The sequence below is a fragment of the Ignavibacteria bacterium genome (genome assembly GCA_016707005.1).
GTDB lineage: Bacteria > Bacteroidota > Ignavibacteria > Kapaibacteriales > Kapaibacteriaceae > UBA10438.
Map to the genome: position 1 here is coordinate 115343 of JADJIQ010000005.1, position 57671 is coordinate 173013.

The following is a 57671-nucleotide window of genomic DNA, read 5'->3' on the forward strand; positions in this document are numbered from 1 at the left end:
GCTGAGAGACTCCCAACCAGCTGTGGTTACTGTAACGCCGATGGCGAGGCCTTGACGCGCATCATCGGGAACTTCAAAGCCCCCTGCTGAATCTGCTACGGCATCACATCCAACCTTGGCTTGTGCAACAGTGATCTTCCCCTTGATCGATATTCCCTTCGCATCGGCACGATTGATGATCTTGAATTCTTCGAGTGTGAGTTCAACACCACCCGGCATTTTCTTATTGAGTTTTTTTGCGGCAAGTCCGGCAGCGAACTTGATGATGCCATCACAGTCCGGAAGAGGAAGTATGCCGCCATCTACGATGTTCGTTAGCAGAAGGTCTGATGTCTCTGATGCCGAGAATCGCACATTCGGAATGACGATTCGAGTACCATTCTCAATAAAGACTCTGTTCTGACCAGCAGTGGTGTTGATACTGACAGCGCCATCAACCTTTATCACGCCGCCGATGGTCACAGGTCCATTGGACTTCAGCGTAGATGATCCTTCAGTCTCGGGCTTCCATTCGCGTCCTTCACCAGCGTCGAATTCCAAGACGTTTATTCCAGCGCACTTATAGTTCCAGATACGATTGCCCCAATACACCGTCACCTTTGTGGTATCACTCTTGCGCAGATCTGTTTTTTCTGCGACAACAGAGATTACATAGTTGCCAGGGGGCGTGTTCTTGCGGAATGGAAAGTCATAGACAAAAACACCCGCAGCGTTGGTGGTGCCTTTTTCCGTGTAGGTAGGGCCGACTTCTTCTACTTTGTTATTGACAAAGATCCGAGCTCCCTCGAGGGGAGTTGTTCCATTCTTTGCGTTTACTGTTACTCGCAGTGTGGTGTCATTGGCAAGGCTTGCAACAACAATGGAGTCCTTGGGTGTGAGTTCCAATGCGATCTTCGCAGCACCTACATCAAACGATCCGTTACGTATACGGTAGTTGATCTCCGTCCCACTCACGTTTGATACACACTTCCAGTTGAACGTACCGGCGATCTCCTTGCGTACCGAATCATACCGTGTGATGTTCACATCGTTGATAGCATGATCGAAACACGCACACTTCTCCGTAGTAGAGAAGTTCTCCCAATACGTTGTAGTGCCTGTAGTTGGGTCGTAGTTCTTGATCCCGGTAAAATTCGGGATCGTGATCTGCAAACGACGGGTTGGACGTGATCGAAACGCCTCTCGGAGTTCAAATCGGAGCGTAAGCACTCCGCCCTCAAGCGTGTAGGTAACTGAGTCTGTTGCATGGGTGCTCAGTCTAAAGAGATCGGCGTCTCGCCATACTTCCCACGTGGCAGTATTCTGCGCGTTTACCGTTACAATCGCAAGGAACGAAGCGATCAAGACGTTTACAAGGACCTTCATGGTGACCTCCGTAGTAGGAAGTGCACAAAATAGGTCTTTTCTATAACGAACAACCCGGATTCAGGAGTGGCTGCGGACCCCTCCGTCCGCAACTACTGAACTCCTGAATCCGGGTGTTCTATATCGCCCTACAATGTGCAACCGTATTGGGATGGGATTCATCACGGAAAACCGTGATTTAGCTTCCTACCTGATTTCAGGTATATTCAGGGCTATGTTCCGCAGGGTCACCATCGGTTTGGTCATGTGCCTCGTATTGGGCGCTGGGATCACCTCCACACTGCAGGCGCAGGACCCTCGGTTCAGTGTTGAGCGGATCATGGCGGAGGATGGTCAGCCCCTTAGCGCCATCTATAGCGTGATGCAGGATAGCCATGGCTATATCTGGTTTGGGACGGTGAGCGGCCTGGAACGGTATGATGGCTATGGGTTTCGGTCGTACCTCTATGATGCCTTCAATCCTACCGGGCTCTCGGGATATAAGGTGACGACGATCGTTGAGGATAGCTCGGGCTATATCTGGGCAGGGACGCTGACCGATGGATTGAACAGGCTCGACCGAAGAACGGACAAGTTCACGCACTTCATCCATAACCCGCTTGATCCGCAAAGTTTGAGCGGAGCAAAGATCAATGCGCTGATCACGGACAGATATGGAAACGTATGGATCGCAACGGATAAGGGGCTTGACCGGTTCAATAAACGCACGGGGAAGATCGAACGGTATGCAGCCTCGCGTGTGAATGGAAGGTCGTTCGCACAACCAACCTCGTTGTTCGTTGACCGAGTAGGACAACTCTGGGTATGCACGCGCGGTGGGTACTCCGATGATTCATCGGAGGAGACCGGTACGTCCATGAGCGTCTATGATGAGCCAACGGATTCGTTTCGGACGTGGACGCTTTCTACAACGGAACGACGTGACTCTCGGATCCTTGGCAATGGTCCGGACGGAACGCTTGAACTCGGATTTCTGTCGCACGGCAATCGCAACAACGCCGATCCGGACTTCATCCGACGCTTCGACCCGAAGTCGGGCACGGTCCACATCCTTCGCGTAGCCACAAGTATCGAGGGCAGCAGCCGAGCCAAATACGCACTCACGGTGGATCGTGAAGGAAACTGTTGGTATGCATCCATTGCCGGATCGAAGAGTTCGCAAGGGTATCATCCGCACTATTCGGTGTATAGCGAACCGCCGGACAGATTACAGGCAGGGAGTGCCCCTCAGCCCCCTATCACGACCGGACCGATCATCACCGGACTTCCCATCACGTCGTTCCAAGACCGCACGGGTACGATGTGGATCGGCATGGAGGATGGGCTGGTGCGGATAAGTCGCATCGGTTCGGGCATCACCACATGGCGACACGATCCCAACAATCCCACAACCCTGAGCGAACTGCGCATTCGATCGGTGTTACGAAGCAGGGAAGGGGCTCTATGGGTCTCCACAGACTATGGTCTCAATAGATACGATGAAGCAACACGAGGATGGAAACGCTTCTTTGCCGGCGACACAACACGCGGTGCATTGCCGAACAGCACCGTCAACGTGATCTATCAGGATACCGATGGAACGATGTTCTTTGGGACCAATGGCGGACTAGTTGCCTATGATGAACGTCGCGGACGGTTCTATGATCCGCTCCCCCGACTTCGTCAGCTCGATGGTGCACGTCCAATCGTGTGGTCCATCCTCAGAGATCGTAAGGGGCTTCTGTGGATCGGCACGCGGTATGAAGGTCTTGCCCAATGTGGTGCGGATGGAAATCTGATCCAGTGGTTTCGCAACGACCCCAACGATCATAAAAGTCTACTTGCAAGCGGTGTATGGTCGATGCTCGAAGACCGTCGCGGGAATATCTGGGCTAGCACCGATGAAGGACTCTGTCGGTTCATCCCGGAAGAAAAAGCCTTCCGTCGATACGTCCACCAAAAAGGAAACATCCGTTCGCTTTGTGGAACGCGCGTTTGGTCGATCTACGAAGACCACGCCGGAGACATCTGGGCAACATCCTTTGGCGGCGGTATCAGCAGATACAACAGGCAATCCGATGACTTCACCAACATCACATCAAAGGACGGGCTTGTAACGAACAGTGTTGTTGGGTTGCTTGAGGACAATGCCGGTGCGTTGTGGATCGCAACAACGCAGGGGCTTGTTCGGTGGCAGCCGCAGAACAATCGGTTCAAACTCTACGACCGTGGAGACGGACTGCAGGGCAATGAATTCACGTTTAAGGCCTTTTGCAAGGATGCGAGTGGGAGGTTGTACTTTGGTGGCATCAACGGACTGAGTACGTTCCATCCCCTGGACCTACGAGACAACACACGTGTTCCGCCGATCGTGATCACCGGGTTCCGGATCTTTGACCGGCTTACCACCGAAGAACTCTATGACCGCGACACCGTGCGGTTGGACCATTCCGAGAACTTCTTCTCCTTTGAGTTCTCGGCGTTGAACTTTATCAATCCCGGGAAGAATCAATACGCGTACAGACTCGACGGAGTGGATCCATCGTGGGTGACAACAACGAGTAACAGACGAATTGCGAGTTATACAGGGTTGGCGCCGGGAGTCTACACGTTTCAGGTGCGCGGGTCGAACAATGACGGCGTGTGGAATGAGAGCGGCATCGTGATCACCGTGATCATTGAGTCGCCCTGGTGGGGCACCTGGACCTTTCGCGGCATTGTAGGACTCCTTGCCATCATCCTCACCGTTGTCGGCATTCGAATCAGAACCCACGTCGTACGCAAGCACGAGCAGGAGAAGACCAACAGTGCCGTGCAGGCAACGTTGGAGTCGCAGGAGGCTGAGAGACAGCGTATCGCCCGCGACCTTCACGACGGAATAGGTCAGCTCCTTGCCGCAGCCGGCATTAATCTCACACGTTTGCGAGACACCATCATCCGTCGGGCAGCTACAGACAAAGATGCTGCGGAACTCTTGGAGCCCCTTGACAAGACCGAGTGGATCTTGCATCGGACAACGAAGGACGTGCGGACGTTGAGTCACGCCCTTGGTATCAGTACGTTGCAGGAGCTCGGACTTACGGCCGCATTGGGCGAACTCATCTCCAACATCTCCGGCAAAGAAGAGACGCGGTTCGATCTTGTGGCCGTGGGACTTGAGGCAAGACTTGCCGAGCCGACCGAGATCGGTTTGTTCCGCATTGCGCAGGAGCTGATAGCCAACGTGTTACGTCACGCAGACGCCACCGAGGCCAGCGTGCAGGTCATGCAGGAGGGCGACGAGCTCCGCCTCACCGTTGAAGACAACGGCATCGGCTTCGACATGTCAACCGCCCAGGCCGGCATGGGTCTGCGCAACATCGCCGCCCGCGCCGCCGCCATCGGCGGCGAGCTGCATTATGATTCGAACGTGGGGCAGGGCACCACGGTTACCGTGGTGGTCCGGCACTTGGTGCCCGGCACCTAGGGTGCCGGGTGCGTGCCGGGAACCTAGGGTGCCGGGTGCGGCTCCGGGAACATTCTGTAGATTTACGTCCCAAGCCCCATGCTCAACATCCTCATCGCTGACGATCACGACATCTTTATCGAAGCGCTCGTTTCGCTGCTGCAAGACTCGTCCGAGATCAATGTTCTTGCGACCGCTTCCACGGGTCAAGACGCTGTGCGTCTGGTAGAAGAGTATCCAGAAGCAGACGTCCTCGTACTCGACATTTCGATGCCAATGATGGACGGTATTGAGGCGCTCACAGAGATCCGAAAGTCGAAGAGCATGATCCCGGTGTTGATGCTCACGCAGGAGTATGCCGGCGGCACGATCTCGCGTGCGATGAAGGCCGGCGCTTCGGGATATGTTCTCAAGACCGCGGGCCGGGATGAGTTCATGCTCGCAATAGCAACCGTTGCCCGCGGCGAAGAGTACATCAGTGATGCCGCAAAGGCATCGCTCATTCAGCGCGTAACGGGAAAGAAAGAGGCCGGCGAGAACATTCCGCTCACCCGCGCCGAGCTTGAAGTGTTACGTCTTGTGGCCAACGGCAAGACAACAAAGGAGATCGCTGAGCAACTCTTCGTCAGCCCCTTCACTGTTGAGACCCATCGCAGGAACCTCCTGCAGAAGCTCAGCCTTAGGAATGCGGCGGCGCTCGTACGATATGCCATCGAGAACGGACTTGCGGATGAGTAGCTTCTTTAAGCGCCTTCTTCAAGCACCTTCTTCAAGCGCCTTCTTTAAGTGCCTCCGTAAGAGTATGGTTTCGTGACATGAGATCATCCGGCAAAAAGCCCCCTATTCAGTCCAATGGCACACTGAAGATGTTCGACGTCGTGATGCTCGTGATCAGTCTCGTGATCGGGATGGGCATTTTTCGGGCGCCGGCCGTTGTTGCATCACGTTCCGGGAATGAAACGATATTCTACCTGGCGTGGATCACGGGTGGCGTGATCGCGATCTGTGGGGCCTTGGCATTTGCGGACATCGGAAGGAGGATGCCGGTAACCGGTGCGTATTACCGGATCTACGCAAAGGCATATCATCCCGTTGTTGCTTTTGCGGTGAATGTGATCATCCTTGTTTCGAACGCGGCGTCTGCAGCCGGAGTTGCGATCATCGGTGCAGAATACGTCGCATCGTGGTTGCCCGGCGTGCACACGAGCATCACAGCCACTGCGATGATCGTTCTTCTGTACGGACTTAACCTTCTCGGACTTCGTACGAGTGCAACGGTTCAGAACGTTCTGATCGGGATCAAGGTCCTGATGTTGTTGTGCATCATCGCCGCGCTTGTTCTCGTTGATGCCGCGCCGACCACAACGGTCTCTTCCGTTCTTCCCGGTAAGGGGCTTTGGGAGTCGTTTGGACTTGCCTTGATCGCGGTGTCCTTTACGTACGGAGGATATCAATCCACGATCAATTTTGGCGGGGAGATCTCTGATAGCACGAGAAAGATGCCCCTTGCCATCGTTCTTGGAGTGTTGATCATCACCACGATCTATCTGTTGGCGAATCTTGCCTACGTTCACGTGTTAGGGTTCGATCAATTAGCCCACTCCACGTCGATCGCGGCGATGGTTGTGGACAGACTCTTCGGTCCTGCCGGGTCCACTCTCCTCTCCATCGTCCTCGTGATCAGCGTCTTTGGCTACGTGAACGTAGCCATGCTCTCAAACCCACGAGTGATCAATGCGATGAGTGAGGATGGTGTGTTGCCGGCTCGACTCTCCTCCACGTCAGGGGGCTTCCGTCACGGATCTCTGATCGCCTTCACACTTCTGAGTGTGCTCTGCGTTTACGTTGGTGAGTCGTTCGAACGGATCTTGAACTACACGATCTTCATCGACGCTATTGGACTTGCCTGCGGCGCCGCCTCGATTTATTGGCTCGCCGGACCCCGGGTACGCCCGCACATCCACATCGCCGTAGGCGTCTTCGTGATGTCATGCGTCTTCACGGCAGTGAACATCATCATGTTTGACACCACGGCGGCGGTGTATGGCCTAGCCTTGTTCGCGGTGGTCATCCTTACGGGGATCGCGATGTTCATCCGCCGCACCCGGCTTCGCACCCGGCACTAAGCGGCACCGTGCCCGGCACCAAGGGTGCCAGCGGCACCAAGGGTGCCAGCGGCACCAAGGGTGCCAGCGGCACCGTGCCCGGCACCAAGGGTGCCGGGCACGGCTTCCCATCGGGCCTTCGTCAACGACCGAGTCGGAAGCTCACTGGCACGAAGACGTGGCACGCCACATTCTGACCGTTGTTGTTGGCCGGTGTAAACTGAATCGAACGTATTCCATCAAGCGCAGCCTGCTCAAGGATCGGATTGTCGCTCTCAACAACGATGGCAGTAACAATGGAACCATCAACACCGATCAACGCCTTCACGAGCACCGTTCCTTCTATTCCGTTCCGTCGCGCAACGTCGGGATACCTCATCGCCATCTTCAGTGCTTGCTCATCGTAGCTCGGCTCCTTCGTCACGACAACGAACTCATCGTCAACGGTATCCTCTTCGATAGGGGGCTCCATCGTAACTGTGGTTCCTGAACCATTCGGATCTCCAACGGGACCACTACCAAGGTCGCCGTTATCTCCGTCCTGCGGAACAACAACGTTCAGCGTTATGATCTCTGGTTCGGCTACCTTTTCAACGCTCTTGTAGGTCTGGCCGGACGGTTTCCGCGCTGAAACGACCTTTGCCTTTGCATCCGTAGAGCCCCCTACCAGATCATTGATGATCTTCAGCTTCCGGTTATCAATAATGCAAATGCTGACATACTCTGTGATCCCCTTCACAATCGGATAGGTTCTCAGCGTAGACGAGTAAGCGGCTATGAGCACGGCCATAACAATAAGTGCTAGGCCATATCCGGAATACGCATCCCGTTTCATATGAACGGCACGGGGCTGATGACGGTATGAGGCATTCATCGCGGGCTCCCTTCGGTGTATGACCTAAGGACGCAATGATGAAACGGATGGTTACACTGCACAACACCCACAACCCGCGCCCGGCACCTAGGGTGCCGGGCGCGACGCTAGGGCGGATTGTGACACTGCCCGGCACCCTTGGTGCCGGGCGCGACGCTAGGAGTGTGACGCTAGACGAGACGCATGTCTGCAAGGTCTTTCGCCAATTCGAGGTCATCGATCTTGGTAGAGTGGATATTCTCCAAGAGGTACGACTCATACTTTTCGGCAGAACCAAATACTTCAATGATAAAGCTGTGCGCTGCCTGGATCAGCGAACGCAGACCAAGAGTTTCTCGAAGATTCGAATACACCCATTCTGCCGGATGCCGAACGAGAGTACCCTTGATCGGATTGTTGTGTATGTATCTGCAAAGACACTTGAAGTATGAATCCGTGGTCACATGCTTCATTTGGTAGCGTCCTTCATAAATCGTCCCAGTTCTCTTTAGCTGCGCATTCACTCGTCGAGAATACTCCCCGCAAAGCATATGCATGAACAGATCGACTCTCCCCTCTGCTTCAACCCGAACCAACAAGTGAAAGTGATTCGGCATGAGACAGACCGCTATGATCACCACATTGCACTTTTCAGCATACACCTGCATCAAAGTCAGAAAGAGATAGTACATCGTTGGCGAGAAGAAAAGAAGCATACGCAAGGCTCCTCGATTGTAGATGTGGTAGCACTCTCCTACTGCGGCGACGGTTTTTCTCTTCGGCATGTCAGTACTCCTGTTTGTGAATTGGATTCCTGACATAGTGCCTGCACGCCATCCGAACGTGACATCCGAATGGTTTACCCGCGCCCGGCACCCTTGGTGCCGGGAACGTTTCACGGAACTGTTTACCCGTACCCGGCACCCTTGGTGCCGGGTACGTTTCACGGAACGGTTTACCCGCGCCCGGCACCCTTGGTGCCGGGCGCGGTACGGTATTGGTATTTTGCGCGATGCTCCGCGCACTCCTCCTCCTCGCCCTCGGGATCTCCATCCCGTCGCTTTGCGTTCTCGCCGGAGATACAACGGAACATCGCCTCATCGGCAATGCGGCCTTCATTGATGCGCTTACGACGAACGAGCAGGTCCGCACGCTCCTCTCCGACAACGACATCACGGAGATCGTTGGGATCGTTGACGGAGCAGGCGGCCCGGATATCCTCCTCACCTATGGCGATGTCTCGCAGATCCTCTCAACTCCCAACACCGATGCACTGACGCTTCTCAAGTCCCTACAATCGGCCGTCCTCAGTCAACAACGAGGCGCAAGGATCTACCTCAACAGCAAAACACTCAACCTTCTTCGATCCCCTGCCGCGCTCTCACACGCAACGGAACTTCATCACCGCGTTACACCAGGTGCCTCGTATGCATCGCAACTGCATGCTATCACGCCTGCTCTTGCTCGACAGTTCCTACCCACGCTCAGGGATCGGTCGGAACAACAGTTCACGTTCACAGCGAATTCCGATACGCTCGATTGGACTCTCCCCGACTCTCTGGATAGGGGGCTCACGGCTCCTGCTATGTATGCACTCTTCCATGCACGTGCTCGCGCACTCCTCCTACATGGCATGAGCCTCGGCAAACGATCCCAACGGTCGCAGTTCGTCAAACTTGCCATGATCACTTCGGCCATCGCCGATCACTTCCTTATTGATCTCTTTGCCAGCGATCACCATATTGCTGACTGTCACCACGCACCGGAAAGCTCTCTTCATTCACCTGTAACGAACTCTTCTCTTGAACAACAAGGATGCGAAGAGTTCTATCGTACTATTGGAATTGCGTTCCGCTTTGCCCACGACCCGACCATGGAGTTCCTCTACGGCGATGGTTGGTTCGATCCGGCTCAGATCTCACGCGCCCAAACAGCGATCGCTACATCTGTAGACGATGTTGCTGCAACGGTGGTCCCGTATCACGACTATGTAGATGACGTGCTTCGCGTGTTCACAGACAAACCGCCATTCCCCGATCCATACGGTCGCGCATTTCTCTACACCCCGGAACCACTCATTGACGAACGGTACGAGAATGCCCGTGTTCTTGCCCGGTCCGTACGCGGTCCGTTCTTTGAGCTGAGCGCACATGCTCTCACAGTTGGACGCACGGTTGGCTATACGATCGATGCCTCGGCAGGCATCATCTACAATCTCTCATCATTCGGACTTCCTCGCTCCCGTTCAGCAGGCTATGAGACAGTAACGGCCTTTGTACCAAGCGTGATGGCAACGTATGGTTTTGCACGCGATAAGTGGTTTGCACTTCTTCGCGCAGGGTTTGGCGTGCAGCTGTTCGACGCGTTGAAGATCGGACTCTCTGCTGGCCCGTCCGTCAGCGCCGTAACAGTATCGGGCGGCGGTCTTCCAATACCCGTCTTCATTGATGCCAATTTCCTCTCCAAACCGCTATCATATCACGTTGGCTTGGAGTTCTTACTCTCTGTTGCCGTAACACAGAACGCCCCGTATGACCTGCGACTCGGCGCAGCATTCGTGTTCTATTAAAAGGGGCTTTCATATGTTCACACCATGATCACTAACCTTCGTATCAAGAATATGGTGTGTTCTCGCTGCAAACGCGTGATCACTGAAGACCTCACGTCGCTCGGCATTCGTGTGGTGGATGTTCGCATCGGTGAAGCCGTTGTTGAGCACGATAGTTCTCTTCCGCTCGATCGCATCAGAGAGATGCTCATCAAGGATGGATTCGATCTTGTTGAGGACCGTACTACCGCCTTGGTGGAACGCGTGAAGGAGCTCATCATCGATCTTGTGCAAGGTGACAGACTGTCCGCCATGCATCTCAAACTCAGTGAATACATCGAACAGGCCACACAACGAGACTATCGATACATCAGCACGGTGTTCTCACAAACAGCTGGATGTACGATCGAGAAGTATCTCATTGCACAGAAGATCGAGCGCATTAAGGAACTCCTCGTCTACGATGAGATGTCACTCACGGATATCGCCTTCACACTTGGCTATAGCAGTGTTGCCTATCTCTCCAATCAATTCAAACAAGAGACCGGCCTGCCCCCTACCACCTTCAAGAAAGAGGCAGTGCAGGCACGAAAAGGTATAGAGACCATTGGTTCGTGATCGAACCTGAAAATCTTACAAGTGCGGTGTGGTGTACCGTAACATAGAGGGTATTGCAAGGGGCTAGGTTGCATCCGTAATCAACGGAGCAATTTTATGCCTACATCATCATCGCCAACCGGGCAACAAAAAGTCAGCATGACGATCACAGGAATGACCTGTGCCTCATGCGCTGTGAACGTCGAAGAAGCACTGCGCAGACTCGACGGAGTGACAGACGTTTCCGTCAACCCGGTCTCTGATAAAGCCCACGTCACCACACAGGGCCCAATAGCGCCCGAACTCCTCACACAGGCCGTGAAGAAGGCCGGATATCGTGCGCAGATCGATGGATCAGGTGGGTCGAACGGATCCACAGATTTCAAACTTCTGGCTCACCAAGATCTCGTTAAGAGATTCTGGATCGTACTGCCATTCAGCGTGGTAACGATGATCCTGGGAATGACGATGTTCTTCCCAACGGTTCAGGAAACAGTGTCCGAACAAACCCTGAATTGGGTCCAACTCCTTCTGACAATCCCGGTTCTTTGGATAGCCGGACGTGAATACGCAGTGGCTGCGTGGAATGCGGGACTGCATCGCACTGCAACGATGGACACGCTAGTGACGATCGGCACGGGCACAGCATTTGTCTACAGCGCTGTAGCCACCATTGCGCCACAGCTGTTTCATGACGCAGGACAACATCCGCACGTCTATTTCGACACAACGGCCACGATCCTTACGCTGATAACACTCGGCAAGGTTCTCGAAGGACGTGCGAAACTTCAGACCTCAGAGGCCATGGCCAGACTCATGGTCCTTCAACCGTCAACAGCTCGCGTTGTACGAACCGGCCTGGAGATAGATCTTCCTATCGACGATGTTGAAGTCGGAGACACGATCATCATCCGCCCGGGCGAACGTATCCCGATAGATGCGCGTGTTCTGTCCGGCTCCACGTCTGTGGATGAATCAATGGTCACTGGTGAAAGCATTCCCGTGACAAAAACCGCCGGAGCTGTGCTCATTGGAGGTACGATCAATAGAACAGGGATCGTCCGGGCTACTGTGATGCGTGTTGGAGCTGATACAACGCTGCGACAGATCATGCAGCTTGTGGAACAGGCACAAAGCAGCAAGGCACCGATCCAGAGGCTTGCCGATCTGATCAGCTCGTGGTTCGTGCCGGCCGTACTCATCATCGCCGTTGCAACGTTTGTAGCGTGGTTCAATGTGTTGCCGATCGACACGCGCCTAGCTGGCGCTCTGATCAATCTCGTTTCCGTTCTCATCATTGCTTGTCCATGCGCTCTTGGCCTTGCAACACCTACAGCCATCATGGTTGGGACAGGAAAGGGAACGGAATCCGGCCTCGTGATTCGCAATGCCGAGGCACTTGAAACAGCTCATCGCGTGACAATGGTGGTTCTTGACAAGACTGGTACGATCACCATTGGCAGACCGACTGTTACCGACTCGTTGATCCATGAGGAACTCGATGCCCTACATCTCATGTCGGCCATCCATTCCATCGAATCAAAAAGCGAGCACCCCCTTGCTGATGCACTTGCCTCCCACACCAGATCACGTGGTGCTACCCTGACTGACGTCTCAGACATCACCGTGGAGCCTGGTTTCGGGATCCGTGCAGTTGTACATGATCATACAATGTTGATCGGGAATGAAGATCTCCTCAACGCTCACAATATCGTTCGGCAACCGTCTTTTTCCGCTACAGAGGGATCGTGGCAACGGTCAGCTCAGACCGTGTTGTTTGTTGCTCAGGACGGCGAACATGTTGCCTCATTTGCAGTATCCGATACTGTTCGACCCACATCTGCTGTAGCCATCGCCTCACTGCAGAACATGGGGCTCCGTGTTGCATTGCTTACCGGCGATGCACGCTCTACAGCTGCTGCTATTGCTGAATCCGTGGGGATCGACGAGGTCTATGCTGAAGTAAAACCTAGTGACAAGATCGACCTGGTCAAACGGTTCCAGTCTGAAGGTGAGTCTGTTGCAATGGTGGGAGATGGCATCAATGATGCTCCTGCGTTGGCTCAGGCAGACGTCGGGATCGCTATCGGCACCGGAACGGACGTAGCGAAAGAAGCGGCGGACATCACGCTGATGAACAGTGATCTGCGAAATGTGCCACATGCCCTTCAGCTTTCACGCGCCACGATGCGGAACATCAAGCAGAATCTCTTCTTTGCCTTCATCTACAATGTTGTTGGGATACCATTGGCGGCCGGACTCTTCGTTCCAAGCCTTGGCATCGCCCTAGATCCGGCCATTGCTGCTGCGGCTATGGGCCTCAGCTCAGTGAGCGTACTTACAAATGCACTTCGTCTTCGTTCATTTTCATTCAAAGGGTAGACTCATGGACACAACACAATGGATCGTCTCCGGTGCGGGACTCGCACTCATTCTGGGGATCGCATTCTTCTTTTTCACTTCATCGAAAGGAGTCGCTATGTCGGCTACTACAGCAAACGGTATCCAAACTCAACACATTGTTGTAAAGGGTGGATACAGTCCGTCAAAGATCAACGTTCATTCGGGAGAACCCGTACGCCTCGTCTTCGAGCGCCACGAGACCTCTCCATGCAGTGAAGAACTTCTCATCCCGGCGTTCGGTATCAAGCGTGATCTCGCGCCGCATGCAAAGACAACCGTGGAATTCACTCCAACAAAGCCCGGAACATATGAGTTTACGTGCGGTATGAACATGCTACGCGGATCCATCACTGTTGAAGCTGCACACCAATGAAAACGTTCATCATCATCACAATCGCGCTCCTCCTTGCCACTAGGCTAGGGTATGGACAGGAGCATGCACATCACGATCATCAACAGCACGATTCTACAGCTCCAACTTCAGCCATCGATCCATCAACAATGATGACCGCCTCAACGTCACTCTCGTTACCGATGACGCGGAATGGTTCGGGAACCGGTTGGCAGCCGGATGATTCTCCGATGTATGCCATTATGAACCATGATCTTGGTGGTTGGCAATTGATGTTGCATGGATCACTCTTCCTTCGTCAGACATGGGTGAACATCAACAACAGCGATAAGCGCTCCGACTCGAAATTCGATGCACCAAACTACGTGATGGCCATGGCTCAACGTCGTATCGGAGAGAATGGACTTCTTAGTCTTCAAGCAATGATCTCGCTGGACCCTCTCACGGTAGGGGGCGCAGGGTATCCATTGCTATTCCAGACCGGAGAATCGTGGGAAGGCAAGCCCCTTGTGGATCACCAACACCCGCACGATCTGTTTGCTTCTCTGGCGGTGGCCTACACCCAGCGTTTGAACGATGATGTTGACGTTACTGCCTACCTCGGCTATCCGGGCGAACCGGCTCTGGGACCAACGGCTTTTATGCACCGTGCTTCAAGCATCTCCAATCCCGACGCTCCTCTAGGACATCACTGGCTGGATGCAACACACATTGTATTCGGTGTTGGAACGATGGGAGTACGCGTTGGACAGTTCAAGGCCGAAGGTTCGATCTTCACGGGTAAGGAGCCTGATGAGAACCGATACAACTTCGATGCACCGTTGTTCGATTCGTATTCATGGCGACTCTCGTGGGCGCCAAGCAGGTATATCACAGCACAGATCTCGCAGGGATATCTGAACGAACCCGAGTTTGGATCCACGACCGATGTGGTTCGAACAACCGCATCGATGCAATTTTCAGCCGGAGATACAGATGCTTGGTGGTCAGGAATGGTAGCCGGTGGCCACAATGATGCCGGGCATGGTCACGAGGAATTCGCAGTACTTGCAGAAGCCGCAGTTGACCTCTCCGGAACAGTACCCTACGTCCGTGCTGAATGGGTCCAGAAGTCTCGCGAGGAACTAGGATTCGACGAGGAAGGGGCTCACGGAGCGATCGAGGACATCACCTCGGTGACACTTGGGATCTCCCGCAGACTCACCACTATCGCGTTGATCGACGTAAGTATTGGCGCCCAAGCAACGGCGAACTTCTTTGCCGCGTCACTGCAAGGTGCCTATGGGACCACACCGATCTCTGCCCAGATCTATCTGCGGCTCACACCAACATTGTTCGGTATGATGTGATACGACATTGAAGCGCGACGGGACGCCGTCGCGCTCTCGTGTCAATACGGGCCGAACTTCATCGTTGCCACACCAAACAACCCCGATACGGTCGAATTGTCATAGGTCTTGTTTCCTACCACGTTAGAATGTTCACTTCAACATTCACAGCGGGCTCAAACACAAAACAGCTCGTGCTGTAGAGGGTGATGCGATCAGAGACTCCAGCTCTAGTCCGCCATATCCGAATGAGATGCCGGTATCGGCCGGACTGCTCTGGTTATGATGCATCATGTCCGTGTATCCGTATCCGCCGCCACCGATCACGAACGTGCGGTTGATCACCCAGCCGCCTCTGCCGCCAAAGAGCACTGCGGTCTCACCATCCATAGCACCGACCTTTACGACAAGAGCACCGAATCCACCATTATGGATCTCACCGGCGGGGATCAGTGTCTGAACGGGATCTACAGGCTTGGTAGTGTCCTGCGCTGCCAAACTGGCATTGCTCTGTAGAGCAAACAATGCCATTACGATAAATGTGAGGATTGATATGGTCCGTGTCATGATGTACCTCGCAGTTGTTCAATCATTATCTGTGTGCAATCTAGGGGGAAAGCGGTAGGTTGTTGAAATGAAGGCCTACGTACTCCTCCTCCTCTTCATGGCTATCGGCATTCTCCCGTGTCGGACCTTGGCACAGCTCGTTGTGCCCGTCTTTTCAGAACCATCTGCCCAGGGGAGATACCATCCCAAACTCACAACGGCACCGGATGGCAGGATCGTACTTACGTTCTCAGAGAAAGAAGGAACAAAGGCACGTTACTATGTTGCCGTTTCTGATAATGCCGGACGCACCTTTACTACACCGCGTTCGATCGGACTAGCGGAGTTCGGTGCAGCTATTCTGCAACGTCAACCATATGTTGTGCTCGACAAGGACAACATCATGCATGTTGTAGTTGAACAGTCGATCGGCAACAACGAACGCGCCCTGCATCACCGGTCATCATCAGACATGGGTGCTACGTGGAGCATGCCCGTGCGGATCTCTGCAGAGCCCCCTGCCCGACCTCAAGACTTTGCAACGATAGCTGTGGACGATGAAGGGGCTATCTACATCAGCTACATTTCGGTGTTGGCCGATGCGTCGGACGAATACACACACATCTTTCTCGTCCGTTCCACCGATGGCGGAAAGACGTGGTCGCGAGAGAGGCGAGTTGACGCCTTCCCTGTGGGAGGTTGTTGCGAGTGTTGTATTCAGAACATCATCGTGGATGCGAAGGGCGATGTTGTGATCGCGTTTCGATCGAACATCATGAACCGACGGGACATCCACATCGTTCGTTCGTCCGACGGCGGGCAGACCTTTTCTGCTGCGCAGCTGATCCAATCAGAACCATGGTTCATCGAAGGTTGTCCGGGCACAGGTCCATCCATTAGATCCGATTCAACCGGAACTCTTCACATCACCTGGCGCGATACGCGTGATGTGGCGTTCGCCGGCAGCTGTTACTACGCAGCTGTTCCTCCGAATTCCACTTCAACACCGATCAACGTTCTTCTCAATCCGCCCCTTGGCACCGATGGCGAATATCCGATCGTAGCAACCGATCCATCCGGCACCTCAGTTGCAATGGTCTACCATTCATTCGACGGGATCTACTACACTGAACGTGAGATGTTGCCCACGCGGCGCACTCTCTCCACGCAGGGACTCAGTAATCCATGCGTTAGCGTTGTATGGCACGGCAACGGGTTCTTATCGATATGGCAAGAACAACGTGAGTCCGGTGCCGATATCGTCTCCTACCGCACGGATGTTGTCTCTTCAGCTGTTGACTCACCGGAATTCGAATCAGTGCAATGTGGTACGATCATCTTTTACGATGTGCAAGGCCGCATTGTTACAGAGAATCACCCCAACCACGTGGTGTTCGGCGTCTGCACCTCCACACCACGTCACCTACACAGGTCACCTAAATAGGTCACCTAAGCCGGCCACCTACACAGGCTACTGGTTCCCCAGTATCAACGGCATCCCATCCTTGTTCCCCACCACAACGATCTTGGCATTCGGCGAACGTGCGAGTTCGAGTGTTGCTTCGATGCCCTTTTCGCGCAAGATCATATCCGTGAGCGATGCACTGAGGATGCGGTTAGCGCGAGCCTTGCCTTCGGCATCGATGAGCTGACGTTCGGCTTCTTTCTGCGCCTTGGAGAGTTTGAATTCGTATTCAAGCGATTCTTGCTCTTGCTTGAGTTTGTTTTCGATAGCTGTCTTCAATGTGCCCGGCAAGGTAATATCACGCACGAGTACTTCATTGAGCTGAACGAATTGCTTATCCAGGATCTTCTTTGTTTCCGTGTAGATCTCGTCCTGGATCACATCTCGTTTCGAAGAGTAGATCTCTTCCGGTGTGTATCTGCCGATCACACTACGGGTGGCCGAGCGAAGGGCCGGACGCACCACACGGTCGAGATACTCCTGCCCCTTTTCTTGATGCAACTGTGGGAGTTTGTTGTAAAGGGGCTGGAACCAACCCGATACATCAAGCGAGATCTCAAGTCCATTTGAAGAAAGCACGGCCATGGTCTCCTTTGCTTCCTGCTGACGCACCTCATAGACGATCATATCATTCCACGGAGCAACGATATGGAAGCCCTCACCATAGGTGTTCTCTCGATCGATACCGCCGCTGAACGTACGGAATAGAACGCCCGCCTCGCCACCACTGATCGTGACGGACATGTTCAGGACAACGATGAAGAGAAAGAGTCCAACAAACCCAACAAGGATCCACGTAAGGATCTTCTTTGGATTTGACGGTGGGTTGATGTTCATTTTGAAGTCGCGGATGTCGGCCATTATATCCCCTTGAAGAAATGACGTTATGACTCTATGACGTTATGACCAAACTACGAATTCGCTATTCGCTATTCGCTATTCGCTATTCGCTGTTCGCTGTTCGCTGTTCGCTGTTCAAACAGCGCGCCTACCGCTGATCACGCGAAGGATCACAGAGATCAAGGCGATCACAAGGAGAATGTGAACGAGTCCACCAAGGTGGAAGCCGGCATATCCGATGGCCCAGACAATGATCAGGATGACAGCAACATAGTAAAGAAGATTACTCATAGGATTGGCTTTAAGACGGTGAATAGTACATGTCGGTACCTAGGACGCATGTTTGTGTATGATGGTTCCATAATCGTGAAACCTAATTCCACAATTGGTGTTAATAGGTGCATGTTCCTCCACACAATGTTTGCCCTGTGCTTGGTTGCATCTGCGACCAATATTGGTACCGCACAGGACGGTGCGCTTACCTTGGAGGCAGATGAACCAGTGATATCGAGGCTCTTGAGCAGCGAATCGGATCCCAACGTCATCGTAGCGTGCCGGAGTGATGCCCAGCCCCCTCTCATTTCCTTGGATGGCGGATGCACCTGGAATGCATGGATGGCCGATAATGACTCCATCGGAGCAAACGTACTCCAGACGGCGGTTCACGTTCCGCAGTCGAGCTCATCGTTCATGATCGAACAAGATCGTACGATCCGCATCACTGATGATCTAGGAGCTTCGTGGCGCAACCACATCACATTTGCAACCGGCGCCTTCCACTCGTATCGCTTCCACCCGATGGACTCCACCATTATCTATGGATTCTCATCCGATAACACTCCGGTAGGCAGATACCATTCCAAACAGGGTGTATGGAGATCTTCAATTGTCGATACGTCGGCAGGACCCTTCGGCTCTGTGGTTGACGCGTTCTTTACGAAGACCAAGCCTGATGCCTCGTTCCTTGTATCATCGAATGGCGACATCTATCAGAGCCGCGATACAGGTTCCACGTTTCTTCGGACCGGATCTGTGAACGAGAATGGCAGGCAAGTGTGCATTATCCTCGCATGTGACGACGAGGACCAAGACCGTTTGTATGCACGTCACGTCCGCGGCATAGCCACTAGTTCCGATGCCGGCAGAACATGGAAGGTTCAGGATCTTGGTTCAGATTCTTGGATATCCGGGATCGAGCAAGACAAGGCAGACCCTTCGTTGTTGTGGGCCTACGGAGATGCTATCTATAGAAGCACAGATGGCGGTAGTACGTGGTTGGAAGTGAACGACAGCGCCGGCAATCACACCATCGGACTTCTCGTTGGCAAGCGGCTCGTTACATGGAGCACGCTCAATGGTCTCATCCGCTTTTCCAAGGATGGCAGCACGTGGGAAAAGCTTGACGCTCGAGCCGGCAACTGATGCCGTTCAGTTCGAGACGTGCACCGGTACAGTAGCTACACTCTTGAACACCTTCCCGTCTGCTCGCAGATATTGCGCCTCTACTTCAAACAATACGTCACCGCTCACCAACTTCGGTGTGAGAGGAAGCAATCCATGTGTCAGACGAGCATAGATCGTGTATGCAGCTGAGTAGGTAGGGGGCGGATCACCGTCCGGTACATCACCACTCTTGACGATCATTGGTTTTGAGATCGAATCGATCGTTACACGATAGCCCGAAACCTGTACAACATCGCGGACGTTGGCTTGCAACACTCGTACATCAAGCTTCGTTCGAACAAGAGAATCCGTGCTCTGTGCCTCCGGCACGTTCACAAAGATGCCCACCACCTGAAATTCAGGACGTGAGTTGTTGGTGATACTACTTGCGCGCGCCTTGATCGACTTGATCTGTATCTCGCCACCTCCACAGATCAACATCGCCAAAAGCAATACTGAGATCGGCATATTCGACTAAACCCCTTTGCATCGAATATAGTCCTTTTGTTCATCTCACATGCAAGATTACTCCAGCATTGTGACGATCACCATCGACCAGTTTCAGCAAAAGAACGCCTGCCGGGAGACCATCAAGATCGTACGTGTACCCTAGCCGAAGTTGGGCTGCGTCAACCGTGCTCGTGCGGAGAGTAATGCCTTGCAGATCACTGACCTCAATACGGACATTGGCAACGATGGTAGGGTTATACGTAATCTGTACATAGTCATTGGCCGGGTTTGGGGCCATTGTCAGCACTTGGTTGCTCGCCATATCCTCGTCAACAGATACAGGAGTTGGGTCGAACCAGATCAACCCACTTTGTGATCCGGCGATGATCGTATTGCCCGCCACCATGATGGACGTGATGTTGAATGACTCGTCCTCCCAGTCCGGCTGGTAGATGGTATCAACTACACCTGTAGAACGAACGAGGCGAATGATCTGCCCCCTACCGTTCGTTGGTGCAGCGATGAACACATCGCTATTGCGTGGATCTTGAACAAAGGCTCGTATGCCATAGGCATATTCCCACGGACTATGCCAAGTAGTGCCGTTATCCGTTGTCCTACGAATCCCCGTATAGTTGGAAGCATAGAAGGTAGATCCATCATTTGCATCGCCAATGATCTGTTCTGTAGAATTCAGCCAGCCTTCATTCTTCGTCCACGAGTTTCCACCGTCTAGTGTGCTGTACACAACATTCGCATCGGCTGCTACAATATGGGAAGGGGCTTTGGGGCTCCTGCCGATCGCTACGATCGAGCGAGCATTATTCACCAGATCGTTCTTCCACGTAACGCCACCATCTGTTGAGTGTTTGAGGTTGTAGAGCCCACCACAGACGATCTCGAGCGGATTGGCTTGATGAATAGAGATGGCATCGATCGGTTCATTCTGCATCGGGGAAGCCCCTTGCCATGTGAGGCCGCCGTCATTGGAGCGGTAGATGTCCGAGTTTGTGCCACCGAGCATCTTTGACGGATCGGAACGCGCAACGTCGAACGAGTAGACGCGACCTCCCGATGGTTGTTCGTATTTAACCGGTGTGAGATATGTCCACGAGACACCAGCATTGGTTGTGAACGCAACATCATTCACACCCTGCATATACCAACGGGTATCGGAGTAGCGGATGAGATTTCGGACCTCAAGTCTGTTGATGTTGTTATCGAGACGTGTCCATCCCTGCCCCATACCGGCTGTGCGGAAGATGCCGGATTGGTAGCAGCCAACATAGAGCTGGCCGTCGACTAACGTGGCTGACAATCTCGCGGTATGCGTGGTGTCGATTGTTTTCCACGACATGCCTTGATCTGTGCTTTGGTGAAGATCTGTGCCCCAGGCGAATAGCACCGATGAATTGCTTGGTGCTTGAAGTATCCCGGATACAGTCATCACATTCTTGAGTGTTCTATCTGACCAGGTACGCCCCCTATCCGTAGAGATGGCGATCCTCCCTTGGAAGTATGCGTAGAGGCGGTCCGCTGTTGTTGCGTCTGCCGCAAGAAGCGCTATGCTATATCCCATCACACCTGTATATGAAAATCTCTGCCATGTTCGACCCGTATCTGCACTCTCGTATAGCGTGTCTCGGTCTTCGAGATACATGCGAGATGGAGTGGCCGGAGACATCAGGAGTCCACTAGCGCCATATTGATTGGCTGCATACACTGTGTCCCACTTCTGCCCTGCGTTGGAGGAACGCAACAGTGTTTTAGCTACACCCATTGCGAACCACAGATTCGTACGGGTTGGGTGAACGAGGAGCTTTGAAAAATTGGAGCTCGGCAACGTTGAGACGGTAGACCAGCTTTCACCAAAATTCGACGTTTCAACGATGTATCTGTCAAACAGCATACGAACCGTCTGCTTCGTCCCCGAAACGATCGACAGCCAACTTACCGTTGAACCATACACGTCGGGCAACTCACGGAACTGTTGCCAGGTTGTTCCACCATTCGTTGTATAGTAGGGATAGGCCGTCCCTTGTACCCTCGTCACAATGATCTGGGGATCCACTATGCTTACGGCAAGATCCTGAAACGAAGCTCCGGAGATCGTTGAATACCGCATCCACTTCTGAGCTGAAATGCTTGTTCCTGAGAGCACAAGCCCAAGAACAAGGATGATCGAGGTAACGAGCGTTTTCATGATGGTACTCCGGTTGTTTCCCTGCCATCAACCTATCTACCCCTCCTCTTCCCTCCTATGACTTATGTCACTATTCGCTATTCGCTATTCGCTATTCGCTATTCGCTATTCACTATTCGCTATTCACCCCCATGACTTCGTCATGGGCTAGCGTACTTTCGCCCCTACGGGGCTATAAATTGTTCGCTGTTCGCGATTCGCTCCATTTCGGATACCACCCGTTCCAATTCCTCCGACAGTTCATTCTTCTCAAGTTCTGTGAAGATATTGGCAAGAGTTCTGTAGTACCACAGAGTGCCTTCCTTCCCACCGGCAAAGCGTTTCCAGACATCGTCACCCATTGTGCGGAGGTCTCTCAGAATAGCTCGGCAGTTATGAAGCTTGTCGCTGGCCGACACCAGTCGCACCGACGCGGAAGCCGACGGCAGGTGGGCTACGTAATCTTCCTTTCGCTTCCGCCATGCCGGCTTTGGGACCTCCACGGTGTCCGTGCATCCCTGCACGATATCGGCTACGGCATCGCCGAATCGGAATCGGATATCATCGATCCGTCCGTCGCCGCCGGCGTCTTCAGCCGCATCGTGAAGCAGGGCACCGATCGCCTCATCCTCATCAGCCCCATATTCAAGGGCTATACTGGTTACGCCCAAGAGGTGGGCAACGTACGGGACGCGTGTCCCCTTTCGCATTTGTCCGGCATGGATCACCGAAGCGTAGCGAAGAGCGTGTTCAAAGCGGGAGGAGAGAAGCATGGGCAGTTGCTCAGTTACGTAGTTACTCAGTTACGAGGTTACGGGGTTACGGGGTTACGGTGTAACTTTTTAGAGCGTGGCTCTATCCCACGCTACTGTCTGACCAGATCGAAATGTTCCTTCACTTGTCACCGCACACAAACTACATGTGCTGCGGCCCAACCACTATGATCAAACTCATCGTCATGTTCGGAGTTGCGGCACTACTATCCGCCAGTGTGTCGGCTCAGATCAATGTACCTGTGGCCGTTTCCCAGCGAGGCCTGACGTCCCAGCGGATCGGCGTAACAGACATCAGCATCGACTATGGCAGGCCGGCAGTGAACAAGAGAGTAATATGGGGCGATCTGGTTCCCTACAACACACTCTGGCGCGCGGGCGCCAATGAGAACACGGTGTTCACGGCATCCACGCCTGTGAAGATCGAGGGCAAGGATCTACCTGCCGGACGCTACGGACTGCACATGATCCCAAGCAAGACAGAGTGCATTATCATCTTCAGCAAGGATTCTCATGCATGGGGCAGCTATTTCTACAACAAGGAGAACGATGCGCTCCGAGTAACAGTAAAGCCGACCTCAGGGCCTCGTAGCGAACTGCTAACATTCGATGTTCCGTCGATGACGGAATCATCAGCCACCTTCCAACTGCGATGGGATTCTGTGGCAATCCCGTTTGTTGTCTCCGTTGATCTTGGTACTACGGTAGCGAACGATCTCAAGGCACAATTGACCGGCATACCGGGCTTCACCGCGCAGAACTATGCAACGGCTGCAGCATGGCTTGTGGAGCATGACACCCAGATGCCCCTTGCTGAAGAGTGGCTCCAGAGAACTCTGAAAAACACGTCCAACCTTTACAGCGTTAATGCTGGCTGCTAGGCTTGATGAGAAGAAAGGCGATAGAACTACGGCCTCTGAACGTCGGAAGAAGGCAATGGAGATCGGGACGAATACCGAACTCAATTCCTATGGGTACGAGCTCCTACAAAGCGGACAGCACCAGGATGCCGTGATGGTCTTTGAAGTGAATGCTAAGCGCTTCCCATCGGACCCGAATGTATGGGACAGTCTGGGCGAAGCCTATGCCATGAATAAAGAGTCAAAGAAGGCTATCGAGTGCTTCAACAAATCACTCTCGATGAACCCATCAGCCGACGTACGGAAGAACTCGGAGATGTGGCTGGAGAAGCTGCGTTAGATTGCTAGAGTGGTAGATTGCTAGAGTGGTAGATTGCTAGAGTGGTAGATTGCTAGAGTGGTAGTTTGCTAGAGTGTGACGTTGTAACGATTCTGTCATACCTATGTTAGGTGAATATGCGCTCAACCTTCACCTTGCTCGTTTTTGTACTGTCCGTCGTTCTCGGATATGGACAGGGGTGGCAGAGTGGAAGGGGGCCTCTTGGTATTCCTACGGGTACGATCGTTGCTCATGACTTCAACCCGGACCTTCTCATTGTAGGGGTAGCTTATGGGAGGCCACCATACTATACACTAAATGGTGGTGAAACGTGGTCCCGCATGGAGTCCATGCCACGCAAACCAACGTCAGCCGAGGCCACAGGTTCTCCTCCAATTGAGGTTCTTTTTGAGCCTGGCACCTCTCATACCGTACTTGTTGTGATGGGCAACCTATTGTTTCGCACAACAGACTTCGGTCATACCTGGACGCAGCACAAGACCAATCCGCCAGCAGGGTTCAAGACACTTTGGATCCACCCAGTCTATCATGATCTTTGGTATGTGAATGGTGAGGACAATGCCCCTCTCACATATTCAACGAATAAGGGGCGCACGTGGTCACTGAGCCGAACTACTACCGATTCATCCTACGTTACATTCGCATCAGAGGTGTTCTTTGCTGCTTCGGATCCACTACGGTTGTACGTGCATATGTACGACGAACTTTGGGTGAGCTATTCCGGTGGGCGGTGGTTCAGCAAGGTTGCTTCGGATCGTGCTATCGATAAATTACTCGCAGTGGATCATGCAGACCCGAAGAGACTCTACGCGGGAACCTTCGATGCGATTTCGACGTCGAGTAACAGCGGCTTAACATGGAGCTCTGCACGTTTTCAGCAACCAACAACGATATCAAAGATCGTCCAAGCACGAAATGAGCAAGGTACGCTCTGGGCTATGGGTTCCAGTCTATACAGAAGTGACGATCGAGGCTTGACATGGTCGGCTGTTGAAATCCCCAGAGGAAGGACTCATAGCCTGCGCATTTCAAACGATCTACCCGTTCTGCACCTTTGGAACCGTGGATTATACATCGGCACTATGGATGGTTCGCATTGGAAGCCAATTCCGAACAACTTCAGATTTCGTTCCGTGTCCTCGCTGGTTGCCGTTAGCCCCGTTCATTGGTTAGCGGAGTCTGATACGGAGATACTACAAACAACAGACGCCGGGGAATCATGGCAGGCCATATGCGACGTTGAACTTGAGGAAGAATTACCCGTTTGGAATCTTACGTTTGATGTGTCGAGAACTGATCCACGGATCGTGATCAGAAGTACAAAAAACGGGATATCTCGGACAACTGATGCCGGCGCCACGTGGCAGAGAATGGCGGTTCCGCCTCCATACCATTTCACTTCGATCAGTATCAATCAGATGAATCATTGCGACGTTCTCGCCCTTCGAACGGGAGAACTCTTCCGTACAAAGGATTGTGGTGAGCTCTGGGAAGCGAACAATAGTATAACCGGATCAAGGATCGGGTTTCATTCGCGCAACACAAGCAATGGGAATCAGATATTATGCAGGAGCAACAACACGTTTCTCTACTCTGACGATGGAGGTACGAATTGGGTCGACCAAGGATCCTCTTCAGAAGGCCTGTATTGCCTACTAAGCGCTATGGATGTCCCGAAGTCTTACTTCATGGTTAACTACCGCGGATTTCACGTAACGACCGATGCAGGCTCTTCGTGGAGCTTGAAACAAGCCAGCCTATCAACGGCTAGGGCCTTGGCACACTCCCGTCGAGAAGCACATGAACTGTATGCAGTTAGCTCATTGGGATCACTCTATCGTGTTTCAACAGATACGTACAAGATTGACACATTGCTCGATTATGAGCGGAAACAAGAAGGTTTCCACGCACAAGGTCAACTCGTAGTGGCTGGCAGTCGGATATTGATGACAACAAGTGATGGACTCATGGAGTTCGTGTCAAACACCACGTCTCTACCTGAACAAGTAGATTACACCAACTCTCTTGAGATCGAACCACAACCGGCATCGGAAACGATCTCCATTCGCTATCCAACCATCACAAACGCAACCGTCACGTTGTATTCCGTCACCGGCAACAACGTCCTCGAACTCCATGTGGAGCCATCAGAACTTTCGAATGGCATCATATTGTCAACTTCCCATCTGACTTCGGGCACCTATGTCATGTGTATCAAGGATGGCAAGTCGTTTGCGAGCCGTCTTGTGATGATCACGAAGTAGTGCTAATGTGCTAATGTGCTAATGTGCTAATGTGCTAATGTGCTAATTGGGTCACTACGTCACTTTGTCACTACGTCATTTCACTATAGTCCAGTCGTTGAAACAAACAATCCTTGATCTCCTGTGAGGAGATAGAGTTTGTTCTGTGAATCGAAGGCGGCCTTGACGATGGCTGTGGCGTAGGGAGTGAATCCATTGAGTTTGAGGTCGGCCTTGGTGGTTCCGGTTGCATCGCCGACGGAGTAGCCCCCTACTCCAGTGATATCGAATGTCTTACTTGTCGATGTAAAGGCAATGCCGGGAGCGCGTTTCGTTGTCTCTAGGAAGGAGTTGCCGTTGTCGATCGATTCGCGGTTCGATACAAAGTTGTCCGTGCGGGAATAGATGCGACCCGACGGGTCCTGCAGCATCCAAACATAGTTGCTGCCATTTGCGACCTGCGTGATCTGGCCATTCGATCGAATGCGCGAGAGAATACCGTTCGTGTGCTTGTAGAGGTCTGTACGGAAATACGTGAGGGATACGAGGGCTTCACCGTTGGAAAGTCCACAGAGGACAGGTGTTTGGAGATAGCCGGTGCCGACTACAGGGACGTCCGGCATCGTAACAGAGGTCCATGTTGTTCCGTTGTCGGACGACGCATACGATGTCTTCAAACCGGAGGCATACATGGCACCGGTTGGTGGAAGCAAAGTTGGTGAAGGTGGACATTGCTCCGAGTGCACGCCATCCCGCTGAGCCACGAACATAGAGCCCCTTATCGGCCATGAGGACAAGTTCGTTTGTCGAGGTGAAGCCCATCGACTGCATGGCACGTGGTTGACCTGCACCACCTGCACTGAAGGTTGCGGCCATGTTGCGGGAAACAGCGATGCCACCCGATGATGTCTCACCAAAACCTACAGCAACCACATTGCCACGAACATCCATGCTTTGTCCGGATGCGAAAAGCACATGGCTCCACGTCGATCCTCCATCCGTAGATCTCATCAGTCGGGCCGCAGCATCACCTGTTACTCCTCCACGTTCCTGAATGAGTGAGTAGAGATGTCCATCTGCCCCCTCCATGATCTTAACATGGAACGGAGAGGCATTGAAAGGATTCACGTTGGTAAAGGACGCCCCACTGTTGCTACTGGTCCACAACCCACCACCGGTTGGGATATAGTACACGATATCGCCGTTACTGCGCACCAGCAACTCACCGCCATAGTTTGCAACAACAGCCGGATGTTTCTGCCATGTGTTGCCGCCATCGTTTGAGATCTGGAAACTCGAAGGGCTGCTCACACACACAACATTGTTTGGTCCAAACGCAAGTCCACCACGTCCGGCAGGGAGGTTCACCGTTGTCCACGTTGTCCCTCTATCGGTGGATGTAGTTGTGATCATCGATGATGGGTATTGAAGCACGCGCAGGTATGGTTGTCCATTCGGTGCCACGGTCAGAAACACACCCTCGGTCAACCCCGTACGTGAGTACACATCCGATCTTTTCGTCATCACTGCGCCGCCTGCATCGATCACCCACAGATCGTCATTGGTCAACGCATAGATCTCACCGGTATTCCCTGCCACAGCCGTGATCACACCCGCCGGCGATGTGATATAGGAAGGGGCTCCTCCCGACGTAGAGAACGTGGCAACACGTCCGTCGATCACGGCAAGGATCTTGGAATCATCCATCACAAACACACTCGTCACGTTGCCCCCACTGTACGGCAGATCCGTGATCTTCTCCATCGTCAACGCCGAGTTCTGCGGCGCATCCGGTGTGGTGGAGGTGTCAGACGAACATGAAAGAAGCAAAGAGCAGAGAAGAAGCAGGAGGTAGATCATGGCAATGTGCTAATGTGCTAGTGTGCTAATGTGCTAATTCAGATTGCTAGAGTGCTAGAACGTTAGATTGTTAGAGTGCTAGAACGTTAGATTGTTAGAGTGCTAGATTGTTAGAGACGTCATAACGTCATACCTGTCATAACGTCATAAATGTCATAACGTCATACCTGTCATTTTGTCATTTCTTCATTGAGTTTTTTCTGCGCGGCGGACCGATTATACGCATCTCGGAAGAAGGTGCCGCCGTACCATGCGCGTTGTTCTGTGTGTTTTGCATGATGTGGGTCTGCCATAGCATCACAGAATTTTTCGAATCCTTTTGCGCCACCCACATCTTCCGGAGGGCAAGCCCCTTCTCCGTCAATGATGCGATAGGGTTGCAGATACTCAGAAGGTGGACCCGTGGCAATGACCTCTATCGTGTGGTCCCACTTTCCTTTTGGGTCGTAACGGTAGTTGATGATATCTCCCAGGCTGGACGCACTTTTCCGAAGTGTGCCACCAACTTCTTCGTCCTCCCATTCATAGGGATGGATGTTCTTCCATCCCATCACGAGCTGAACTACGTGGTGGAGCCCGGTGAGATCGATCTTTGCCGGCACAGTGAATACTCTCCAGATCTCTGGCTGGGTGTTGTTAAGAGAGATGCGAAGGATGGCGATATGGGAGGCAGTTAGCATTTGGGAAGTTACGGAGGTACGGAGTTAGCCCAACCAGAAGGTTTTCATTGGTCCCTTTCCCTTGATCTCTATCATGCCGCGTTCGTGAATGACGATAGGCGCGCCGAGGGCTGACGCGAGCCCAGCAGAGGCATGAATGCGTCCAGGTTCACACGTTGATTCCATGCGAGAAGCCACGTTGACTGTATCGCCCCATACATCGTATTGCATCCGCTCGGTTCCTAACACGCCGGCAACGATTGGTCCGCAGTGCAATCCGATGCGAAACACAATGCGCTCACCAGTGTGTGGCCATTGATAGGAGCACTTCATCATCGCCCTGGCAACATTCGCTATTCGCTGCTCGCTATTCGCTATTCGCTGCTCGCTATCCTCCGGTCCAAAGGCGACTGCCAAATACGAATCTCCGATCGTTTTGATCTTCACGACGTTATGTTCTGCGCATATCGCATCAAAGGCTGTAAACATGTTGTGTAGTAGGGCCACAACGGTGCTGGCATCAAGCTCACTTGTGTTTGACGTGAATCCAACTACATCGAGAAACAGCACGGAAGCGTGATCAAACGAGTCATTGACAGTTTCGCCTCTTGCAACCCTATCTGCGATGTGTTTTGGGAGCGTTGAATGAAGAACAGCCATATGCTTTTGGTGTTCCCTTTCGCGGGCATCGATCTCGCGCTGTTTTGCCTGGATCGCAAGTTTCGAAGCCGTTTCTCTGCCGTTGACCTCTTCCGTTATTCGAATGTGGGCACTATTGTGTTCTAGATAGGCTGCAAAGTCATTGCGTTGCTGTGCCCTGTCTCGTATCGCACCATGGATCTCTGCCTCCCACGCACGTAGTCCATGATCACGTGCCTTTGCAAGAGCGGATTGCAACGTAGCATCGGCGGATTCATACTCTTGGTGAGACTCCTGGATCCTTGCTCGATTGAGCTCGCGCTCGATACCTACATTGGGGTCGTCTATCTGCAGTTCGTCGAGCTTAGCAAGAAGCTCGATTGCCGTTTTAGTGTTACCCATATCAACATTGACAGATAGGATATTCCCGGAGATGAGCGCTATACCCCGTTTGTTCTCGAGCTCCATGTGAATTTGAAGTGCTTGCCCCATAAAGTGGAGTGCCCCATCATAATCCTTCGACTTCCAACGCGCACTTCCGATGTTGCCAAGGGCATGTGCCACCGAATGACGGGCGCCACGCAGTTCATGCAAAGAATGCGCTTTTTCGAATTGTTCAAGGGCAGCATCGTAATCACCTGTTGCTAACAAGACAAGGCCGATGTTCCCTATCACGATCGCACTATTGGCAACGTCATCATTCTTCTCGTGTTCGGAGAGTGACCGGTAGAAGTACTCTAGGGTGGTCACATAATTTGCATTGAACCAATGCACGATGCCGATACCAGCAGCAGCAACAGCCATCCCAGCACTATCTCCGAGTTTCTCGAACATCCCAAGTGCTCTGTGATAGTGCTCAAGTGCACTTGTGTAGTCACCCACGGACTTCAACACGTTGCCGATGCTTCCCGTTAATCTGGCTTCATCAACTCGGTCGCCGATCTTGATCGATTCGTCCAATGCAATACGAAAGTGCTCCAGGGCATTGGCATGTTCTCCATGTAATGCAAATGCCTGGCCAAGAGCGCTATGTCTCAATGCACGTGCTTGGACTGAATTCACATCATGAAGTTCACCAGCAAGTTGTTTCAGCCTTCCAGCATCCCTGATGGTGATGGCGTGTTCTATGTCTGCCTTTATGGTATCCATCGTTCTCATTCGGAGAAGGTCTCTAATCTATCGGTGTTCATGACTTCCTCTCCAGTCTTGCATGTAGGGGGCCGAGTGGAGACAGCTAGGTGCACCATCCTAAACACTGCGCAACACCTGATAGATATCTTCCGAGGCGTCTAGACCCATCTTCTTGCGGAGGTTGTGCCTATGCACTTCTACTGTTCGCTTGGACAAGAACAACACGTCGGCAATGTTTGCTGACGTCATTTGACGATGCAGCAACGTTGCAACCTTTAGCTCCATGTCAGTTATCGCCGGTACACGGAGGCGGATGCGTCGAACGAAATTGTCGTAAACATCCAGCATCAATTGATCGATCACGTTACCTGTGCTATCCGTCCGGAGACTTCTGTCGATAAGATCTATCACCTGACCAAGTTTCTCCTCGCCTTGGGGTCGAGTATGCTGAGTTGCCTCACCAATTCGCTGCGAGATCTGCCGAAGGAGGTCGTTCTTCTCGACGAGTCTGTCGATCAGTTTCTGAAGCTCCGTGTCCTTTGCCAGATATTCCAGACGGCGTTGTTCGTGTCCACGTTGGATGTCATCGATCTGTCGTTGATAATAGGCCCTCTGTGTACTCAGCTTGGTCTCTTCGTTGATCAGTGCTACTTGAAGGTCGGCTGCCGACTGTACATGCTTCGCTACTTCTTCCCAACGTGATCTCTCACGGAAGAGCTCACCCAAAGCTTGATGAGCTTCTACTGCGTTACGCTTCGCATCGATCTCCAGGAATACCTTCAATGCCCTCTCGATCCATTCGATGGCCGTCTCAACATTGCGGTTGGGATTGCGAATGTCCGAAAGGATATTCCCCCTGTAGTGCCAGGCTACGCCTATCTGATGTCTGCTGTCTTGGGCCTCGAGCAATGGGAGGGATTCGTTCAAATAGTCCTCTGCATCTTCGAAGTTCCCACAAAGTGTATGAGCGTGACCAAGATTCGAGGCATAGATGGCAACCTCCGTCTCGATGTTGTGATGTCGAGCCTTCGCCAGCGCTTGTTCTAAGAGTTCAATTGCGTCTTTATATTCACCCCGCTGAAGATGGACACCACCCATGCGAGCTGAGGAGCGAGCTTCTGCCATCTCGGCGCCGAGATCATGAAAGATCGACCGCGACATCTCATAATGCTGCATCGCACCTTCGATGTCTCCTAACGTCTGATAGAGCACACCTAGATTACTCAGCCATGTGGCCTCATTGTGTCGTTGCCCCGTCTGGCGATGGACTACCAGTGCCTCTTCGTAAAGAGTGACTGCGCGTTGCAGATCACCGATCTCTTGATAGACATTTCCCAGGTTGCCAAGATGTCTCGCCCGTCCGGCTACGTTCTCATTTCGCGTGTCGATCTCAAGCGCTTCTTCTAACGATAGAAGTGCCTGTTGCGGATCGCCGAGGTGACGAAAGACAAGACCAAGATTCCCGAGCGAATGGGCAAGGAGATAGTCATCACCAATATCTTGAGCGCGATCTGCAGCCTCCCGGTAGACGTCTCGTGCCGCTGCATATTCACCGCGATTCAAATAGACGTTGCCGATGTTGCAGATCACCTGTGCCAATCTCCGCTGGTCTCCTGCAGACTCGATCAGGGCTCGAGCCTCAAGCAGTCTATCCAAAGCTTCCTGATTTTCTCCAAGGTCTAGGTGAACTAGCCCCTTCACAATCATCGCTCCGCCTGCTGCTGCGTTGTCTCCCATCTCCCAATAGAGCCCTTGAGCGGTGTCTGCATGCTGGCGTGCTTCTGAAAAACAGCCATGTAGTCTACACGCCACGGCCAACATCCGATGAGCATCCGCGATCTGTCTCGATGTTGTGAGGGGGCTGTCTGTATTCTCGATGGAAACTGCCGACAAGACAGACCTACAGATACTCTCGGCCTCTGCAGAGTTGCCGTGCTTGAGACAATCTGATGCTCTATTGAGAAGATCCGAAAGTTCCATACCCGAATGATACGAAGAATACGTAGGGCTAAGTAAGGATCACGTCTGGACGGGAACGCATTCTTGCATCGTTCTCGTTCAACAACCGTTCTAAGGAGGGTCGCGTGGGACCTGTCAAAAGATGTACGATCAACTGGTTGACCATGTTTGCGGCATTCGTACTCGTGGTATGCAGTATGCATGCCCTGCCGAATACCCGCTCGCTTGGTCGATCGACGTTTCTTTTAACTGATACAACATTACACGTATGGGGAAACAATTCCAGCAATCAACTCGGTCTTGACCGTACGGTATTTGGCACTCTTGTCAGCACTCCAACGATCGTACAGAGTCCATCCGGCTCACTCGGCTGGATCCAGATCTCTGCAGGGTTAGACCATACCCTTGGGCTAACAAACTCCGGTAAACTCTATGGCTTTGGCAATCCAGCAACCGGGAGGTTGGCGAATGCTTCGGGAACTGTGCCCCAGGAGATACCCGTGCCCGGTGGCACCTCTACCTGGACGAAGATCGCCTGTGGCTACGATCACTCATTGGCACTAACCGAAGACGGAAAACTCTGGGCCTTTGGCTCGAATGCTTGGGGACAGTTGGGTGTGGGCGACAACGCCAACAGAACCACTCCAACCGAGGTTCCAAAACCGGCTGGTGTTTCCTCCTGGACTGCTGTGTGGGCAGGGGCATATCATTCGATCGCCCTTGGCAATGATGGCAAACTCTATGCATGGGGATGGAACTTCTATGGTCAGCTCGGTACCGCCAATACAACTCAACAGGTAAGCCCCGTTGCTGTTCTCAGCAGTGCTCAAATGGGTGCCGTGAACAGAGTTTCTGCCGGATATGGCACCACCTACGCTATCACAACAGATGGGAAACTCTTTGCTTGGGGACGGAACGATCTCGGACAGCTTGGGATACCCGGAGTTACCGTCTACAAACCAACACAGGTTCCTCTTCCGGCAGGGGCAACAGCGTTCACACATGTCTCAAGCGGCGCGCAGCATGTGATCGTAACAACTGCCGAAAACGTTGTGTATGTGACGGGCTCAAATGGAGATGGGCAACTCGGAGATGGAACCACCACAACGCGCACCGTTCTCACAAAGATCTTGCGTGCGGACGGTACAGCCTTGACGGGTGAGGGATGGGCGGCAGATAACGCTACCTATCAGCATGAGATATCTGGTGGAGTATGGGCATGGGGCTCCAACGCCTTCAAACAGATCGGCGACACAATAGCCGCTACAGTATATCATCCACGACTGCTGTTCAGCGTGGGAGGTGGCGGTGGCCCGACTGTTCCGGCAGATACAACGTGTATCTACTCTGATGATCAGATCCTCCTTGATGATCCAAATGGAACGCAGATCTTCAACGCCGGTGCAGACGATACAACATCGAGCGTGCTGCCTATCGGTTTTACGTTCCGCTTCAAAGGAACAGACTACACAACCTTCACTGTCAGCTCCAACGGACTCATCGGTCTGGGATCAACTCCCATACCTCCGAGTGCCACGAATGCACTTACTTCTCTGACAACGCCAGCACTAGCCCCATTCTGGGATGACCTACTGCTTGGTCAATTCCCGGTGATGATTCAAAACACAGGTCAGGCCAACGCTCGCTCGCTCCACATCACATGGAGGGGTCGGGTCAAGAACATTGACACCAACGCGCAACCGACTATCACCATTCATGCGATACTTGATGAAGCAACGCAGTCGGTGAACTACGTGTATTCCTACGGAGGCAACTCCTTGCCAACATCTGCTTCCATCGGTTGGTCTGTGGGTGGAAGGTATGTGAGCTTCAGCCCGGGACGTCCGTGGACGCAAAGCAACAGCATCCCGAACGACAATGTCAATCTGGGCTCGGGTGTGCAATTCACAAACACCGTGATCATTGATGATTCGTGCACGCCCCCTCCCCCACCTCCTCCTACGGGCGTAACCTATACACGACTCCAGTTGGGAGTGATCATTGATCTTTCTCATGTCTGGTTCATCACTGACCTTGAAGGCTTTGTGGTTGGGACGGGGGGACGGCTCTTCCGAACGATCGATGGTGGTGTCACCTGGACGTTGGTGGTAACAGGTACATCTGTAGATCTCACGGGCTTCCGCATCATCGACGGCCGGTGGTACATCTATGGAGCAAATGGCGTTGTTCGGTATTCACTTGACCACGGCGTGACGTGGATCTCGATGAACATTGGTGTGAACGTCTCGCTCACAGACCTCCGATTCATCCATGAGCAGTATGGAATCGCTGTTGGCAGTGGCGGAATGATCTTTATCTGGAATGGCAGCAGCTGGGTGCGCCAGTCCATCGATGTCCATGTGAACGTGATGTTCACATCCATCTACATCCATGGATCATACATCTTCGTAACGGGCACCGGAGGTCAACTCTGGCGATATGATGGCACTACATGGATCTCGATCTCTCTCAACCTTAGCATCGATATCACAAACATTACGATGCTCGATGGCACGTTTGGCTATCTGATCGGTGCTGATGGTACGATCTGCAGAACATTCGACGGTGGTCTAACGTGGTCCATCCTGATCAGTGGAGTACAGAGTACGTTGCGTGGAGTTTACATTGTCTCTCGGAACATCGCCTACGTTGTTGGTGACGGTGGGATCTGCCTTCAAACACTCGATGGGGGTCGGACGTGGGTTCGAATTCACCTCAATACCTCGGTCCACCTTCGTTCGATCACCGTTGTCAACGGCTGGGGCTACATCGTTGGAACAGGTGGGGCAATATTCCGCTTCAGCAGTGACTACGTACTCACCATTCATGGAACCACGTATTCGCGTGTTTTCACGAATGTCAATGTAGCCCTTGGCGGCACGTTCTGCATTGATGGAATGCGTGGGTTCATGATCGGCGACGGCGGTGTGCTCCTACGCACGATCGATGGTGGCATCTCCTGGACGACCATCAACATTGGTATCAGCATACGATTCACAAGCATCTACACGATCAACGGCATCGTCTACATCTGTGGTCAGAACGGATACCTTGCCTACAGCAACGATGGTGGTCTCACATGGATCCGCATCGATCTCAATGTGAATGTCACATTCACGAGTCTTGTCTTCGTAAATGCTTCCTATGGATTCGTGATCGGTGAAGGGGGCGTGATCTTCCGATTCAACGGCACCACGTGGATCCGGGAGACCATCAATACAACGGCCAACTTCCGTCGCATCATCGTCAATGGATCCTTTGTGTGGGCTATCGGCGATGGCGGCATCGTTTGGAGATACAACGGCAGAGGCTGGGTGCGGATCGATCTGAATATCAATGTTGACCTTGTAGACATCACCTTCATTGATGCTCGTATCGGTTGGATCATCGGGAAAGGGGGCTTGGCATGGCGCACGATCGATGGCGGACGAACATGGACGATCGTCAATATCAATGTTGGGCTGGATGTTGAGATCCGTTGCCTTCGTTTCGCCTCACGTTGGGTTGGATGGGCTTCGTGTGCCAACGGTTTGGTCTTGCAAACGGTTGATGGCGGTAGAACGTGGATCAAGATCGATCTCAACGTCAACGTCGACCTACTGTTTGTGTTCTACTCACGTGGCATGGGATACATTGGAGGAGCCGGTGGACTCTGCTGGTCCTTCCGAACGGACCATCTTCAGTTCGTAAACGGTGTGCACATTTCTCGCGTAAATGTCGACGTTACCGTCGACCTCAGACATTGCCGTTTCTACGACGCCTACCTTGGTGTTGTTGTAGGAGTAGACGGTGTTCTTCGTGTGACACTAGATGGAGGACTCACCTGGCTCCGAAGAGACATCGGTACAACGCTCCGGTGGAACAATGTGTGCATCGTTGATTCCGTACTCTTCGTGGTGGGCGATAACGGTTGTATTTATCGATCGATCGACCTTGGTGTTACCTGGCATCGCTTTCCTGTGCAGTCGTCAGTGCATTTTCTCTCGATCGCCTTCATTCATCGCAATGATGGCTTTGCAGTAGGACGAGACGGTTCGATGTGGCGATTCAATGGTACTCGTTGGATCAAGATCGTATTGCAGACAAACGTTGCTATCACTCGCGTGTTTGTGAGTGGCCACATCTACTTTGCCGTTGGTGAGCGTGGCATGATGTTCGGATGGAATGGTTCAGCCTGGATTCAGATCTCGAGCAACACCACTGTTGACCTTTCAGATGTTTCGTTCTACGACGCTTCCTTCGGACTCGTTGTGGGTCGGAATGGCTGTGTCCTTCGGACGGTAGATGGAGGTCTGACGTGGACTCGGATCAATATCAACATTGGACTTCACATCAATGCACTGCACATCATCTCTCGCGAGCTCATCTTTGCCGTGTGCGATCGTGGTGTTGTGTTGCGCTCAACAAACGGCGGCACAACGTGGATAGCCATCCACATTACGTCGGAAGATCTGACCGGTATCTCCTTTAACAGCGGATATGGGTGGGTTGTTGGGAGAAGTGGCGCTGTTTACGCATTCACAGACGACCTCTTTGATTCATCGGGATATTGGTTCTCTTCTCTCAGACGGGGTATCCGCTTTAATGGCGAGAACACCATTGTGGATCTTGGTCAGAAGAGTTCGTATGGACTCACAGCCAATCTCACACTCATGGCTTGGGTGTACCCCACGGCATATGGGAGGCTGTCCGGAATCATCGGCAATCATCGATATGTAGGAGCTGGAAGTCGAGGCTACGCGCTCGTTCTCGACGAATATGGTCACGTGGGCATGGTCATCACCAAGGCCAACGGAACAGCACAATGGATCTGGTCGAGCGGGATCGTGAAGATCAATACGTGGTCGCACGTAAGCGGAGTGTTTGACGGCACATCATTGCAGGTCTTCATCAATGGTGTGTTGAGTGCTCGGCTTTCCATCCCGTTCACGGCGATGATGCCAACGGATGATCGCATGATGATCGGCTACTATCAAGGCTATCATCGAAGCTACTTCAACGGGTCGATCGACAATGTGAGTATCTGGGGAGCCCCTTGCCCACCATCACACATCCGACGAACGATGCATGACCGTACAGTTGGTATCGAACCGTGGTTGATGGGTGGATGGCATTCCAGTGAGGGGGCTGGTGAGTCTGTGACTGACGTTACGACCGGCACAGAAACGCTGGTTCGTGGTGGCACTGCATATGATCGCACCTCGATCGTTGGAGTTGGCAGGTCATGGAGTGGCACTATTACCACGAAGGGGAACATCTATCTCGGCGGTACGGATACCCGCCTCGACGTGACCTCGCTGACCAAGAGTGTTGATCTTGTTGTTCATAGCATCGTAGATGTTCGTGGGATCATAGCACCTGCAGGTATTGGGCGGTTGTTCCCAAGAACCTGGGTGATACGCACGTATGGTCAGGGTACGATCGGAGGATTCTGGAAGATCATTCTTGGACCTCGAGGGCTATCGCAGTTCGATATCAATGAGCCATCGCGCTGGGTGTTGTTCCGTAGACCATCAGATGGGTCCGGCAATTGGGTCAACGCGGGAACGTGCATTCGCGTGGACGGGCGAACGGGCGAACTTACCTTCCCAATGCAGAATTGGGACGGGCAATACATCCTTGGATGTTTGGGAGACAGTCCACTTGGAATAGCCCTTGATGCACAACTCGTTGTGCATCCGGTTGACGTGAGCGTGTGCGAGGACGACGAAACTACGTTTACAGTGATCGCCGAGGGAACGAACCTACACTATCAATGGCGGAAGAATGGGAAGAACATTGATGGGGCAAACGACAATACATATCACATCATGCAAACGAAGGATGAAGACAGAGCAGGCTACGATGTGGTCGTTGATGCGCAGACAACTTCAGGAGCAACGAGCTTCACGAAGACGATAACGCTCAACATCGCCCCCTTCATTCAGTCACAACCAAGCGGAACAACAGTATGTGAAGGTGAGCTCATTGACATTGGTATTGCTGCCACGGGTACAGACATTACCTATCAATGGCTCTACAATGGCAAGGACGTTGTTGACGCAACCTCCTACCGATTGATCATCCCGCGCATTACAGTTTCTCAGGGCGGGTGGTATCAGGTTAGGGTTGGTGGCATTTGTCAACCCTGGGTCTTTTCCGATTCCGTGTACGTCAGTGTGAAGAAGGCGCCGATGATCATCACGACACTGCAGGACACAACGGCTTGGGTAGGTGACAGCATTGAACTCAGCGTTGTATCGGACAGTGCCAATGTATCCTATCAATGGCGTAAAGATGGCAACGCTATCAACGGGGCCACATCATCTCGGCTAAGGATCGACTCCATCATTGAGGCGGATTCCGGAACATACGATGTGATCATTACCGGGGAGTGTGGAGCAGACACCAGCGTTGCAGCGCAGATCAAGGTCCGGCGAGTGATCACTCATGTAGATGAAGTTGACCGCAGCACCATCGTATCGGCCACGATCTATCCCCAGCCAGCGGATAATGTTGTGACGATCGAGATACGCGACGTCGAACTTGAATTTGGAGACCAGACCGAGTGTAGGTTCTTGAACACTACCGGTGAGGAAGCTCTTCGCGTCGCCATTCCGCTTTCAACAACACCCGGCGCGATGACGGACCAAACATCGAATCCCGGTATCCGGATCAGTGTTGATACAAGCGGGTTACCAAGCGGGGTTTACACCTGCATTTTGAGCTCTGGAAGTCGAGATCTCTATGTGGGTTCCGTGGCCGTTCTCCGGTAACGAGCCCACAGAGCGCGGTTTGGACGCAGCAGGTGCCGACTCCCCACGACGGAGTTGCCCTGCTGCTCAACCGCGTCTCGCACCTTTCCCGGAGTTGAAGCTTTCTGGCAACACTCGTGGGGTAACAATTCCTATATTCCATTCCTCACCAACCTGGAGTATGATCCATGTCCATTCGCATCAATCAAATCGCACCGAACTTCACAGCAGAGACCACGCAGGGACAGATCAACTTTCATGATTGGATCGGAGACGGATATGCCGTTCTTTTCTCCCATCCAAAGGATTTTACACCGGTGTGCACAACCGAGCTGGGCACTGTTGCCAAGATGATCCCCGATTTCGCAAAGCGGAATACAAAGGTCATCGGACTAAGTGTTGATCCTGTTGCTAAGCATATTGAATGGGAGAAGGACATTGAAGAGACTCAAGGGGCTCCTGTGACATTCCCAATGATCGCAGACACAGACCTTTCCGTCTCCAAACTCTATGATATGCTCCCAGAAGAAGAAGGTGATTCGTGCGAAGGCAGAACGGCCGTAAACAATGAAACAGTACGAACTGTATTCATCGTGGGTCCGGACAAAAAGGTCAAACTCACGCTTGCGTATCCGATGACATCCGGCAGAAACTTCGACGAGATCTTACGCGTTCTCGATTCGATACAGCTCACAGCCAAGCACAAGGTGGCCACCCCGGCAAACTGGAAGAATGGGGACGACGTGATCATCGTTACGTCCGTATCGGATGATGATGCACGCGCAAAATATCCGGAGGGCTTCACGACAATTAAGCCATATCTGCGTGTTGTAAAGCAGCCATTCTGAGTAGAACCGAAGTGGCGTGGAGTCAATGGGATACCTTAAGTATACATTGCAGATAGTATGATCGAGGACGGGGGCACCATAACGACCACTCTCCTGGGGTGTCATTATTCACGTATTACAATACATAGCGTTCCTAATTCTCTTCCTATCTGGGCAAGCGCTGGTTGGTCAGATCGTTGTTGGCTCCGTTAACATTTACGGTTCAGAAGTAAAACAGATCAAGTTTTCTGGCTGCCTCTCCGAAGTACTGGTTGATGACGCACGTCCGTTTGCTGTAGGCGATCGAGTATTGATCTATCAAGCAAAAGGAATGTCCCTGGGTGATTCAGCGGCTGATTCAGGTACTCCGATTTCGCAAGGCACCTGCGGCAACTTCGAATTCGCATCCGTGGCTGATGTTGTCGGAAATCTTGTGTTCCTATCGACTCAACTGCGTCGCATCTACGATGTGAATGCGGCCGTGCAATTGGTCCCAGCGATCAGTTCAAGCAGAGTCACATTAAACGGACCCATCACGGCTACTCCATGGAACGGTGTGGCTGGTGGCATTATCGCCATCGAGGCCACAGACAGCGTCATCATTAACTGCTCGATCTCCGTCAACGGCCTTGGTTTCGTAGGAGGTCTACAATCAAGCGTCTACAATAACTGCCGAACGAGCTCGGACATGAATGCCCCCTACCCATCAATCTTCTATGGGCAAAAAGGAGAAGGTGCTGCCAAGATCGATGTTCAACGTCAGGCAGGTCGTGGCCGGACAGCAAATGGAGGTGGTGGAGGAGCAAACCACAATGCCGGGGGTGCGGGCGGAGGAAATGGAGGATCAGGTGGTGATGGAGGTGCCGTGTACCAAGTGTGTGGAGTTGAGGTAAATGGCGGGTTAGGGGGCTCAGCATGTGTTGTCGACCCGGCTGCTCCCGGAACGTTCTTTGGAGGAGGCGGGGGTGGCGGGCACCAGAATGAAGGCTTGAGCGGTCAGGGTGGCCGCGGTGGTGGGATCATCATCATTATTGCACCTACCATCATAAGTACCGGAGGTTCGAACATTCTCTCAAGTAGAGGGACCGATGCGAGGATCGCTCAGCACGATGGAGCCAGTGGGGGTGGAGCGGGAGGAACGATCTTCATTGGATGTTCTTCTCTTCGTGGTGCGATCACTCTTGATGTATCGGGAGGGAAAGGGGGCGATATGGGCGTCGTCTTTCAAGGACCACACGGTCCTGGCGGCGGTGGCGGTGGTGGGCAGATACTGCTCTCCTTGCCTGCAATACCGGGATCTGTATCAACCGTCACATCTCGTGGTATGAATGGCATCAATACCGAGTATGCCAGTGGAGTAGAGCATGACTGGTATGCAAAGCCGGGAAGTTCCGGCAAGGTGATCTTCAACTGTGCGTATGATGATCCTGCAATAGAAGCATACTCAAGACTTCGACAGATCGGCCCACGCGATCTTGGAGCGCAGTTGGTCGGCACCCTCGACACTACAGAGATTCGCTATGTGAATCTCGGCCCATCGAGTTACACCATTGACAGCATCCGGTCCCAGCTCGATTCAATGATCGTGCTCAGTTCGTTACCTTCATTGCCGGCAACACTAGCTGCGAATGACACTCTTGTGATTCAAGTCCGTATCTGTCGTGCATCGGTGCAACAATACAGAGACACACTGACCTTCTACGGCGCAGTTGCGGGTGGATGTGACGATAATCTGCTCTTTCCATTTACCTGGGCCGTAACAGACTCCTGCTTCATAAAGGTTGCACTTGTGGCGGACACCGTTGGCATAGGTGGCACTACACGCATCATGGCACTTGTCAAAGACACGTTTGCATTGACGCCTCCGTCCCACTTCACGGCGAACATCCGATATCTGAGTAAGAATCTGTATGTAGCGCCCTCCACGTCAGACCCCAAGACGTCGATCTATTTCGATGGAGACTACACCATCCTAAAGGTAGAAACTGATTGGATCGGAGGAGACACCATCTTCACGGTCGATGCCTTAGGATTACTCTCTACCTCAAACTCAACTGTTGTATTTGTTGATTCCGTCTCTATTTCAAACAGCAATGTCACCTGCAATTCTCGCAGCGAGCATACAACGATCGAAATCAACGATGTGTGTGCTACTCGATACCTTCGCAGCATACAATTCACCCTGCCCAATATCACGATAGCCTCCGGCTCAGGATATATCGACGTCTACGTAGGCATCGAGAAGGACGGCCTGTCTCCATGACGCATTAGCGCTTTCCGTGTTCTCGATAGTTGGAACCGAGATCGCACGTTCTTCGCTGTCGACGGGACGCATACGCGTGGATGTGCCACCCGGATTGTATATCGTGCAGATCATGAAAAATGACGGGCTTAATGACACGCGCCTTGTGTTGGCATACTGACCTTTGACATGATCACCTCCGGCAAGAATTTGAGACGGCTTGTCGTGCCCCATGTCTCGATACCCCGTCGGGGGGCGTAGCAAGCAGGGATCGCTGCTCTAGGGTAAGGGGCGTGTGGGGTGTATTCATTGCCACAAAGATGCGAGTTCTCAGGATATGGGCTCATTCAAAAAACGAGGGTAGATTGCCTGTCCTTTCACCCCGGCCCTCTGCAGGTTGATGAAGGAATGCCGAAGACCTATTGGCTGGAAAGCCCCCTATCATGAATCAACGACCCTTTCACGAGATCAGCGACGGAGTTCTGCAGGCACGCGATGTGCGTGATGCGGATGCAATGCTGCAGCATGCGGCAGAGCTTGAAGAACTTGGTACGGCAGAGGGACGGGCACTGGCTGCAAGGACTCGCGGATCGGTGTATCTCCTTCGTGACCGCAACACGACGAAGGCATTGGAGCAGTTTGAGAATGCACTAACTGTGGGGCTGACGCCCGGGGGGCCAAGCCATGTGGCTGAGGCGAGCGCGGTCGGTTGCGATGCGAACACTCAGGCGTTGAACCGGAATGAAGAGACCGGCAACCACTGGGCGCCCGCGCTGCGGGACCGTGTTGAAGGCCACCGGCAACTGGGTGGAGGCGTTTTCGCTGTTTCACCAGGCGCTCGCTACCTACAACACGTTGGGCAGCACAAGAGATATAGCACTGACGTTGAATGTTCTCGGCATCGTTCTCAAGAACAGCGGACAATATCCGGAAGCACTTGAGCACTTCTATCGCTCGTTATCGTTGTTTGAGGAGCTCGGCGATCATGATGGAGTGGCTCTTGTGACCGACAATATCGGTTCTGTCTACTACATGATCGAAGACTACCAATTGGCCATTGAGTTTCGAGAGCGTTCGCTGCGGCATTACGAATCTGTCGGAGATGAACGGAGTGTCTCTAGCATACTGTCGAACATCGGCAACGTCTACGTTGTGAAGAATGACTTCGATCGTGCTCTGGAGTATTACCGCCGGGCATCAGCGATCGCCTCGAGGATGGGAACGCAACGAGATGTTGCCCGCACGACGGGACTAATACTCGGTGTACTCGTACGTAAGGGGCCATCGGACGAAGCCGATCAACTGCTTGCCTCACTGGATGCGATGTCGATCCCGGACGTTAACACGAGACTATACATGGAATCGAGTCGTGCATTGCTCCAGGAGCAACGCGGGATGTATGACGAATCCAGAAAGACACTTCTTTCCTCACTGATGGTCGCTCAGGAATGCGCCCTCCCCTTTGATGAGGTAGGCATCCATGGTCAGTTGCGAGATCTCGCACTCAAACAGAACGATCTTGCAGCCTATGTAGAACACAACAACGCCTACCAGCGCATCAACGAAGAGATCAACGGCAAGGCCACCACAACTACGCTTGCCATGCAAGAAGCGGAGAGGAAGATGGCCAAAGAACGCCAGGCGCATGAGAAGCACCTTGCTATTCTCCATTCCACTCTTCCACAACACATTGCCGAGCGAGTGGCAAGGGGCGAGGTGGTCAACGATCACTATGAAAACGCCTCCGTGATCTTCCTCGATATCGTGGGCTTCACGGATCTATCGTCTTCCATGAAGTCGCAAGATGTGATCACCTTGCTGGACAATATTTTCACGCAATGCGACGCGATCTGTGAACAATACAACGTCACCAAGATCAAGACGATTGGCGAGCGGCGGTTTTGAAACGGCGAATCGGTGGTTCGTGCGCGACCATGATGAACGTCACCTCAACGGCGGAAAGGCGCTACGCCGATCATCGAGTTCAGAATCGGCCCCTGGGGGCCGGGGCGCCGGTGGAGCGGCACCGGGGGGGGGGGGGGGGGGGGGGGGCGAGCCGGGGAGAGTCGAGGACAGACCAACCCAGGCATTCGCTGCGCGCCTCTTTAGGTGACTCTGTCGAGCGACCTGTGCAGGTTGTTGAGCGGGGTACATTCGAGATCAAGGGCAAAGGCATGATGAAGACGTACTGGCTAGAGTGATCTGCGCCAACACAACATGAATTTCGAGGTACACCCATGCGAATCATCCTCTTGCTTATCATCGCAGGCCTGTTCGTTCTGAACGGAGAGGCCCGTGGACAGCATTGCACGAATGATCTTCGTTACACCGAGGTTGTGTTTTTTGACTCGACAGAGGCGTCGCGTTAGGCCGCCAACCGTTGGAAGTCCTGCAGGACCTGACGGCCTGTTGCCGTGCCGAGGATCAGCCTTTGGGGTTTTCGTCGGGGACAAGCAATCGGGCGACATCAGATCTGTTTCACCTGGCCAGCGTGGCTTGTGTGCCGTGAATCGGTGGACGACCGTCAACAGGCACGATATCGCGCGATTCAGGATGGCCATGCTGCCCTGCGATTCGTTGTCCGCAACGCGTCTACTGTCAGGATCGATACCAGTTGGTTGTTTGTAGGAGGTCAGGCCTTGCGCTGGGCAGTGTGCGCAGGGAGCTCGACAGCCTTTCCTTGCTCTATGCCACATCCGCCGTGAGTGCTGAGTTGGGAGGTCTTCATCGGTCCGGGAATGACTTGACGACCACCTACTCCATCAAGGGTGTATTCAATAACTGGGGTGGCGTTGTTGAAAGCGAGGTTGATCTCGACGAAATGATCCCTACCATTTCATTTCATGGTGGACTTGATCCTGGTCGATCGACGCGACATCGTCACTGATCGGGTCAAGAGCGATCCATGAAGACCTGATCGCCAAGAATGTATGTAGTGAGTTGACCGTTGATGCGTCGGGTGGACACGGCATCTTTCGTGATGCCTCCAGCGCATTCAGAGCGCAGCGGGCGAGTTGCTTTTTCCGTAGATTCTTCTGCAAGAGTTGCTCGAGTCTATATACAACAGATTCGATCCCGTCTTCGTGCTCAACGCCAAACCACGTCAACGAACAACCACGTGGGTCTGCCTTCCGCGTCGATCCCAATCCATTTGATCATACGTGTACGATCTCAGGACTTGACGGTATGGCGGAGATCACGGTGTACAATAGCTTTGGACAGTTGGTCTACAAGGACAATGTCGGCAATGGGCCAGTACTATTTGATGTGTCGCCCGGATTGTATGTCTTGTGCAACCCTTTGGAAGCGTCAGCACGTTCACGTCTATCGTGATGAAGCGTTAAGACCGATGGTGTTGTTGCAAGCCTACCGTTGATTGTGCATCGGAAGACCAACACCTGGTCACGGATCCAACGCGCCCAGACGTTGCATCGTGATGCGAGCAGCGGCGCCCATGTCCAGGCTGAACTGTGTTGCTGCTAGCTGATTCAAGACTTCGATCGCTAGCTCACGCGTTGTGATGCGTGTGAAGTCCGTCCAGTCATCATAGATGTCATCTGGCAGGAAGTCGCCGGTATAGAGGTCGGCAACACGACCGAGTTCTTCAAGGCGTTGATGAGGATCGATGATCGATATGGCGGTGGTTGCACGTGCCGTATAGTCGTGAAGGTCCACAACGGAGTCTGGCCCAAGATCAAGGGTGTACGAGCCGTCGCGGAACTGAATGTAACGAGAGGTTTGACGCGGTTTGATGCCTGGTTCAAGAGCCGTGCGGATGGCGCTGACGGCGTTCTGCAGGGTTGGCAAACATCGTTCAACATCTACGTCCTCGCCCCATACATGCATCACGATCTCATCAACGCTCACGGAGCGTCGATGTCGCGTTACCAAGTACTTGAAGACATCACGCGCTTTCTTGCGCTTCCATTCTTCCATTGAGATCTCTGTGCCGCCCCTTTCCACACAAAACGAACCAAGCGTGCTGACCTTGAAGGCATATTCGGTTGCTTCATGAGGAGTGGTGATCTCGTCCGACGTTTTTGGCGGCAACGGCTTGATGGTAACATCGATCTCGTCGAGGACAGGCAACGAAAGGGAAACAGTTGACGCCGCGATCCTACGGAAGATGTCAACGGCCTTGTCTACAGCATCCATTGATGACGTACCAGTCTCCTTGTGTTGACGCATATACAAACCGGCTCGCACAAAGGCCACGGATCGTTTCAGCACAGTGTTGCCGATCTCGTCACAGAGTTCGTCGGCTTCGACCAAGAGTTGCTCGGCAAGTTCCGGTTTGCCCGCCGTACCGTAAACTTCGGCCATGCGGGTAAGGCAAAGAGCTTGACCGTTCAGATGTCCGGATTCGCGATAGACATTACGTGCCCTCGCAAAACAGTTGAGGGCTGTTGGCAGATCATTCAACTTCAGATAGACATCACCTAGGACGCCGCAACAGTCACCAACAAGATGTCCGGGATAATGCTCCTCCGCAATATCCAGGGCTCGCTTCCCTACCTCATACGCCTCGGCAGGCTTGCCGATACCGGTCAGAGCCATTGCTAGGAACTTAAATCCATTCACCTTTGCCATGCGACGGCCAAGAGAATCGGCTAGACCGATCACCTCAGTGGCGTACTCGATCACGAGTGCGTACTGCCTGTTGTTGATGAGCTGAACGCAAAGTCGCAGAAGGACCACCACTCGACCGGATTCATCTCCATCGAGATCGAACAGCGCTTCTGCCTGACGCAATAGTTCGATCGATCTTTCAACGTCGCCATTGGCACCGACAGCCTCGGCATGCCGAAGCAACACCGATGGGGTCACGTGACCATTGAGCTGTTGTGATAGATCCATTGCGCTCGTGGTGATCTCTCGTGCCTTGATGACGTTATTCGCAATGTACTGTCGAGAGAGCAGCACTAACAGTTCCACTTCTAGTGGGGACTGCTTGCCCCCTATCAAGCGAAGTCCATCTTCACAATGCTGAATGGCTACATCCAGCTGTGTGCGGATCATGTGATGTGTTGCCAGTGCATAGTGCACTCTTGCCGATGATTGGTCATCGTCGGTATTCTGATGTTCTGTTAGCAGGGCTTCGAGTTCAGCACGAATCTCGTGTGTGGTCTCTCCCTTACCGTGCAGGTTCGCGGCCCGAGACAGAACATCATCGCTATGTTTTCGGATCTCTTGAGTCATGGTGGCAGCGTCTAAACTACCACCATGTTCTCAATACCGGTTCTTACGGACGTTCATCGGATAGAACGGCGACCTCTGCCAAAACAGCGTCCACTGCACGGTCAATTTCATCGTCGTTGACGCGGGCACCGTCCATGATCAATCGGACACCATTGAAGAAGTGATGGAGCTGGTATTCAACGTTCGCTGACGCGTTTTTATGTTTCGACTCGATAATGATCCAACACTTATGATCTGTATCATTTCCGCCCTCAGTTGCAGACGCACCGCAGATCTCTTGGACCGAATATGCATCGCCTTTTGGCTTGTGGGTGTTGATCAGCTTGCGGAACACCTTCTCTGCATCACCGGCTTTGATTGAGCCGTCTCTGGTAGCTCCTTCTTCCAACTCGGCCATGGCTTCGCGAACCTTCTGAATGGCCGGGAGGAGCAGTGCGGCAGTCTCCGTTCCATTACCGGAATAGATCTCCATGGCCTCTTCAAGTCCCTCGGTTTCTCCATCTACTCCACCGAGCTTGATCAAATAGTCCCCGCCCGCTGCTACTTGTCCGTCGGTCATGGACCCCGGATCTTCCGCCACCGTCGGTGCCACAGCATCCGAGCACCCGATCACGACCACAGCACATGCCGCAGCCATCACAAACGTTGCAAATACACGCATTATTGACTCCATCAGAAAGTGTGAGTAAGAATTGATGATGCAACTTGTGATGTGGCACTCACCGCTAACTCACCGGGAGCGTTCCGTGGACCGATGAGATACCGTAGATTCGGCTTCACCCGATCACCACTGCTCCGAGGTCCTATGCCACTGGTCTTCACCGATCCGTCCCTTCATCTGCGTCTTCGTTCAAAGAAGGTCGCAGCACTCCTCACGACGAACGTCGACGCAAAGAAGCTCGCCATCAGCAAGGCAAAGGCTTCTGCCCTGATCTCCACTTCTCGTACGAAGCTCGTTGCCGGAAAACCACAGTCCTTTACGCTGCTGCAGGATCGCATCTCCAAGATCAAACGTACGCGCGGAGCCTCCGTCAAGCGTGCCATCGATACACGCGCAATGCGTACTCCGGACCAGATCATCGCGGCTTTTGTGCTGCGGGTGAAGGTCTCTCGCAGCGCGGCGAAGTCTCTGGCAACGCCGGCTCGATTGATCGTTCGAAGCACCCAGGCAAATCTTGCTGCGTTTGTGAAGGGGCTTTCGGGATGTTTGGGCGTGGACGTGGCTTCGATCGGTGTTGTTGTGAAACGTTTGCCCCTTACACCCGGACCTGTGACGAGCTACTCGGTGATGTTTCCGATCGATCACACCAGCGTTCGTACTGAGCTTCTCAATCTCGCGTGGGCCATGCGCAAGAAAGGGGTGTTTCATTCGGTAGCGGTGAGTGGACTCCGCGGAAACTTCTTTGCGCCTACCGCAGCTACACGCGCCGAACGAAACTTCGACTGGCATCTCGATCTCACTCGCGCTTCTCGCGCACACGCCATCCCACCAAAGCGGGGCGGACGTGCACTTGGCGAAGGGATCGTCATCGCACACATCGATTCGGGTTGGGCCGAACACTCCCAGTATAACAGCGCACAGATCGACATCGCACGATCACACAATGTTGTCACAGGTGCAACGGGTTCGGAGAATGCAAAACACTCGATCAGAAATCGTGATGCCGATGCACCACAGATCACTCACGGGACGGCAACGGGGTCGGTGATCCTCGGCGGACGGATCGATGACGGACAGGAACTCATCAGCACGGCATCGGACGCTGCTCTTGCGTTCGGTACAGAATCCGACGGCAAGCGCAAGTACAATGACAAACGGGTCCTCGACACTAACGGTCACCTTACCGGAGTTGCCCCAAAGGCAACGATGCTTCCCATCAAATTCATCAATGACTCGGCATTGCTCGAGATCACAGACCGCGGAGTGCATGGCGCCGGAGTGTTTCGTCTCTTCGATGAAGACCTCATCAATGCTATACAGTATGCGATCGATGCAAAGGCACACGTGATATCGCTCAGTGTCGGCGGCTTGTTGCATGACGAAGTACGCGAGATCATCAACACGGCTGTAGAGAAACACAACATCATCATAGCCGCAGCTGTTGGCCAGACATACCTTAGCAACGCCGTCAGTGCGATTGCCGATGGACTCAACGTAGTAGGTGTGGGAGGGGGCGATTCCGTTGTACTCCCTGCAGCGTATTCGAATGTGATCGCCGTTGCCGGCTGTAGTCCGTCAGGAGAGCCATGGAGTGAAACCCACCGAGGCCCGAACGTAGACATCACAGCACCGGCGGATGCCATCTGGATCGCTGACTACAAATCAAAGGACAGCAGATCCGGCAATGCTACCCGCGGCGAAACTCTCGAATGTGCTTCCGGCACTTCCTTTGCGGCACCGCATGTAGCTGGCGCTGCTGCGTTGTGGCTAGCCCATCATGGACGTCAAACACTGATCGGTCAGTATGGCCCTGCCGGCATCCCTCTCGCATGGGTTTTCCGTCAACAGATCCAAAAGACGGCACGTGCCATCGGCACGTGGGACGACGGATTGTATGGTCCGGGGATCATCAACATCGAAGCTCTGCTCAACGAACCACTGCCACGTCCACAGGATGTTGTACCGCCCCCTGCCATGGTTAACGGCATCGTTCCCGGAGTGAGTGGGGGCTTGGAAGCCGCGGGTGAAGCCTTCCAAGATGCCTTCCTCGAATTCATGGACTGGGCAGGCGCACAGGCGGACAATGCAGAACGTCAGGCTGCGATCATCTGGCTTGCCGGACAACAGGCTGCTGACCGAACCATCAAGGACCTCGGCAATGCATGGGCGCAGCTCGACGCCGCCGCCCAAGGCGCAGCCGCAGACGTGAAGGCCGAGATCGATCGTACCAAACGTGATATCGAGCGCGGCATCAACGACGTTGTAAAACAAACCGAAGACGCCATTGAAGAGGCCGGCGATCAGATCGAAGACGTCATCGATGAAGCCGGCAAGGCTGTCGAAGAGTTCTCCGATAACGTTGGTGAAGCAGCATCCGATGTAGGCAATGCCGTTGCAGGCTTTTTTGGGTGGTAGGGCTTCACTCCGGGAGTCAGTCCTCCAACCAAAACGTCTGCATGAGCCCCTTTCCCTTGATTTCAATTGTGCCTCTTGGCGCGGTGCGCGCCTCGTTGAGCGCCTCGTTGAGCGCCTTTGCAAGCGCCTCGGAGACGTGAATGCGTCCGGGTTCACTCGTTGATTCCATCCTGCTCGCCACGTTCACCGTGTCGCCCCAGACATCGTATTGCATGCGCGCTGTTCCAAGCACTCCGGCAACCACCGGCCCGCTGTGAAGTCCAATGCGGAACATCACGCGCTCGTCTGTATGCGGCCATGTGAATATGCTCGACATCATGTCGATGGCAACATTCGCTATTCGCTGCTCGCTATTCGCTATTCCAAAGGCGACCGCCATATACGAATCACCGATCGTCTTGATCTTCATCACATCATGCTTTGCACAGATAGCATCGAACGTTGTGAAGATGTTTTGCAGGAGCGATACTACCTCACCTGCTTCGAGTTCGCTTGAGTGCGTGGTGAAGCCTACCACGTCGAGGAACAACACCGAAGCATTATCAAAGGAATCGTTAACTGTTTCGCCCCTTGCCACTCGATCTGCGATATGTTTTGGAAGCGTGGAATGAAGAACTGCCATGTGCTTCGCATGTTCCTTTTCACGTGCATCGATCTCACGTTGCTTCTCTTGCATGGCGATCTTCAGCGTTGCTTCTTTACCATTGATCTCTTCGGTGAGACGGGTGTATTCGTTGTTGTGTTCGATGTAGCCAGGGAAGTCATTTTCCTTCTGGCAGTGATCGCGCAACTGCTTATGTATCTCGGCATGCTCGAACGACAAACTGTATCTCCGCGCGATTTCCAGCACCGAATGAAGCGTACTCCTCGCATCTTCGACTAAACCGTCATGCATTTGGAGCTCTGCGCGAAGTTGTTCTCTCATGACCTTAACGTATGGATCCTCGATCTGCATAGCATCCATCTTCAGTAGCAGCTCTGCTGCCTCACCATGCATACCACATTCGATCATTGCGTTCAAGATATTGGCTGTGATGCGCGACACATTGTTACGCTCTCCCAGATCTTCATGTTCATCTAAAGCGCGGTTGTAGTATTCCAGCGACGTAGCGTGATCACCGGTACTATAGTGAACAGCACCGATATTGCCGGTGATGAGTGCTACGCCGCTGCGGTTACCAAGTTCTTCGTGTACAGCCAAAGAACGGTTGTAGTGCTCCAAAGCCTCTGGAAAGTTGCCAAGGCTATGTTGCAAAGCGCCGAGGTTGCCGGTGACGTTTGCCACAGTGTTGAGAATCCCGAGTTCCTCGTATACAGCTAAAGCGCGACGATAGTGTTCTAGAGCCGCAGGGTAGTTGCCGGTGCTCTTGTGCACGTTACCGATATTGCACGTGGTGTTTGCAGAGCCAACACGGTTGTCGAGTTCTTCGTACAATGCCAATGCGCGGCAGTAGTGCTCCATCGCCTCGGGGTAGTTGCCAGTAAGAGAGTGCACGTTGCCGATATTGCTGTTGACACTAGCCACTCCACCGCGGTTGCCCATTTCTTCATTCATTGCCAAGACGCGGTTGTAATGCTCCAAAGCCGAGGCGTAATTGCAGTGAATGCGGTCTGCGGTGCCACGCGCAGTTGCAGCGATGACGTTTGCTTCCCTTGTGCCCAATGCTTCGAGCTCCGCAGCACACCGTAGAAGTGTATCAGAGTCGTCAATTCCCATAGCATGGTTAACAGCTTCGTGGAGCTCATTGAACGTGCGGGTGCTCATGGGGAGGAAGTTACGGGGTTACGGGGTTACGACAGCCAATACGTCAGCATCATGCCCTTGCCCTTGATTTCGATTGTACCTCTTGGCGCGGTGCGCGCCTCGTTGAGCGCCTCGTTGAGCGCCTCGTTGAGAGCTTCAGAGACGTGAATGCGTCCTGGTTCTGAAGTGGATTCCATCCGGCTCGCAACGTTCACCGTGTCGCCCCAGACATCGTATTGCATGCGCTCCTTGCCGATCACACCGGCTGTTACCGGGCCGCAATGAATGCCAATTCTGAATCGCAGAAGCGCCTTTTCATTTTCAAGCGCCTTTGCAAGCGCCTTGTTAAGCTCTTCGTTGAGAGTGATGTTCATCATCTCTCTTGCAGCACTCGCTGCACGAACTGCGGAGTTCTGTGTTCGCTGTGCCTCGATCCTCCCTTCGGCAGGACAGGCTTCGCTCGGCATGACATTCGCTGTTCGCTGCTCGCTATTCGCTATTCCAAAGGCGACTGCCATATACGAATCACCGATCGTCTTGATCTTTGTTACCTGGTGTTTAGCGCAGATGGCATCACACTTTGAAAAGACATCATCAAGGATCTCGATCACAATTCGAGAATCGAGTTGAGAAGAGAGATCGGTAAAGCCCACAATGTCCAGGAAGATCACCGAGGAATTGTCGTGATGGTCGTTGACCACCTCGCCCCTTGCTACTCTATCAGCAATGTGTTTCGGTAATGTGGAGTGCAACACTGCCATGTGTTTTTGATGCTCACGTTGAACGGCATCGATCTCCCGTTGCTTTTCCTGCATAGCGAGTTTCGTTGCCGTGTCTTTCCCATTGATCTCTTCGGTGATGCGCGTGTATTCGTTGTTGTGTTCGATATAACCCGCAAAGTCATTGCGCTTCTGTGAGAGGTCACGAAGGGCCTTGTGGAACCCGGCTTGTTCCGGAGCTATTCCGTGTGTACGAGCTAACTCTAACGCCGCTTGAAGTGTGGCGACTGCATCATCAGCGTTGCCTGATTTCTCCTGAAGGATCGCTCTTGACTGTTCCCGTGTGAGTACAATACCAGGATCGATGTTCTCCATGGCATCCAACGTATGAAGGAGGGCTTCAGCTTCAAAGAGTGATCCGGAATGGGCCAATGCCGACGCGATGTTACTGCTGACTCCCGCAACGCCATGTTGATTTCCTAGTTCTTCAAAGAGCGGGAGTGCGCGTCGGAAGTACTCGAGTGCGGAACTATGGTTACCAGTATTGCCATGCACACTTCCGATGTTGCTGCAAACCATTGCAATATCACTGCGAGTGCCAAGCTCTTCATGAACAGCAAGAGCTCTATGGTAATGCTCCAAGGCCGCAGCGTAGTTGCCGATGCGATTATAGACAAGGCCGACGCTGGCAGTGATGCGCGCCACTCCTACACGGTCACCAAACTCCTCGTGCATACTCAGCGCGCGGTGAAAGAATTCCAGTGCAACCGGGTAGTTGCCGGTGTCACTATGTACGTTTGCGATGCCCCGTGAAACACCCGCTTCGCCTATCCGATCATCGCATTCCTTGTAGAGTTGAAGCGCACGATGATACCACTCCAGTGCATCGGCATAGTTGCCGGTGCTTCTGTGAACATTGCCGATTCCCATGGACATGATGGCTACGCTATTGCGTTCACCACGTTCCATATGTACTTCCAGTGCGCGTTGGTAATACTTTAGCGCTTCTTTGAAGTTACCGATGTTCAGTTGGACAGATCCAATGTTACCCGTAACGCGAGCCACACCACTGCGGTCGCCTATCTCCTCATACAGTCCAAGGGCAATGTTGTAGCACTCTACTGCTTCTGGGTAATTGTCGGAAAACAACGCGACTATGCCGCGGGCATTCGCAGATAAGGCACGCGCTTGTGTGGTTCCCAACGCGGAGAGCTCGGCAGCACATTGCAACATTGCTTGTCTATCGTTGGTGCCTTTCGCAACATGAACGGCATTCTCGAGTTCTTCAAACGTGCGGGTATTCATGGATGCAAAGATGAGAGTTACGGAGATACGGAGATGCGGAGATACGGAGGTACGGAGATACGGAGATACAGGGTTACGGGGTTACGGGGTTACGGGGTTACGCTGTTCGCTGTTCGCTGTTCACTGTTCGCTGTTCACTGTTCGCTGTTCGCTTTATCGTTCAACCACGACAACCGTACGGGCTGACTCGCCCCCTACCACACATTCCACGGCATAGAGTCCGTTGGAGAGGTCGATGGGAATGGAGAGCGGGCCGGACGTCCCAACGGACACGTAACCTTCCGAGACCGACATCACAACTCTGCCCTGCATATCAACGATCCTCATCCGCATTGGCAGTCCGTCCCACTCGTGCGGGACGGTGATAGAGATGTTGTTCTTTACGGGCATCGGAGAAACAACGATGTTCTTGAGCGTAGGGGGCTGGTGTTCGTCTACGCTAACGGTGTTAGGTCGGATGATGATAACAACCGCACGACCGCCTTTGAGGTGAGGGAGTCCTTTTAATCCTAGCGAATCCTTGTATGTTCTTATGAATTGATACCTGTGTTCAAGGAAGTTGGAGTCAACTACAATGCTCTCACAACTCCCTGTGGGCCAACCTTCATCAAGGACATCCATTCCGATCGGTGATTGATATCCCACTACCGAGCCATCACTGTTTCGCATTATGATGCCGTCATCGTCTGCAATTCGCATTGCTCCTGGCTTCACATATCGCGAAAGGATGCCGTTGAGAATAGCGTTCTTCTTACGCGTGATGCGCACTGAATCACCGTTACGAATGAGATCGAAATGTCCGCTAATGGTTGCCTCTTGCCATGACGTATTCCCGGCCGTCAACAGGTCAGTTCGAAGAACGTCCGGCGTTGCATTATCGAACCACCATTCCAGCATCGACGTGCCGATGCCCAGGGTATCGGCGTATTTCCGGATCGCGACTGCAACATCAATACCAGTTCCGGAATAGCGATGGTAGCTCATCTCCTTCAGTGCTGCCTTTGCATCAGGGAACGCGACGATCTGTTTTGTCCACGGGATCGCATTGGACATGTTCGTTGTAGAGGGGGCAACGAACCGCGGTTCAAAGCCGTTGTTGCGGAGTGTGATCGCGGTTGCATTCAGCGCTGCGCCGAGCTTTTGAGCCGTCCATTGCGGAACGAGGTCGGGCTCGAGCACGGCTTCCCATGAATCCGGCACGATGTTCCACTTCTTCTTGAGGTGTTGGTGCACAGCAAGGACGAACTCTGCGTATTCACGCGGTCGGTCGTGGATATACGTTCCGCCCCCGTTCTGTCCCGTGAATGCTACATAACACAGATTCACATGCAGGTCTTCGCCCTTGGCTTCTAAACGTGTGCGAAGAGGGATCACAACATTTTCGATCGTGGCATCCAATTCTGTGAAGTGGAAGCCCCCTTCATTGATCGTTGAATCATCGTTGTCGTTGACCGTTACGTAGCGGTTTTGCCGCCACCGCAGATATGCCGGATCTGATCCACCCGGACATCCCGCCGCGCGCCACTCCGCATAATGATCAACGGGATTCTCCGACCCCGATCGAACCTCCACGCGCAACCGATTCACGCCTGTGAAGCGCACGAGACTATCGAGCATGAGATCACGGATCCGATCAAACTGCGGATCACACGGCGAAGCGATGAACGACGTTGCCTCCCACCGCTGAAACGGCTGTCCCCACGTTGAGTCCTCAAGGATCCATCCCGCCTGAGCGTAGAGGGAGGGGGCGAGGAGGAAGAGGAAGAGAATGGTGCGAATCATGGAGGAAAGTACGGAGATACGCCCTCACTCCGGGAGAGTATGACGCCGGGAGTCACTCCGGGAGAGTAAGACGCCGGGAGTCGTGGCTCCGTGCCCGGCACCAAGGGTGCCGGGCACGGTCCGTTGTCCGTTGTCCGCGCCATACCAAGAATCGTACTCAAATCGCAGCGTCGCTTAGGATCGTGCCACCCCTACATACTCTGGACGGTGAACGTCACGATCTTGCTGGTTATCCCTACTTCAATCTCGACATCACCTTTTGTCTGGTCACACCGCGCCGTCGCGACCCTGGTTGTGCCGTCTGCGCCCCAGTGATCCTGGAGATCCTTCGTTGCCTCGTCGAGGCGCGCTTTGGCATGGGAACCATCGTTATACGACAAGGTGCAGGTGAAGACGCTGTAGACACCACGGATCACGGAGAAGCAGTAGTAGATCTCCGCTTCATCAGGTTCCGTGTAAGTGTAAATAGTGGCCTCTTCATCTAGGAGGCTGGTCGAGTCAACCAGCTTGAGTCCGATGCGTCGCGCTTCCGCATTCACAACATCGGCCGAGGCACCCCATTTCGTTAACCACACCGAACACGGCCGGGGCTGAAGGACCGGCATGTGTTTGGTGATTCGATCCTCCTGTGTTACCTCTGATGCGCCCTGCTGTGCGCGCCCAACATGCATTGAGCCTAGAACAACGATGACAAGAGCGAGTACCTTCATTCGCAACCCTCCGGAATCTGAGCAGTGTTGTTTGCATTCCTATAATACGATACGCGGCCAGCGCTTCCGTGCCCGGCACCAAGGGTGCCGGGCACGGTCCGTTGTCCGCAACGATCAGTTCGTTGTCTGCACCGGGTGCGTGGCAATGCTACGATGAACGATACCCAGCGAATCCGTGAATGTGGCGATGTGCGTCAGAACCACATGCCCCTTAACCTGACCTCTCCTGAGCGGGATCTTTCCATCGACGAGCTTAAGGGTAACGGCGGTTAGTGCGCTATACCGCAGAGTGTCGGCATTGATCACGGCCTTCTTCGCCGGATCCGGAAGCCATTCCGAAGGTAGTTCGCGTTGATTCACTCGAGGTTTAGGAGAAGAGTCACGGGCGCGTTGAATCTGCTCGAGAGAACATTGTCGAAGCGGATCCACGGCAACTACGATCACCTTGTAGGGAGAACCCGACGTGAGGTCGGCGATGTTGCTTGACTTCACAAGGACTTCGATCGTACACGCCTGCATACTGTCTCTGCGCATCAAGCCAGGGATCTTCACGATCACGTCGCGCACAATGAACACGGGATCCGCATTATTCATGATCGGATCCACCTTTACCTCCTGCGCAAGGATCCTCGGCCTCAACATCGAAGTATCACTGTCACTATCAGATGATGTTGGGAAGGCCTGCCGTTGCTCGGGTTGCTCGTCACGAGAGATCGATGATCCAATGTCGAACCACAAGTGCGAGTGCCCAAACGGGAACCAAACGATGGCCATGAGACAGAGAACAACGGCACGCATGATTTGGCCTCCTCGTAATACACAAAGACTGCGCTCGACCTACCTGCAAACTACAATAGGGATCGTGCGTTCTGTCCCGCCGGCACTAACCACAACAACATATGCCCTACTCGCCAACACGCCACAGTGAACCTCAACACGCTGGCGGTCTCCACTGCGTACGTCGGTGC

43 protein-coding genes (2 of these 43 running past the window's edge) are annotated in these 57671 nt (G+C 53.2%); 19 read left to right on the forward strand and 24 right to left on the reverse strand.

Going from position 1 to position 57671, the window contains the following annotated elements; translation table 11 throughout:
* Positions 1 to 1365 carry the start of a T9SS type A sorting domain-containing protein gene (locus IPI29_09075; GenBank protein MBK7412689.1) on the reverse strand. It extends 2139 nt beyond the left edge of the window, so the window shows 1365 of its 3504 coding nt (coding positions 1-1365); its start codon is at positions 1363 to 1365; its stop codon lies off the left edge, out of view.
* 214 nt (positions 1366 to 1579) lie between these two features.
* Between IPI29_09075 and IPI29_09080 the strand changes: the two genes are divergently transcribed.
* From IPI29_09080 to IPI29_09090, 3 genes are all read left to right on the forward strand, one after another.
* Positions 1580 to 4810, forward strand: a complete 3231-nt coding sequence (locus IPI29_09080; GenBank protein ID MBK7412690.1) for a hypothetical protein — start codon at positions 1580 to 1582, stop codon at positions 4808 to 4810.
* Positions 4811 to 4888: 78 nt separating this feature from the next.
* The gene (locus IPI29_09085; GenBank protein MBK7412691.1) at positions 4889 to 5527 is read left to right on the forward strand and encodes a response regulator transcription factor; all 639 of its coding nucleotides are present in this window, start codon (positions 4889 to 4891) and stop codon (positions 5525 to 5527) included.
* A 77-nt stretch (positions 5528 to 5604) separates the two neighbouring features.
* Positions 5605 to 6915, forward strand: a complete 1311-nt coding sequence (locus IPI29_09090) for an amino acid permease (protein ID MBK7412692.1) — start codon at positions 5605 to 5607, stop codon at positions 6913 to 6915.
* 121 nt (positions 6916 to 7036) lie between these two features.
* Here IPI29_09090 and IPI29_09095 read toward each other — a convergent pair whose 3' ends face one another.
* Positions 7037 to 7768 (reverse strand): energy transducer TonB, encoded by a 732-nt coding sequence (locus tag IPI29_09095; GenBank protein MBK7412693.1) that lies wholly within the window; start codon positions 7766 to 7768, stop codon positions 7037 to 7039.
* 170 nt (positions 7769 to 7938) lie between these two features.
* Positions 7939 to 8532 (reverse strand): transposase, encoded by a 594-nt coding sequence (locus tag IPI29_09100; protein ID MBK7412694.1) that lies wholly within the window; start codon positions 8530 to 8532, stop codon positions 7939 to 7941.
* A gap of 227 nt (positions 8533 to 8759) precedes the next feature.
* Here IPI29_09100 and IPI29_09105 point away from each other — a divergent pair, with 227 nt between their 5' ends.
* From IPI29_09105 to IPI29_09125, 5 genes are all read left to right on the forward strand, one after another.
* Positions 8760 to 10316, forward strand: a complete 1557-nt coding sequence (locus IPI29_09105; GenBank protein MBK7412695.1) for a hypothetical protein — start codon at positions 8760 to 8762, stop codon at positions 10314 to 10316.
* Between the two features lie 24 nt (positions 10317 to 10340).
* Positions 10341 to 10913 carry a helix-turn-helix transcriptional regulator gene (locus IPI29_09110; GenBank protein MBK7412696.1) on the forward strand — a complete coding sequence of 191 codons (573 nt, stop codon included), beginning with the start codon at positions 10341 to 10343 and terminating at the stop codon, positions 10911 to 10913.
* Between the two features lie 96 nt (positions 10914 to 11009).
* Positions 11010 to 13274: a copper-translocating P-type ATPase gene (locus IPI29_09115; GenBank protein MBK7412697.1), complete on the forward strand. Its 2265-nt coding sequence runs from the start codon at positions 11010 to 11012 to the stop codon at positions 13272 to 13274.
* Between the two features lie 4 nt (positions 13275 to 13278).
* Positions 13279 to 13668, forward strand: a complete 390-nt coding sequence (locus IPI29_09120) for a cupredoxin domain-containing protein (protein ID MBK7412698.1) — start codon at positions 13279 to 13281, stop codon at positions 13666 to 13668.
* Positions 13665 to 14996: a hypothetical protein gene (locus IPI29_09125; protein ID MBK7412699.1), complete on the forward strand. Its 1332-nt coding sequence runs from the start codon at positions 13665 to 13667 to the stop codon at positions 14994 to 14996. The genes IPI29_09120 and IPI29_09125 overlap by 4 nt, the downstream gene beginning before the upstream one ends.
* Positions 14997 to 15140: 144 nt before the next feature.
* Here the strand turns inward: IPI29_09125 and IPI29_09130 are convergent, their stop codons facing one another.
* Positions 15141 to 15542, reverse strand: coding sequence for a hypothetical protein (locus IPI29_09130; GenBank protein MBK7412700.1), 402 nt, complete (start codon positions 15540 to 15542; stop codon positions 15141 to 15143).
* Between the two features lie 67 nt (positions 15543 to 15609).
* Between IPI29_09130 and IPI29_09135 the strand changes: the two genes are divergently transcribed.
* Positions 15610 to 16965, forward strand: coding sequence for an exo-alpha-sialidase (locus IPI29_09135; GenBank protein ID MBK7412701.1), 1356 nt, complete (start codon positions 15610 to 15612; stop codon positions 16963 to 16965).
* 27 nt (positions 16966 to 16992) lie between these two features.
* On the opposite strand, the gene IPI29_09140 is transcribed toward IPI29_09135, so the two are convergent.
* Positions 16993 to 17823, reverse strand: a complete 831-nt coding sequence (locus IPI29_09140) for a prohibitin family protein (protein MBK7412702.1) — start codon at positions 17821 to 17823, stop codon at positions 16993 to 16995.
* Positions 17824 to 17961: 138 nt separating this feature from the next.
* Positions 17962 to 18117 carry a lmo0937 family membrane protein gene (locus IPI29_09145; GenBank protein MBK7412703.1) on the reverse strand — a complete coding sequence of 52 codons (156 nt, stop codon included), beginning with the start codon at positions 18115 to 18117 and terminating at the stop codon, positions 17962 to 17964.
* 111 nt (positions 18118 to 18228) lie between these two features.
* Here IPI29_09145 and IPI29_09150 point away from each other — a divergent pair, with 111 nt between their 5' ends.
* The gene (locus tag IPI29_09150) at positions 18229 to 19248 is read left to right on the forward strand and encodes a hypothetical protein (protein ID MBK7412704.1); all 1020 of its coding nucleotides are present in this window, start codon (positions 18229 to 18231) and stop codon (positions 19246 to 19248) included.
* A 6-nt stretch (positions 19249 to 19254) separates the two neighbouring features.
* On the opposite strand, the gene IPI29_09155 is transcribed toward IPI29_09150, so the two are convergent.
* The 3 genes from IPI29_09155 to IPI29_09165 form a co-directional block, all read right to left on the reverse strand.
* Entirely contained in the window at positions 19255 to 19737 is a 483-nt protein-coding gene (locus IPI29_09155; GenBank protein ID MBK7412705.1) for a hypothetical protein, read from the reverse strand.
* A gap of 40 nt (positions 19738 to 19777) precedes the next feature.
* Positions 19778 to 21922 carry a hypothetical protein gene (locus IPI29_09160; protein ID MBK7412706.1) on the reverse strand — a complete coding sequence of 715 codons (2145 nt, stop codon included), beginning with the start codon at positions 21920 to 21922 and terminating at the stop codon, positions 19778 to 19780.
* 164 nt (positions 21923 to 22086) lie between these two features.
* On the reverse strand, positions 22087 to 22674 hold the full coding sequence (locus IPI29_09165; protein MBK7412707.1) for an HD domain-containing protein: 588 nt from the start codon (positions 22672 to 22674) through the stop codon (positions 22087 to 22089).
* A gap of 167 nt (positions 22675 to 22841) precedes the next feature.
* On the opposite strand from IPI29_09165, the gene IPI29_09170 reads away from it, so the two are divergent.
* The 3 genes from IPI29_09170 to IPI29_09180 all read left to right on the forward strand — a co-directional run bounded on the left by IPI29_09170 (position 22842) and on the right by IPI29_09180 (position 26138).
* Positions 22842 to 23555, forward strand: a complete 714-nt coding sequence (locus IPI29_09170) for a DUF2911 domain-containing protein (protein MBK7412708.1) — start codon at positions 22842 to 22844, stop codon at positions 23553 to 23555.
* Positions 23542 to 23874: a tetratricopeptide repeat protein gene (locus tag IPI29_09175; GenBank protein MBK7412709.1), complete on the forward strand. Its 333-nt coding sequence runs from the start codon at positions 23542 to 23544 to the stop codon at positions 23872 to 23874. Before IPI29_09170 ends, IPI29_09175 begins: the two co-directional genes overlap by 14 nt.
* Positions 23875 to 23990: 116 nt before the next feature.
* A complete protein-coding gene (locus tag IPI29_09180; protein ID MBK7412710.1) occupies positions 23991 to 26138 on the forward strand; it encodes a T9SS type A sorting domain-containing protein in 2148 nt (715 codons plus the stop codon).
* 83 nt (positions 26139 to 26221) lie between these two features.
* Here IPI29_09180 and IPI29_09185 read toward each other — a convergent pair whose 3' ends face one another.
* From IPI29_09185 to IPI29_09205, 5 genes are all read right to left on the reverse strand, one after another.
* Positions 26222 to 26740, reverse strand: a complete 519-nt coding sequence (locus tag IPI29_09185) for a hypothetical protein (GenBank protein MBK7412711.1) — start codon at positions 26738 to 26740, stop codon at positions 26222 to 26224.
* Entirely contained in the window at positions 26670 to 27977 is a 1308-nt protein-coding gene (locus IPI29_09190; GenBank protein ID MBK7412712.1) for a hypothetical protein, read from the reverse strand. Before IPI29_09190 ends, IPI29_09185 begins: the two co-directional genes overlap by 71 nt.
* A 170-nt stretch (positions 27978 to 28147) precedes the next feature.
* Entirely contained in the window at positions 28148 to 28657 is a 510-nt protein-coding gene (locus IPI29_09195) for a plasmid pRiA4b ORF-3 family protein (protein MBK7412713.1), read from the reverse strand.
* Between the two features lie 24 nt (positions 28658 to 28681).
* A complete protein-coding gene (locus tag IPI29_09200; GenBank protein ID MBK7412714.1) occupies positions 28682 to 30424 on the reverse strand; it encodes a tetratricopeptide repeat protein in 1743 nt (580 codons plus the stop codon).
* 99 nt (positions 30425 to 30523) lie between these two features.
* Positions 30524 to 32386 carry a LuxR family transcriptional regulator gene (locus IPI29_09205; protein ID MBK7412715.1) on the reverse strand — a complete coding sequence of 621 codons (1863 nt, stop codon included), beginning with the start codon at positions 32384 to 32386 and terminating at the stop codon, positions 30524 to 30526.
* 104 nt (positions 32387 to 32490) lie between these two features.
* Between IPI29_09205 and IPI29_09210 the strand changes: the two genes are divergently transcribed.
* From IPI29_09210 to IPI29_09220, 3 genes are all read left to right on the forward strand, one after another.
* Positions 32491 to 39120, forward strand: coding sequence for a hypothetical protein (locus IPI29_09210; protein MBK7412716.1), 6630 nt, complete (start codon positions 32491 to 32493; stop codon positions 39118 to 39120).
* Between the two features lie 167 nt (positions 39121 to 39287).
* Positions 39288 to 39947, forward strand: coding sequence for a peroxiredoxin (locus IPI29_09215; protein ID MBK7412717.1), 660 nt, complete (start codon positions 39288 to 39290; stop codon positions 39945 to 39947).
* Positions 39948 to 40257: 310 nt separating this feature from the next.
* A complete protein-coding gene (locus tag IPI29_09220) occupies positions 40258 to 42189 on the forward strand; it encodes a hypothetical protein (protein ID MBK7412718.1) in 1932 nt (643 codons plus the stop codon).
* 447 nt (positions 42190 to 42636) lie between these two features.
* Here the strand turns inward: IPI29_09220 and IPI29_09225 are convergent, their stop codons facing one another.
* Positions 42637 to 42798: a hypothetical protein gene (locus IPI29_09225; protein MBK7412719.1), complete on the reverse strand. Its 162-nt coding sequence runs from the start codon at positions 42796 to 42798 to the stop codon at positions 42637 to 42639.
* A gap of 111 nt (positions 42799 to 42909) precedes the next feature.
* Here IPI29_09225 and IPI29_09230 point away from each other — a divergent pair, with 111 nt between their 5' ends.
* Positions 42910 to 44073: a tetratricopeptide repeat protein gene (locus tag IPI29_09230; protein ID MBK7412720.1), complete on the forward strand. Its 1164-nt coding sequence runs from the start codon at positions 42910 to 42912 to the stop codon at positions 44071 to 44073.
* A 287-nt stretch (positions 44074 to 44360) separates the two neighbouring features.
* On the opposite strand, the gene IPI29_09235 is transcribed toward IPI29_09230, so the two are convergent.
* Entirely contained in the window at positions 44361 to 44729 is a 369-nt protein-coding gene (locus IPI29_09235; protein ID MBK7412721.1) for a hypothetical protein, read from the reverse strand.
* A 53-nt stretch (positions 44730 to 44782) separates the two neighbouring features.
* Between IPI29_09235 and IPI29_09240 the strand changes: the two genes are divergently transcribed.
* A complete protein-coding gene (locus tag IPI29_09240) occupies positions 44783 to 45055 on the forward strand; it encodes a hypothetical protein (GenBank protein ID MBK7412722.1) in 273 nt (90 codons plus the stop codon).
* A gap of 515 nt (positions 45056 to 45570) precedes the next feature.
* Here IPI29_09240 and IPI29_09245 read toward each other — a convergent pair.
* The gene (locus tag IPI29_09245; protein ID MBK7412723.1) at positions 45571 to 47367 is read right to left on the reverse strand and encodes a tetratricopeptide repeat protein; all 1797 of its coding nucleotides are present in this window, start codon (positions 47365 to 47367) and stop codon (positions 45571 to 45573) included.
* Positions 47368 to 47410: 43 nt separating this feature from the next.
* Entirely contained in the window at positions 47411 to 48028 is a 618-nt protein-coding gene (locus IPI29_09250; GenBank protein MBK7412724.1) for a hypothetical protein, read from the reverse strand.
* A 144-nt stretch (positions 48029 to 48172) separates the two neighbouring features.
* On the opposite strand from IPI29_09250, the gene IPI29_09255 reads away from it, so the two are divergent.
* Complete coding sequence (locus IPI29_09255) at positions 48173 to 50443, forward strand: S8/S53 family peptidase (protein MBK7412725.1); 2271 nt, start codon at positions 48173 to 48175, stop codon at positions 50441 to 50443.
* Between the two features lie 16 nt (positions 50444 to 50459).
* Here IPI29_09255 and IPI29_09260 read toward each other — a convergent pair whose 3' ends face one another.
* The 6 genes from IPI29_09260 to IPI29_09285 all read right to left on the reverse strand — a co-directional run.
* The gene (locus tag IPI29_09260; GenBank protein ID MBK7412726.1) at positions 50460 to 52208 is read right to left on the reverse strand and encodes a tetratricopeptide repeat protein; all 1749 of its coding nucleotides are present in this window, start codon (positions 52206 to 52208) and stop codon (positions 50460 to 50462) included.
* 26 nt (positions 52209 to 52234) lie between these two features.
* Positions 52235 to 54211, reverse strand: coding sequence for a tetratricopeptide repeat protein (locus IPI29_09265; protein MBK7412727.1), 1977 nt, complete (start codon positions 54209 to 54211; stop codon positions 52235 to 52237).
* Between the two features lie 153 nt (positions 54212 to 54364).
* The gene (locus IPI29_09270; GenBank protein MBK7412728.1) at positions 54365 to 55993 is read right to left on the reverse strand and encodes a hypothetical protein; all 1629 of its coding nucleotides are present in this window, start codon (positions 55991 to 55993) and stop codon (positions 54365 to 54367) included.
* 191 nt (positions 55994 to 56184) lie between these two features.
* A complete protein-coding gene (locus tag IPI29_09275) occupies positions 56185 to 56703 on the reverse strand; it encodes a hypothetical protein (protein ID MBK7412729.1) in 519 nt (172 codons plus the stop codon).
* 114 nt (positions 56704 to 56817) lie between these two features.
* A complete protein-coding gene (locus IPI29_09280; protein MBK7412730.1) occupies positions 56818 to 57501 on the reverse strand; it encodes a hypothetical protein in 684 nt (227 codons plus the stop codon).
* A gap of 39 nt (positions 57502 to 57540) precedes the next feature.
* On the reverse strand, positions 57541 to 57671 hold the 3' end of the coding sequence (locus tag IPI29_09285; GenBank protein MBK7412731.1) for a hypothetical protein. Its footprint extends 1138 nt past the window's final position; only the last 131 of its 1269 coding nucleotides appear in the window; the start codon falls outside the window, past its right edge; the stop codon is at positions 57541 to 57543.

Coding starts and splice junctions, on each gene's coding strand:
- IPI29_09080 (MBK7412690.1), top strand. CDS start 1,580: ATGTTCCGCAGGGTCACCATCGGTTTGGTCATGTGCCTCGTATTGGGC.
- IPI29_09085 (MBK7412691.1), top strand. CDS start 4,889: ATGCTCAACATCCTCATCGCTGACGATCACGACATCTTTATCGAAGCG.
- IPI29_09090 (MBK7412692.1), top strand. CDS start 5,605: ATGAGATCATCCGGCAAAAAGCCCCCTATTCAGTCCAATGGCACACTG.
- IPI29_09095 (MBK7412693.1), bottom strand. CDS start 7,768: ATGAATGCCTCATACCGTCATCAGCCCCGTGCCGTTCATATGAAACGG.
- IPI29_09100 (MBK7412694.1), bottom strand. CDS start 8,532: ATGCCGAAGAGAAAAACCGTCGCCGCAGTAGGAGAGTGCTACCACATC.
- IPI29_09105 (MBK7412695.1), top strand. CDS start 8,760: ATGCTCCGCGCACTCCTCCTCCTCGCCCTCGGGATCTCCATCCCGTCG.
- IPI29_09110 (MBK7412696.1), top strand. CDS start 10,341: ATGATCACTAACCTTCGTATCAAGAATATGGTGTGTTCTCGCTGCAAA.
- IPI29_09115 (MBK7412697.1), top strand. CDS start 11,010: ATGCCTACATCATCATCGCCAACCGGGCAACAAAAAGTCAGCATGACG.
- IPI29_09120 (MBK7412698.1), top strand. CDS start 13,279: ATGGACACAACACAATGGATCGTCTCCGGTGCGGGACTCGCACTCATT.
- IPI29_09125 (MBK7412699.1), top strand. CDS start 13,665: ATGAAAACGTTCATCATCATCACAATCGCGCTCCTCCTTGCCACTAGG.
- IPI29_09130 (MBK7412700.1), bottom strand. CDS start 15,542: ATGACACGGACCATATCAATCCTCACATTTATCGTAATGGCATTGTTT.
- IPI29_09135 (MBK7412701.1), top strand. CDS start 15,610: ATGAAGGCCTACGTACTCCTCCTCCTCTTCATGGCTATCGGCATTCTC.
- IPI29_09140 (MBK7412702.1), bottom strand. CDS start 17,823: ATGAACATCAACCCACCGTCAAATCCAAAGAAGATCCTTACGTGGATC.
- IPI29_09145 (MBK7412703.1), bottom strand. CDS start 18,117: ATGAGTAATCTTCTTTACTATGTTGCTGTCATCCTGATCATTGTCTGG.
- IPI29_09150 (MBK7412704.1), top strand. CDS start 18,229: ATGTTCCTCCACACAATGTTTGCCCTGTGCTTGGTTGCATCTGCGACC.
- IPI29_09155 (MBK7412705.1), bottom strand. CDS start 19,737: ATGCCGATCTCAGTATTGCTTTTGGCGATGTTGATCTGTGGAGGTGGC.
- IPI29_09160 (MBK7412706.1), bottom strand. CDS start 21,922: ATGAAAACGCTCGTTACCTCGATCATCCTTGTTCTTGGGCTTGTGCTC.
- IPI29_09165 (MBK7412707.1), bottom strand. CDS start 22,674: ATGCTTCTCTCCTCCCGCTTTGAACACGCTCTTCGCTACGCTTCGGTG.
- IPI29_09170 (MBK7412708.1), top strand. CDS start 22,842: ATGATCAAACTCATCGTCATGTTCGGAGTTGCGGCACTACTATCCGCC.
- IPI29_09175 (MBK7412709.1), top strand. CDS start 23,542: ATGCTGGCTGCTAGGCTTGATGAGAAGAAAGGCGATAGAACTACGGCC.
- IPI29_09180 (MBK7412710.1), top strand. CDS start 23,991: ATGCGCTCAACCTTCACCTTGCTCGTTTTTGTACTGTCCGTCGTTCTC.
- IPI29_09185 (MBK7412711.1), bottom strand. CDS start 26,740: ATGCCGGACGTCCCTGTAGTCGGCACCGGCTATCTCCAAACACCTGTC.
- IPI29_09190 (MBK7412712.1), bottom strand. CDS start 27,977: ATGATCTACCTCCTGCTTCTTCTCTGCTCTTTGCTTCTTTCATGTTCG.
- IPI29_09195 (MBK7412713.1), bottom strand. CDS start 28,657: ATGCTAACTGCCTCCCATATCGCCATCCTTCGCATCTCTCTTAACAAC.
- IPI29_09200 (MBK7412714.1), bottom strand. CDS start 30,424: ATGGATACCATAAAGGCAGACATAGAACACGCCATCACCATCAGGGAT.
- IPI29_09205 (MBK7412715.1), bottom strand. CDS start 32,386: ATGGAACTTTCGGATCTTCTCAATAGAGCATCAGATTGTCTCAAGCAC.
- IPI29_09215 (MBK7412717.1), top strand. CDS start 39,288: ATGTCCATTCGCATCAATCAAATCGCACCGAACTTCACAGCAGAGACC.
- IPI29_09220 (MBK7412718.1), top strand. CDS start 40,258: ATGTCCCTGGGTGATTCAGCGGCTGATTCAGGTACTCCGATTTCGCAA.
- IPI29_09225 (MBK7412719.1), bottom strand. CDS start 42,798: ATGCCTTCGTCGTGTTGCGGTCACGAAGGAGATACACCGATCCGCGAG.
- IPI29_09230 (MBK7412720.1), top strand. CDS start 42,910: ATGAAGAGACCGGCAACCACTGGGCGCCCGCGCTGCGGGACCGTGTTG.
- IPI29_09235 (MBK7412721.1), bottom strand. CDS start 44,729: ATGGCCATCCTGAATCGCGCGATATCGTGCCTGTTGACGGTCGTCCAC.
- IPI29_09245 (MBK7412723.1), bottom strand. CDS start 47,367: ATGACTCAAGAGATCCGAAAACATAGCGATGATGTTCTGTCTCGGGCC.
- IPI29_09250 (MBK7412724.1), bottom strand. CDS start 48,028: ATGCGTGTATTTGCAACGTTTGTGATGGCTGCGGCATGTGCTGTGGTC.
- IPI29_09255 (MBK7412725.1), top strand. CDS start 48,173: ATGCCACTGGTCTTCACCGATCCGTCCCTTCATCTGCGTCTTCGTTCA.
- IPI29_09260 (MBK7412726.1), bottom strand. CDS start 52,208: ATGAGCACCCGCACGTTCAATGAGCTCCACGAAGCTGTTAACCATGCT.
- IPI29_09265 (MBK7412727.1), bottom strand. CDS start 54,211: ATGAATACCCGCACGTTTGAAGAACTCGAGAATGCCGTTCATGTTGCG.
- IPI29_09270 (MBK7412728.1), bottom strand. CDS start 55,993: ATGATTCGCACCATTCTCTTCCTCTTCCTCCTCGCCCCCTCCCTCTAC.
- IPI29_09275 (MBK7412729.1), bottom strand. CDS start 56,703: ATGAAGGTACTCGCTCTTGTCATCGTTGTTCTAGGCTCAATGCATGTT.
- IPI29_09280 (MBK7412730.1), bottom strand. CDS start 57,501: ATGCGTGCCGTTGTTCTCTGTCTCATGGCCATCGTTTGGTTCCCGTTT.